This is a genomic window from Blautia parvula (genome assembly GCF_020215665.1).
In the GTDB taxonomy this organism is placed as follows: domain Bacteria; phylum Bacillota; class Clostridia; order Lachnospirales; family Lachnospiraceae; genus Blautia; species Blautia celeris.
Map to the genome: position 1 here is coordinate 1,152,594 of NZ_CP084061.1, position 57,671 is coordinate 1,210,264.

Here is a 57,671-nt window from a genome sequence, read left to right on the forward strand (position 1 = left end):
CACATTCTTGAAATAATCCACGAACATGGTATCCATCTGGTTTTTCATAAAAGAGTTCATATCTTCCGATACGTCCTCCCTGGATGTAAAAAATGCCCGGACACTGAACTCCATAAGAAAGGGAAAACTGGAGAGGATACGGGCTTTTTTGTCTGCTGCATAGGCCAGCAGCTCAAAATAATCCGTTATTTCAAAAAAGTGCCGGTCTAAAAGGCGCGGTCCTACCTTCTCCATTACATACTCAAATATGTACATATACAGCTCTTTCTTATTTTTAAAATAGTAAAACAGCAGCCCTTTTGAGATGCCTGCCTTTGCAGCGATCAGGTCTGTGGATGCCCGTTTGTATTCATTGGTGCCAAACACTTCCAGTGCTGCATTGACAACCGCGTTCTTCTTCTCTTCTGAGAGACTGCTAAGTCTGTCCTCCATCCTGTGCCTCCTTTAATGCTTTACCGATTCGGTTAATACCCATTATAAGAAATTGACTAAATTTTTCAACCCCTGCCCGAGACTTTTTTTCACAAATAATAAGTCCATGTAAGCAGGGACTTGTTTCTCTCTCTTACATGGACTTTTAAATCAGCAGACGCTTATTTTTTACGCGTATAAAACATCCAGATTCTTCCTTACAGCCAGGATAAACTCACGGCTGTTCAATACAGAAGGATTCTTAATTGACGTGATGAGTGCAAGGTCTTTTGTCATCTCTCCCTTTTCGATAGTAGTGAGCGTGGCCTGTTCCAGCCGGTCGGCAAACAGGCAGAGGTCTGTATTTCCATCCAGCTCCCCGCGTTTTCTCAAAGCTCCGGACCAGGCAAAGATGGTAGCCACGGAGTTGGTGGAAGTCTCTTCCCCTTTTAAATGTTTGTAATAGTGGCGCTGTACGGTTCCGTGTGCAGCTTCATACTCAAAATATCCGTGAGGGGATACCAGCACGGATGTCATCATAGCCAGAGAGCCGAAAGCGGAGGATACCATATCACTCATAACATCCCCGTCATAGTTCTTGCAGGCCCAGATAAAGCCGCCTTCGGCTTTCATCACACGTGCCACCGCGTCGTCGATCAGTGTATAGAAATATGTAATACCGGCCTTTTCAAAGGCATCCTTATATTCTTTCTCATAGATGTCCTGGAAAATATCCTTGAAGGTATGGTCATACTTTTTGGAAATGGTGTCCTTGGTGGAGAACCACAGATCCTGTTTTGTGGAGAGCGCATATTCAAAGCAGCTTCTGGCAAAGCTCTCAATGGAATCATTTAAGTTGTGCATTCCCTGTGCCACCCCGGCACCTGTGAAGTTATGCACCAGTTCTCTTGTCTCTGTTCCGTCAGCCGCGGTATATACAAGCTCCACCCTGCCCGGTCCGGGAATGACCATCTCTGTGTTTTTATAGACATCCCCGTAGGCATGTCTTGCCAGAGTGATGGGTTTCTTCCAGTTCTTTACACAGGGCTCGATTCCTTTTACCACAATAGGCGCCCTGAAAACCGTACCGTCCAGCATGGAACGAATGGTGCCGTTGGGACTTTTATACATTTCCTTTAAGTGATACTCGTCCATTCTGGCCGCGTTCGGGGTGATGGTGGCACATTTTACCGCTACTTTGTATTTCTTTGTGGCATTGGCCGCATCCACTGTCACCTGGTCGCCGGTCTCATTTCTGTACTCCAGTCCCAGATCATAATACTCTGTGTTCAGTTCCACATATGGCGCAAGCAGATCCTCTTTGATCATTTTCCAGAGGATCCTTGTCATCTCATCCCCATCCATTTCCACCAGAGGTGTTGTCATTTTAATTTTTTCCATTGTTGTCGTTCTCCTTTCCGTATTCTTCCCGCAGAATTTCTTCCAGATTAAAATGTTTCAGATTCTCAACTGTATTAAATATGTGTCTTGCAGCTACCTGTTCCGCCAGATCCGCGTTTTTGCTCTTTATGGCTTCCAGAATCTCTGTGTGCTCGCTGCCTGATTTATTCAGACGCATGCGGTTCATAATGGATACCTGCCGCACACGCTGTACATATTGATGAAAATCAGACAGTGTGTGGGAAAGCATCCGGCTGCCGGACGCCTCATAGAGCAGCTTATGGAACTTGCCGTCCATTTCGCAGACCTGTTCATAGTGTTCTTTCTTTGCATGATAGTCTGACAGGACAATGGCCTCCTCCATGGCTTCCAGCTGTTCCGGTGTTATATTCTCCACGGCCATCCGGGCACAGAGCCCTTCCAGCCGGGAGCGGATCAAATAAATATCAGTCACATCCCTTGCGGATATCCCGTTGACAAAGGCTCCTTTGTTTGGCACCAGGCGTACCAGGCCCTCCAGTTCCAGCTGCCGGATGGCTTCCCGGACCGGAGTTCTGCTGACTCCCAGCTCTTTCCCTATGGTACATTCCACCAATTCGTCTCCCTGCTGGTAACGGCCTTTCAGAATATCTGAACGGATCTTGTCAAACACCTGGCCCCTCAGGGACTTTTCTCTACCTGCCATTTTGCTTCCTTCCTCACATGTCATTGCCTTATAAGGTTATATTTAATCTTGCGCAGCTCTCCTCGATCACGGATATCAGCTCCTCATCCGTTAGGACAGTCACGCGTCCCTCCTCGTACTGGGTATCCACCCATGCCTTTACCATCTGCACCAGTTCGCTGTTCTTCTGCACCTGTTTCTCACCGGACAGGCGGTAATGATTGTTAATCCAGTGAGCAATGCCGGCAAGGCCCGAGGTGTTGGAAACAGCCACCTGCGGCGGACGGCCCAGGAATTTATCCGTATCAAAGATATTGTAGATCTCTTCATTCTTCAGAAGACCGTCTGCATGGATACCGGCTCTCGTCACATTGAACGCACTTCCCACAAACGGTGTTGTGGAGGGCACCTTGTATCCAATCTCTTTTTCATAGTACTCCGCAAGCTCTGTGATGACCCTTGTGTCCATGCCGTCCAGGGAGCCTTTGATCTGCGCGTACTCGAATACCATGGCTTCAAGGGGGGTATTGCCGGTTCTCTCACCAATGCCGAACAGGGAGCAGTTTACACCGCTTGCGCCGTAAAGCCACGCCGTCGTGGAATTGCTCACAGCCTTGTAGAAATCGTTGTGGCCATGGAATTCGATCAGCTCGGAAGGGATTCCGGCATGTGTCAGAATACCGTAAATAATGCCCGGAATGGAGCGTGGAATCACAGCACCCGGATAGTTCACGCCATATCCCATGGTGTCACAGCAGCGCACCTTAATGGGAATGGAGTACTCCTCCATCAGTTTATTCAGTTCCAGACAGAAGGGGATCACATAGCCGTAGATATCCGCTCTTGTTATATCCTCCAGATGGCATCTGGGGCTGATTCCCGTCTCCAGGCATTCACGGATCACACTCAGGTAATGCTCCATGGCCTGCTTTCTGGTCATTTTCATTTTATAGAAAATATGGTAGTCGGAACAGCTCACCAGGATACCGGTCTCCTTCAGACCAATGTCCTTTACCAGTTCAAAATCCTTCTTGCTGGCACGGATCCAGCTCGTAACTTCCGGGAATTTATATCCCCGCTCCAGACATTTATATACGGCGTCTCTGTCCTTTTTACTGTAAAGGAAAAATTCGCTCTGGCGTATCCTGCCGTTTGGTCCGCCCAGTTTGTGTAAATAATCAAAGATAGTTACAATCTGCTCTGTGCTGTAAGGAGCTCTTGACTGCTGCCCGTCGCGGAACGTGGTGTCAGTGATCCAGATGTCATCCGGCATATGATGGGGCACGATCCTGTCGTTAAACGCAATCTTGGGTACCTCTGTGTAGGGGAAAAGATTGTGAAATACATTCGGTGTCTGCACATCCACCAGGGGATACATATGCTCTTCCAGTTCCAGTAAGTTTGTATGGTAATTCATTCTGACAGCTCTGTTTATCATATTCGTCACTCCTCATCTTAACTTCCGGTATGACCCGGCATCACATTTTCAATATGCTATCACTTTATCTTAATGAATTTCTTGTATTATTGTATACAATGATACATTGTTTGTCAACTATAATTTTCAAATCTTTTCATCATATAAAAAATGCTCTAACTGAAAAAGCCCCCAACCCTGCAGGTTGTGGGGATAGCCCAGATCTTTAGCTGTCTCCATCAGTCTTTTCTTGACTTCCAGATTGGACAGTGCGGGATTTTTTTCAAGAAGCAGCGCAATGCCGCCTGAGACCATAGGGGTTGACATGGATGTGCCGCTTTTCACTGCATAAGGCATGCTGCCGCTTCGGTTGGCACAGGAGACAATGGCGTTGCCGGGTGCCACGATATCCGGCTTGATAATGCAGTCGCAGGTGGGGCCTCTCCCTGAAATACCCTGATGGCGTACCAGCATATCGGCAGAACCCACGGTGATGACTTTCCGGCTGCTGCCGGGAGCTGTGATGCTGCCCTGCCCCGGTCCCATGTTGCCGGCGGCGGCTACAACAATAAATCCGTCATCCCAGGCGGATTCCACCGCATAGATCAGATCCCGGTGCGATTCCTTCTGGGTAGTGCCCACGGAGATATTGATGATCCTGATGTTGTATTTGATCCGGTTGGCCTTGATCCAGTCCAGTGCTTCGATCACCTGCTCCTTATTGCCGTTGCCGCTTTCATCCAGCACCTTCACTGCAATGATATCGCAGCCCGGCGCTACGCCTTTGTATTTTCCGTTCAGGGCAGCTCCGCTGCCGGCCAGGATTCCGGCCACATGCGTGCCGTGTCCATTGTCATCATAAGGAAGGGTTCTTCCGTGTACCATATCAAGAAAAGCACGGATTCGGCAGTCAAAATCTATATGAGGATAAATTCCGGTGTCCAGGATGGCGACACCTATATTTTTTCCGGTAAGCCATTTCTGCATCATTTCCCAAAGCTCCGTATATGAGTTCTTCTTTATGGTATTCAGAAAACAGCTTTACTGCCAATATTTCAGAGGGCTTCCTCATAGACTTATTAAAAACAGACAGTATGGAAATTTTATATGCCTACAATCAAAGAAATGATCTTGTCTGAGGATTATGCCGACTATATCCTCCCCATATATCCGCAGTTTCTGGAAGACTACCGGGAATTTGGGGCCCAGCTTTTCAACAACTATTATGGAATGATACACGGGCGCCTCCCTTCCTCTGATATCAGGGATTATTTTGCCAATGGCCTCTTCTATAATACCATTCCCAATCTCTACTCCCTTCTGGACACGGTCAGTCTGGAGGTTTCGGGAATCACTGCAGTCCAGAACCAGCCGGCGCTGAATCTGAAGGGGCGCGGTATCCTGATTGGCTTCATTGATACGGGGATTGATTACACACATCCCGCATTCAGACGGTCAGACGGGGGCAGCCGCATCTACGGGCTGTGGGACCAGACGATTCAGAGCGGCACGCCGCCCTTTGACATGCAGTACGGGACAGGATACACCCATGAGGACCTGGAGAATGCACTGGCGTCAGAAAATCCCCTGGAGCTTATCCCCTCACAGGATACCATCGGTCACGGGACTTTTTTGGCAGGCGCCGCCGCGGGAAGCAGCCTGCCGGACAATGACTTCATAGGAGCTGCCCCTTCCAGTATGCTGGCAGTCGTAAAACTGAAAGAAGCGAAAAATTACTTAAAAGAGCTTTTCTACCACACAAGCAGCAATCCTGTTTATCAGGAATCCGATATCATGATGGGAATCCGCTATCTTCTGCTCCTCTCCAATGAGCTGCAGGCTCCCCTGGTCATCTGTATTGGCCTTGGCTCCAACCAGGGGGCGCATTCAGGACAATCTGCCCTTGCATCGTCCCTGACTGTATCTGCCAATTACTGGGGAGTCTATTCCGTAGCCGCAGCCGGAAATGAAGCGGGCAAGGCCCATCATTTCTTTGCAGAAGCACCTGCGCCAAACACCAGCACAGCAGTAGAGATCCTGGTGCCGGAAAATACAAGGGGATTTACCGCGGAATTATGGGGCGCGCCCCCTGAAATCTATTCGGTTGGTTTTGAATCCCCTTTGGGCGAGGTCATACAGCGGCTGCCCACCCGGATCAATTATTCGGATACCATACAGTTTGTATTGGAAGATACAGAGATTTTTATTGCCTCGGAACTGATTCAGACCATATCCGGTGACCAGCTCATTTTCTTCCGCTTTTCCAATCCCACACCGGGCGCATGGAAGATCAATGTGTATTCCAGCAGCAACAATGCGGGGAACTTCCATATCTGGCTTCCGGTCGACGGGTTTATGGCGCCTGATGTAACCTTTCTGAGACCGGACCCCAACACCACCATCACTGCGCCCTCGGCGGCGGAGGTGTCCCTGACCACTTCTACTTTCAACGCATACAATAACAGCCTGTTCGTCAACTCCAGCAGGGGATTTACACGTACAGGTCTCATAAAGCCGGATATCGCAGCACCGGGAGTCAATGTGTTCGGCCCGGCGCCCGGAGGACGTTTCACAACCATGACCGGCTCCTCTGTGGCGGCGGCCATCACTGCCGGAGCCTGTGCTCTTGTGATCGAGTGGGGGGCAAAAAGAAATCCGCCCAAGATATTTAACAATGCAGAGCTGAAAGCCCTGTTTATCCGCGGCGCCAGAAGAACCCAGGTACAGCTTTACCCCAACCGTGAATGGGGATATGGGGCGTTGGATGTGTACCGGATCTTCTCTGTTTTCACGAATATTTAAAAATCTTTTCCGCAAACCTGCACCAATTCCTCCCTGGCACATATCATGTAAGTGTAATCAAAATTCTTTGGAGGATACAAAATGAGTGATTTAGCTGCTACAAACTGTGGTTGCGGATGCGATGATAACTGTGGAGGAGGATGTGGAGTTTCCCGTGGATTCGGCGGCGACTGCAGCTGTATCATCTGGATTCTTCTTCTGCTTTGCTGCTGTGGAAACGGAAACAGCGGCGGCGGATGTGGAAATGATTGCGGATGCGGCGGCTTCGGCGGCGACTGCAGCTGTATTATCATTATCCTGCTGCTCCTGTGCGGATGCGGCGGACACGGTTTCTGCTAATCAATAACAAAACAAAAACAGATGAGAGGCTTTGGTAAAAGTTTGACTTTTCTCTGTTCCGCGGATATTGTCCTGTGACTGCAGGGCAGTCCCGGAACAGCAGTCTCATCAAAAAGAGCCGGGGTGATGAGCCCCGGCTTTTTACTTTGTCATGTTTCTTTTGCCCTGTTCTTTTCAAAATCAAGTCTTCTCTTTTCATCTGCTTCCATGGCTCTCTTTGCCGCCAGTTGTTTTTTCCTGATGCAGTCCATATCTATTTCATAAATGGTGTTGTCTTCCTCCACCAGTCTGATTTCATGCTGTTCCATGTGTATACACCCCTTTCCCTATTATACTATGGCAGAACTGTTTTTTCGTCATATCCTGTATAGAGGAAACATAAGGTTTAGAAAGCGGAAGTTTTGGAAGGAGCTAGAATGGAAGAACATAATATTCTGGACGAAATGATAGCGGAGGATCAGGTGGAAATTCTGAAAGCGGCCATGCCTTATCTTCCGGCCCAGGGCCAAAGGCTCATATCAGTATATGCCAAATTTCTGGAGTTATCCAATACCATACGTCTCTTCTCACAGCCGCAGGCGGATATGCAGATGCATGCCCAGGAGCAGTTTACGGCAGACCCTCTTGAAATGCTCACAGCCTGCAGCAAGGTATGCCGCGGACCTGCGAAGGAAAGAATTGACTCGCTCATCAATACCATGGCCATGGTGCAGCTTTTTGAGCTGTCCCAGGATGTGCCGAAACAGTAAAAACGGAGGTAAATATGAATAATCAGAATTACAGGCAGAATCTCAGAAATCCTGCCGGAAAGCCGTCGGCAGACGAGCCGCCGCAGACACAGGCGGAAAGCCGGAAACAAGAACAGCCATCAAACTCCCGTCAGAACGGCCCGGGCCAGGGAGGCTACCGTCCGGGCGGCCTCAGATTCCCCATCGGAAATCAGCAGCCCTATCACGCAGGACCACAGCCAGGCTCCCAGCAGGGCGGGCAGCCCTCACAAAATGGTCCTCAGCAGAGTGGGCAGGCCTCGCAAAATGGCCCTCAGCAGGCCGGCCAGACCCCACAAAATGCATTTCAGCAGGGTAACCAGACCTTCCAAAATGATTCCCGGCAGAACAGCCAGTCGTTCCAAAATGGCTCCCGCCAGAACACCCCGCCCTTCCGGAACGGTTCCCAGCAAGGTTCCCGACCTTTCCAGAATGGTTCTCAGCAGGGCAATCCGGCATTTCAGAACGGTTCCCAACAGGGCAATCCCGCTTTCCAGAACGGTTCCCAGCAGGGCAATCCCACTTTCCAGAATGCATCTCAGCAGGGTAATCCAGACTTCCAGAACGGTTCCCAGCAGGGCAATCCCGCTTTCCAGAACGGTCCTCAGCGGAACAATCCTGCTTTCCAGAACGGCTCTCAGCCCTTCCAGGGAAATACACAGGGCGGAGCGCAGGGGGGCGGGCCAGGGGTTAATTCCCAGGCATATCAGTCTGACCCCCGCGGTAATACCCAGCAGTACCAGTCCGGGCCGCAGCAGACTTACGGACAGTACCAGCAGAATACGCAGCAGCAGGGAAATCCTCAGCAACAGGGGAATTTTCAGCAGCAGGGGAATTTTCAGGACAACTGGATGAACAACCCCAATCTGAAAGGCATGGACCCTGAGAAGCTGAAAATGCTCAATAACATAGCAAATCAGGGAAGCCAGAAGGGAATGAACGAACTGCTGCCCTTTCTCATGTCAGCAGTCTCTCAGAACAAAAGTCAATCCGGGGGACTTGATTTTTCGCGTCAGGAGATGGACACCATAATCGAGGTATTGAAAATGGGAAAACCGCCGGAAGAGGTAGCCCGCATCAACCGTATGATGCAGATCATCAAAATGATGCATTAGATGCATTAGACTATAACAGCCGCCCGGTATCAGGTACCGGGCGGCTGTCTGTATGGAGATCATTTACTGCTTTCATCATTACGGCGCTCAAAATTTTCCAGAATACATTCTCTTAGAAGGATCAGGGCATAAGTTGCTGCCTGTTCCCTGATTTTGCTGCGGTCTCCCCCGAAGTGGAATTCCTGCACCACTGTCTTTCCTTTTAAGCAGCACCCGATAAACACGGTTCCCACCGGCGCCTGCTCGGTACCGCCGTCCGGTCCTGCGAATCCGGTGATGGAGACTGCTGCATCGGAACCAGTCACAAAGCATCCGCCTTTTGCCATTTCCTTTGCACACTTCTCGCTGACGGCACCGTATTCTTTTAAGGTGCTTTTCTTAACCATAACGTATTTTCTCTTGGCACGGTTGGTATATGTGACGAATCCCTGTTTTAACACATCGGAAGCACCCGGAACATCTACGATCCTGGCAGACAGCGCACCGCCTGTACAGGACTCCACCGTGGTCAGGGAGATATCCTGGTTTCTGAGCAGATCCACAACTGCGCTTTCCAGGGATTTATCCTCATCCGTGGTATAGATATTGGCACCGAAACGCACCTTCAGCTCACGGACGACAGGCTTGATCAGCTTCCTGGCAGCCTTTTCATTTTCAGCCTTTGCCGTCACACGCAGATGCACTTCCCCTGTCTTGGCATATGTGGCAATGGTGGGATTAGATTGTTTTTCGATGAGATCTTCAATATCTGTCTCCACCTGGCTCTCACCTAAGCCGCACACCTTTACCATCTCAGAGGCAATGACCTCCGGCTGCTTTTTCCTGAGATAGGGGTATATTTTTTCTTCAAACATGGGAATCAGCTCGTTTGGCGGGCCGGGCAGCAGAATCAGCACTGTTCCCTTTTCCTCCATTATGATTCCCGGGGCAGTTCCGTTTTCATTGTCCACAGCAGCGGCACCTTCCGGCAGAAGCGCCTGTTTCCAGTTATTCTCCGTGATCCTGGTACCCGGATGGCTCTTTACATAGTTATCCATATAAGCCTGGATACGCTCTCTGGAATGCTTATCCTCTTTCAGCTTTTTTCCCATAACCTTAGCAGCCACTTCTTTTGTCAGGTCATCCTTCGTGGGGCCAAGGCCTCCGCAGAGGATCACCACGTCAGACCGGTCCGTCGCTGTCCGGATAGTCTCCTCCAGACGTTTGTCATTGTCCCCCACAATACTCTGATGATACATGGAAAGCCCAAGAGCGGCGCATTTTCTCGCCAGGTAGGCCCCATTCGTATTCACAATATTGCCCAGAAGCAACTCTGTTCCCACACATATCAATTCCGCTGTCATAAGTTTCTCTCCTTCCCAGGCAGCATAGCCATATTTTCTTCCTTTAATCCTGCATGCTTAAAACACTTTTATTCTTCAAGATGTAATCCACAAGAGAGATCAGGGTAAGTGCAACGGCAATCACCACGAAAATCTGGATCAGGATCTGGAATGCCTGATTCTGGATATCCATGATCATAAGAATGATCATGATCATCTGTGATACGGTCTTGAATTTGCCCCAGTAGCTGGCAGCGATCACGATGCCGTTGTCCGCAGCTACCAGACGGAAACCGCTGATGATAAATTCACGGGCTATGATCACAATGGTGATCCAGGCCGGCAGCTCACCCATACCGGTAAAGCAGATCAGCGCGGAGCAGACCAGAAGCTTGTCCGCCAGCGGGTCCATGAATTTGCCGAAGTTGGTCACCAGATTATCTCTCCTGGCCAGATAGCCGTCCAGGGTATCTGTCAGGCTGGCAACGATAAAGATGGCCAGCGCGATCCACTTTCCGGCACTTCCCGCAATATCATACATTAAAAAAGCCACAAAGAACGGAATCATAACGACTCTTGCGATCGTCAGTTTATTCGGTGTATTCATCTTTTAACTCTCCTATCAAATCATATTCCAGAGCGCCGGTCACATGCACCTTGCACAAATCTCCTGAGATAAGCTCCGTATCCGTATTGACGAAAATATATCCGTCCACACCCGGTGCATCTCCGTATGTGCGGCCCACATAGGCATTTTCATCTGCCACTTTCCCTTCGATCATAACCTCAACTTCAGAGTGGATCTTCTTCTGTCCCTTGTCCAAGGAGATCTCCTGCTGAAGCTCCATAAGCTCTGCCTGACGGTCCTTCTTGACTTCCTCATCGATCTGGTCCGGCATAATGGCCGCAGGGGTATCCTCCTCAGGCGAATAGGTAAAGACGCCAAGCCTGTCAAACTCCATCTCATCAATAAAGTCCATCAGCTCCTCATGCTCCTCTTGTGTCTCCCCCGGAAATCCGGTGATCAGAGTTGTCCGAAGCACAATATCGGGAATCTCTCTTCTGAGAGCTGTGATGATGTCCACAAGTTCCTGCCTGGTGGTACGTCTGCCCATGCGCTTCAGGATTCTGTCATTGCAGTGCTGTATAGGCAGGTCCAGATAATGACAGATCTTCGGCTCCTCCTTCATCACCCGGATCAGTTCCGGATAGATCTCCTCGGGATAACAGTAGAGCATGCGGATCCATGCAATGCCGGGGATGCGGCACAGCTTCTTTAAAAGCTTATGCAGGGTTTTCTCCCCGTACAGGTCACAGCCGTATATGGTGGTCTCCTGCGCTACTATGATCAGTTCCTTCACGCCCTGCTCTGCCATGTATTCTGCCTGCTTTATGAGCTTTTCCATGGGAACACTGCGGTATCTGCCTCTGAGCTTCGGGATAATACAGTAGGTGCAGTGCTTGTCACATCCCTCTGCGATCTTCAGGTATTCATAATAGCCGCCGGTGGTGATCATCCTCTTTGTCTCCACATCCGGCAGATAGGAGGTATCCTTGAACTCCAGATACCGCTCCCCTTCAAATGCCTTGTCAAGGGCCTCTATGATGTCATCAAAGCTTGTAGTCCCCAGGACAGCATCTACTTCCGGGATCTCCTCTATAATTTCCTCCTTGTACCGCTGCGCCAGACAACCGGTCACCAGCAGGACCCTGAGGGAACCTGTCTCCTTATACTTTGCCATTTCCAGAATATTGGAAATGCTCTCCTCCTTGGCATCATGGATGAAGGCACAGGTGTTGACAACAGCCACATCAGCCTCTGTCTCATCGTTTACGATGGTATACCCATGCTCCACAAGCATGCCCAGCATCTCCTCAGAATCCGCCAGGTTCTTGTCACATCCAAGAGATATAAATAAAACTTTCCTCATGCATACTCCTTGTCAGTAATGGTAGAAAGGACTGCCCGCATCTGGCGGCAGTCCCTGTAAATTTAGTTCTCTGTTGTCTCCTCTTCCTCCTGGAAATCATCCGGCAGGATTTTTACCTTGCCCTGATAAATCTCTTCCACTGCTGTGGACAGAGGTTTTTTGCCTGATGAGTGAACCATGGCCTCACGGCCTGCAATAAGCTGTCTGGCTCTCTTGCTGGTAGCCAGTACAACAGAGTAACGGCTGGTGACTAACGGTTCGTCCTCGATATTGCCCTCCTCGTTGATTGCGTCCATTAATTCTGTGTAAGACGGATGTATCATATCTCATTCTCCTTTCGCAAATACTGCTACTTCACTGGTTATTTTTTCTATAAAAGGCGCACTGTTTTTCACAGTGTTGTGCTGGCTTTGAATAATGCTGTGCATCCTGTCAACGCATTCTTCCAGATCGTCATTGATGAGCACATAATCATAAAGCGGCATTCCCTTGGCTTCCTCGGATGCCCTGCGAAGCCTGGATTCTATGACCTCAGGTGTTTCGGTCCCCCTGTCTGTCAGCCGCCGCTTCAGCTCCATGGCAGAAGGCGGTGTGACAAACATCAGCAGGGTATCCGGCATCTTTTCTTTCACCTTGAGTGCTCCCTGTATCTCAATTTCCAGGATCACATCCCTGCCTGCGGCAAGCTGCTTTTCCACGTATGCCTTTGGTGTACCGTAATAGTTTTCCACATACTGGGCATATTCAATCAATGCATCCTGGGAAATCAGCTCCTCAAACTCTTCTTTTGAATGGAAGAAATATTCTCTTCCATGCTCCTCGCCCTCCCGCGGTGCCCTGGTGGTCGCGGAAATAGAAAGGGAGTACGTATCATACTTCTCCAGAAGCCGTTTCATAAGCGTCCCTTTACCCGCGCCGGAAAATCCGGAGACCACGGTTAAAATTCCTCTGTTATCCATCCTGTTCCCCTTTTAGATCATTTTCGTAAAACGTGCCGAAACGTTTTGCAATGGTTTCCGGCTGCAGGGCTGAGAGGATCAGCATCTCACTGTTGGTGATGATCACTGCCTTTGTCTTGCGGCCCTGCGTGGCGTCAATGGATTTGCCGGACTCTTTTGCTGACTGCACCATGCGCTTGATGGGCGCCGCGTCCGGGCTTACAACTGCCACCACTTTGTCTGTGTTCACTACATTGCCGAAACCGATATTGATTAATTTAGACATATTCCTCCTGCCTTTATTCAATATTCTGAATCTGTTCCCGGATCTTCTCTATCTCTGTTTTTAAGTCAATGGCAAGATTGGAAGTCTCCAGGTCATTGGCCTTGGATAAAATGGTATTTGCCTCACGGTTCATCTCCTGGGCAATAAAGTCAAGCTTCCTGCCGATGCCGTCCTCCTGCTCCAGTACATCCTTCATATGGGAGATATGGCTCTTTAAACGCACGGTTTCCTCGTCCGTGCAGATCTTATCCGCAAAGAGGATCACTTCCGCCGCAATGCGGCTCTCCTCTATCTGGGTATCCTGCAGAAGTTCTGCCACCTTATTCTCCAGCTTTTCTCTGTATTCACGGAGAATCTCAGGAGAACGCGCCTCCACCTGCTCTACCTTGCTGTACATGCCGTCCAGCTTTTCCAGAATGTCATTCTTCAGATGTCCGCCCTCTTTGATCCTGGTATCCACAAACCGGCGGGCAGCCTCCCGCAGAACTTCCTCCAGGGAACTCCACAGTTCTTTTTCATCCACCGTCTGTTCTTCCATGGTGAACACCTCCGGGCAGCTTAGAAGCCTGGACGTTCTTATGTCATTTTCCAGATGAAATTCTTCACTCATCTGCTGTAAGTATTCTAAATATTGTCCTGCAATTTCCCTGTTGTATTTTACGGAAACACGGGACTGGGTGTAGTCCTCATAGGCGATGAAGAGGTCCACCTTGCCGCGCTGGAGATATTCTTTCAATACGGCACGTATGGAAGCCTCGAAACTGCTCAGCTTCTTGGGCATGCGTATATTGATATCCAGATAGCGGTGATTTACGGATTTCATTTCAACCGTAACTTTTCTTTCTTCGTCAATCACCTCGGCTCTTCCAAAGCCTGTCATGCTCTTGATCATGTCATTCTCTTTTCTGCTGTTCTTATTTGCACATAGCATAAATCTGTTACTGTCCGCAAAGCTGTATATGGCTGCTTTTTGGATAGTGACATAAACATACATGGTTATTATAAAGCAATCACAATTTCCAGTCAAATCTTTTTTTCATTTGCTTTGTGTTTCCATTTCGTATATAATCGTGATAGCGGAATCGGAAGGAGAATTTATATGGCTTTTGACGGAATTACCATTGCAAATATAGTAAAAGAATTAAATGAAACGATTGTGGGCGGCAAAATAAACAAGATCGCCCAGCCCGAGGCGGATGAGCTTATCCTCACCATAAAAAATAACAGGACACAGTACCGGCTGCTCATATCAGCCAGCGCCTCCCTGCCTCTGATCTATTTTACGGACAAGAACAAAGTAAGCCCTCTCACAGCACCGAATTTCTGTATGCTGCTGCGCAAGCATGTGGGAAGCGGCAAGATCACGGCAGTGACCCAGCCGGGACTGGAGCGTGTCATTGAGATCCGAATAGAACATTTAAATGAACTTGGAGATCTGTGCTTTAAAACCCTGGTGGTGGAGATCATGGGCAAGCACAGCAATATTATTTTCCTCAATGAGGAGCGCATGATCCTGGACAGCATCAAGCATGTATCCCTAAATATGAGCTCTGTCAGGGAGGTTCTTCCGGGAAGAGATTATTTTATTCCGCAGACTCAGGACAAGAAGAATCCCCTTGCTGTCACAGAGGAAGAATTTTATGCGGCGGTGTACGGAAAGCCTACCAATATAGCCAAGGCCATCTATACCTCTCTTACAGGGTTAAGCCCCGCAGCCGCGGAGGAGATCTGCGCCAGAGCAGGCGTACACGGAAGTGACCCTGCAGACGGGCTTTCCGGGCAGGAGAAGGAACGGGTCTTCCAGGCGTTTTCACGCTTTATGGAGGATGTAAAAGAGGGGCGCTTTACTCCCAATATTGTGTACAGCCCCTCCGGGGAACCGGTGGAATTCGGAGCTGTTCCCCTCACCCAGTATACGGATTATACAGTCAGGGAATACGATTCCATCTCCCAGGTCCTGGAGCAGTACTATGCCCAGAAAAATATCATTACCCGTATGCGTCAGAAATCCGCGGACCTGCGGAAAATAGTCCAGACCGCCCTGGACCGCAACTGGAAAAAATTCGACCTGCAGACAAAGCAGATGCAGGACACGAAAAAAATGGACAAATACAAAGTCTATGGGGAGCTGATCAACACATACGGCTATAACCTGGAGGAGGGCTGTAAATCCTTCCGGGCACTGAATTATTATACCAATGAGGAGATCACCATTCCCCTTGACCCCACCATGACCCCTCAGGAAAACTCCAAGAAATACTTTGACAGGTACAATAAGCTGAAACGTACCGCACAGGCTCTGGAGGAACAGTTAGCGGACACAGAAAGTGAAATCCGCCACCTGGAATCCATTCAGGCTGCCCTGGACATTGCCCAGCAGGAAAGCGACCTGTCCCAGATCAAGGAGGAACTGACGGAATACGGGTATATCAAGAAGCACTATACCGGCGGCAAAAAGAAAATGCAGGCCAAATCAAAACCCCTGCATTATATATCCAGCGACGGCTATCACATTTATGTGGGAAAAAATAATTACCAGAACGAAGAACTCACCTTTAAATTCGCCACAGGAGGTGACTGGTGGTTCCATGCCAAGAAAATGGCAGGCTCCCATGTGGTGGTAAAGTCCAACAATGAAGAGCTGCCTGACCGTACCTTTGAGGAGGCAGGCCGTCTGGCCGGGTATTATTCCAGCGGACGCACTGCCCCCAAAGTGGAGATTGACTATATCCAGAAAAAACACGTGAAAAAGCCAAACGGCTCCAAGCCCGGCTTTGTGGTGTATTATACCAACTACTCCCTGATCATAGAACCGGATATCACAGGCATCCGGCTGGTGGAAGACTAAAAAGGGCTGAAGGAAGGGTCTGACGGGTAATCACAGACAGAAACAAAAGGTTCCGGGTCAGAGGGTGTCCCTTCGGTAAATGACATCCCCGTCCTTTATCGTTGCCAGCACCCGGATATCCCGGATCTGCATTTTGTCCTTTTCCAGCGGATTTTCAGACAGGATCACAAAATCCGCTCTCTTGCCCGGGGCGATGCTGCCTCTCTCCCGCTCTTCAAAATACTGGTATGCCGTGTTCACGGTGACTGCTTTCAGCGCATCTGTCACAGAGATGCGCTCTTTGCTGCCCAGTACTTTTCCGTTCTTTGTGCATCGGTTTACAGCGCACCATACGGTCTCCAGCATATCCGGTTCAATGACAGGGGCGTCCTGGTGGAAGGTATAGGCAATGCCCTCTTTTTCGGCGGAAGCTGCCGGACTTATATGGGAAGCCCGCTCCATGCCCAAATTATCTGCGTGGATATCTCCCCAGTGGTACACATGTCCGGCAAAGAAGGAGGGTATCATTCCCATGGCCTTCACATTTGGTATCTGGTCAAGTCCGAGAAGCTGCGCGTGTATCATAACCGGACGAATATCCGCGGGAAGCGTCTTTCCTTCCGCGGCGGCAGCTTTCTCGAAAACACGGATATACTGTCCGCAGGCAGCGTCCCCATTGCAGTGGGCCAGGATCTGCATGTGTTCCTCCAGAGCACGGCGCACAAAGGCGCAGACCTCCTCATCTGTGTGTACCGGATATCCCCGGTATCCCTCTTTTTCCGGCCCTGACGTATAGGGCATTCTAAGCCAGGCTGTTCTGCCCTGAGGCGAGCCGTCCAAAAAGATTTTATATCCCCCTATTTTAAAATGCCGGAGGAATCCCTCTCTGTGTTTCCCCATAGCTTCCAGAAATTTTCCGGCACCTTTCATGTCCAGATACCCCACCACGTCCAGCTTCAGGATTCCTGACTCCACAATTTTCTGATAGAGAGGAAGCATCTCATCCACCACCAGTCCCTCCTGGATCAGGGTGATCCCATGGGAGGCGTATCTCTTTTGTGCCTTTTCCACAGCATCCATAAATTCTTCCGGTGAGGGAAGCGGAATCTTTTTCTGAAACTCCACAAAGGCGTTCTCCTCCATATATCCTGTGGGGATATAGTCCTGCACAGCAATCTTTCCTCCCGGTATTTCCTGTACCGCCCCATTTCCATTCATGGAAATGCCGAGACGCAGAAGTGCTTCTGTGTTAAAGACACCCATATGGCCGGACTGGTGGGTGATCACCAGGGGATTGTCCGGGGCTGCCTCATCCAGAAGGTGTCTGTCAGGATGGGATCTCTCCTCCAGAAAATTGTGGTCATATCCCTTTCCTGTCAGCCATTTCCCCTTCTCCACATGCCTGACAGCGATATATTCCCGCACCCGTTCCGCAATTTCCCGGAAACTTTTGGTACCATCCAGGGAAATCTGCAGTTCCCCGTTGGCGCAGGCCATAAAATGGCTGTGAGCATCCAGAAAGGCGGGCATCATGGTCCGCCCCTCCAGATCCACCCGTTCTGTGTCCGCACCGGCACAAGCCTCCACAGCCGCTTTTCTTCCCACTGCCGCTATCCTGCCGTCCTTTACAAGTACCGCCTCCGCGTACATCTGTTTTTCCATTGTCAGGATGATTCCGTTCGCATATAGTTTCTGTCCCATTTTCATACCTCCGGGTTTATAGATTATCTTCTTCTACTTCTTCCATTATCTGCGAAAAATGTTTCGCCGCTTCTTCTATTTTACCCCGGTCTCTGGTATTTAACACCATTTCAAATTTCTGCAGCTCATATTCCATCCGCCGCCGGTTCTCACCCACAGTTTCCTCATAAAGGCGCTCCCCTTTCAGAAGCAGCAGACGGTTCTCCTCCTGCTCTCTCGGATGGATCTTCAGGTAGGAGAGTTCCTTCATACGGGCTTCGATCTCGTTGTCCGTCATTTCATTTTCACGGCCCTTAATGATCCGGCGCTGCTTCTGTCCGCTGGATGTGACGCATACCTCCACCTCCAAAATCGAGTTGATGTCATAGGTGTAGGTCACATCCACACTCTCCTCCCCGGCCTTGTTCTTCGGCACCTCAATATCCAGTTCTCCTAAAAGGAGATTGTTTTCCGCATATCGGCTCTCTCCCTGCAGAACACAGATACGGACACGTTCCTGATCATCGTGCATGGTATAAAAACGCTCCGTACGGCTGGCCGGGATCACTGTATTCCGCTCTATGATCGGACAGAAATGCCCCTCATCTATCCTGCCGTCCTCCAGCCGCACAGACACCTCTGTTCCAAGCGTAAAGGCACACACATCGGTTAAAATCACTTCCCGGACTGCCTCCTGCCGTTCCTTCATGGCTCCCTGGATGGCAGCTCCCAGAGCCACCGCCTCGTCAGGATTCATGGCTGTATCAGGGAATTTTTTGAACATGCGGATAATAAAATCCCTCACAACAGGAAGTCTGGTGGCCCCGCCTACCAGCACGATCTCATCAATATCCGACAGCTTTACATGGGCATCTGACAGGCTTCTCTGTACCGGCTTCCTGATCTTTGCAAGAAGCGGTTCGCACATCTTTTCGTATTCCTTCAGGGTAATCGCAAGAGGCCTTTCCTCCCCGTCTATTCTGCAGTTCATGGTTCCTGACGCTGCCCGGCTGTAGGACAGCTTACAGGCCTCTGCCTGCTTGCGGATCTGTCCCAGGGTCTTCTGTGTCAGCGCTGTAAGCTTCAGCCCCATTTTATCCATATAATGCTGCACCAGCAGCTCTGTGAAATCCTCACCGCCCAGATAGTTGTCTCCTGCCACTGCCCGGACCTCCAAAATATTCTCGAACAGCTCCAGGATGGATACGTCAAAGGTTCCGCCGCCAAGATCGAATACCAGAAATTTTGTGTTTTTCTGTTTCTCGTACAGTCCGTAGGCAATGGCTGCGGCTGTTGGCTCGCTGATGATCCGTTCTACTTTCAGACCTGCCAGCTCCCCGGCTCTCTTCGTGGCCTTCCGGCGTTTGTCATCAAAATACGCGGGTACACTGATGACCGCCTCCTCCACGGTTTCCTGAAGGAACGCCTCCGCGTCCTCCTTCAGGGAACGCAGAACAAAGGAAGACAGATCCTGGGCCGTAAAGTCTCTTGCTCCCAGCCGGTACTTCCTGTCACTTCCCATATCGCGCTTAAAGACAGAGGCAGTCATCTGCGGATATAAAAAACCACGTTCCTTTGCTGTCTCTCCCACAAATACCTGGTCATTTTCATCCACACTCACCACGGACGGCGTTAAATGCCTGCCCAGACGGTTGGGGATAATTCTCGGCCCGTCTTCCGTAAAATATGCTGCCAGACTGTTTGTTGTACCCAAATCTATTCCAATTATCAATTCTTCTGTTCCTTTCTGTCACTACATCCTTCTGCACCCGTAATCTGCCTGTATGTTGAGAAAACCGCTTTCTTTGAGTCTTGCGTAGTAGTCAAAGGCCTGCTGCCTCTCCCCCGTAAATTCACAGATCAGGGCCATGAGATGAAGGGCTTCCGCACACATTCCTCCCTGCTGCCCGCAGCAGACATCTTCACATTTTGGGGCATCCGCCATAAGCTCTGCCTGTTTGAAAGCCTCTTCCGTCCTGCCGGTAAAGAGGCAGAGAAGCCCCAGCTCGTACAGACGCTTTCTCCGGTATTTCCATTTGATCAGGGACGCCTCCCCAAACGTTGACTGCCAGACAGCCAAAAGCGCCTCTGCTGTCTTACCCGCCTTTGCCGGCTTCTTGGTTCTCATATAAATCTCAGCCGCCAGAAAACCTGCTTGGAAATATTCCGAAGAGCCGGCTTTTGCCTCCTTCAGAACACTTTTTGCCAGCTTCAGCGCCTCCCGGTTCTTTTCCAGAAGATAGCAGGCGTTGTATGCGGCCAAAAGCTTTGCCCTGCACGAATACGTTTTCTCCTTCTGGATATCCCGAAGACAGATACGCACCTTGCCGCCCTCCCCCAGTCTATAATAAACCTGGGCCTTTCGGTACAGCACCTCCTGTTCCCTGTCATAGGCCTGCCCGATCCAGTAAAAGGCTGCGTTTAAGTTCCCGAGCCTTATATATACCTCGATGAGGGATTCTTTCGGAGAGCGTCCATTGGGAAACTGTTTCTGGTGTTTCAGATAATATGCCTCCGCCTCAGCAAGACATCCGGTTTCCATACAGCAGTCCCCCAGATTGCCGTACACACGGACCATGTCCTCCTCTTTCAGCAGCGCTTCCGCCTTTTTCCCGGCCTCAACCGCCCTGTCATATTCCCCCATCATTCTGAGGCAGACACAGATATTGTTGTATGCATACACATTCTCAGGCTCCAGGCGCAGTGCCTCCTCAAAATCATGCACTGCCCTGCAGTAATAGGCGCAGGCCATGTGAAGCAGTCCCCGCTCCACATAGTAATATGCCTCAGGCTGCAGCTGAATCTGCCTGTCCGCATAGATAAGCGCTTTCCCGTAAAAGGCCGGGTCTTCCTTCTCCTCCAGAAGGTCCCTGTAGATTTCCGCCAGCTTGCAGTTCGCCCGCCCGTTTTCCGGGTCAATCTCCAGGGTCTTTTTCAGATAGGCAGCCGCCTGCTCCATTTGTCCAAGACGATGGAAACACTCCCCGATACGGAACATGACCATATCCCCCTCGGGAAACGCCGTCTCGCAGGACATAAGAACCTCCAGTGCCTCCTGATATTTTTCCAGTTCATATAAAAAATTCCCTTTCATCCATTTAAAAAAAGGCCGGTTATCCTCTGCCAAAGCTCTGTTGATATACGCAAGCGCTGCTTTTCCGTCGCCCATATTATTCTGCAGACGGGCAGATTCCGCGTAAATCTCCGCCCGGATTTTACCATTTTCCGGATTGCCTTCCAATTGGGCAAGAAGAGAAGCTGCGTCATCCAAAACCTGTTCCGCGTCGGCTCTTGTCTCTGCCAGCCGGCTGCATGCGCGCAGGCGGAAAAGGGAGAGCTTTGGTGTGGAAATCTCTGCACTTTCTGCTTGTTTCATGATATCCAGCACATCCTCATACTGCCCTGTACTGTCAAAGACCTCTGCGGTCATCTCGTATAAGGGCGGATAAGCTGCAAATATTTTCCTGGCTTCATAAAAATCATGAATGACTCCCTGCCCGTCTTTTAAGGCCAGCAGCGCCTCCATCCGGTTCACATACCCCCAGAAATTTTCCGGTTCCAGCTCCAGAAGCCTGTCGCAGGCCTCACGGGCCTCACGGCTTAACTTCATCCGGTTCAAAAGAAGTGCTTTCTGCAGGTAGGTATCCGCGTTCTGATCATAAAAGGCAATGGAGGTCTCCAAAAGCTTCAGCGCATGTTCATCCTGCTGCCCGGTCTGCATCCAGGCCCGGCCCATAATGTAGTAAGCCGCTGCGATCCGCTCCGGTACCCGCAGCTTCTCCTCCTCGGAAAGGGACGGCTCCTCCCTGCGGATGCTCTGTATCCAGGCATTTCCCTCCTCCTCAGACTTTTCCGGCATGCCTGCCGCAAAATAAAGCCGTTCCAGCACACTGTGGTAGCCGGTTTCATTCTTCATATCCGGCGTCACACCGGTAAGGCAGGCGATTCCCGCCTCATTCTCCTCATTTTGGAGATAACACCAGGCCAGCTCAATGTAATCCTCTGTTCCTGCTGCCTGCCGGCTGATCATTTCTTTGTACTCTGCGATCAGACGGGTGTTTATCTCTTTTAAACACTCCAGCATCTCCGGGTCCCGGGAGTTGACGCGGCTGGCACTGCTGATACATTCCTTTGCCTTTTTGTACCGGCCTTTTCCCGCATAATATTTCCCCAGGCGAAGATTGGTCACAAAGTGCTCCGGGAAACGGCTGCGTATCTTTTCATAGGCCGCAGCCGCCCGGTCCAAATCTCCGTATTCCCACTGAATTCCCCCTCCGAGAATCAGGATCCTAATCTCATCCGGGTACTTTTCCAGAAGATGGGACGCCGTCTCATAAGCCTTTTCCTTTTCCCCTTTCAGCATCATGATCCTGGCCTTCTCCATCTCAGCCAGGGGATGACAGATCTCCAGTGCCTCCATGCTCTTTAACAGCTCTTCGGCGCGCTCTGTATTTCCCTCCTCCACGGCCTCATAGAGCTGAAAATAAGTGGCTGTCCAGGTATCATAATCCCCGTCATCCCTGCCCTCAAAATATTCATAGGGAAAATGTATCTCCCCGTGTATCTGGCTTAACATATACCGGACAAATTCCGCGGGCAGATGCTCCTCAAACTCTGCCTGTTCCTCCTCGATAAGAAAATGCCGGTCCAGTATCCTCCAGATATCCGGCAGAAGCCTGAAATGTACAGCCAAAAACCCGAAGAGTTTTTCCCTGACCTCCTCCGCGTCTGCCAGGCTCTGGCACACATCTGCCCGAAGCAGTTCTTTCCAGCATTCCGGGTCCATCCTCCGGGAAAAGGAGTGATAGACTGCCTCCACCTGCTCCATCCAGAGATCTGTCTCTGTCTGTGCCTCCTGCTTCTGCGTATCCTCTTTCTCAGTGCGGGAATACTGTGCTGCCGTCTCATATGCCCGGCGCAGCCTCTTAAAGCCCTCAGGATTGTCTTCCGGGTTGTTGTCCGCCAGAAGTCTCCGGTAAGCCTGCCTGATACACGCTTCGTCCTTTGATGGCTCTGTTCCCAATATGTGAAATGCTTCTTTATAATCCATATGCTCCTCCTGCCGCCCCTCACGCTTCCTCTTCTGTCCGTTCCTGCTTCATCTGCATCTTGCAGATGTACATTTTTTTATCCGCGCAGATGAACGCCTTGTCAATCCCTTCCTCTCCGCTTTTTACATATCCGTAAGCAGCGGAAAAGGTAAATGCGTACTCTTTGTCAGCTTCCTTTACATCACTTAAAAAATGCCGGATGCGCTGCCTGAATATCTCATCCTTCTCCCCTTCCGCCAGAACACAGAACTCATCCCCGCCGATTCGATATGTGTGGAGCGGCTGTCCGAAATGCCGGTCCAAAAGCTGCGCAATGCGGATAATAGCCACATCACCTGCCTTGTGTCCATATGTATCATTGATCTCCTTCAGGCCGTTCAGATCCACGATCATCACGATCGGTCTCTTGTCTGCATCCCCTGTCCTGTATTTTTCCATCTGATTCTCAAAAGCGGTTCTGTTTGGCAGATTCGTAAGGATATCCAGGTAAGCGATCTTTTTCAGCGTCTTGTTCTCAATGATCTGCGTCTGTTCCTCTGAGGACTGTTTGACTACAGAGTATCCCAGGGAACAGACAAAGCAGATCAATCCCGCCTGTGTAAATCCCACATTGCTCTGCATGGTCTTCTCAAAATAAAACCGGTAAATATCCACAGCTCCGAATCCTGCAAACGCAAAGCAGGCTACAAAGACCGACAGGTCTTCGATCTTCTCCCCCCTTGCCTTTTTTCGGATACAAATACCTGCCATTCCCAGTACGATCAGCAGGAAATTTATGTGATTCACAGACACCATCCTGGTGTAATCTGTCACGTCCGCAAACTGCAGAAACTGCATGACAAAATAACAGACAACACAAAACCAGTAGAGTCCCCTCATAAACAGGCTCTTTAAAAAGCTGTCAAAGGTCAGAAGAAAACTGATGGTGAGAATGGGCATCAGTCCGAACAGCAGATAAAGAATGTTCATACTCATCAATATGTTCCCGGTGAAAAGCTGCCCCACGCCTGACTTCAGCAGAATCCATGTACTGGTCACAATGGCGAAGATTCCCAGATACCGGATTCTGCCCACAGTATGAGACTCCCTGAAGAAGAAGCTGCTCATGATCAAAAGCACGCCCATAATGAACAAAAACAGATCCACCAGAAGAGAGACAACCTTCTGCTTTGCCACCATGAAGACAAGGGACGTTTTTGTCCCCAGATATACGATCTCCTGGTTGCCGGAATAGGAGTCATACACACCCCTGGTCTCAATCCGCAGTTCCTTTCCTTCCCAGTCCTCCGGAAGGCGGGTATACTGCCAGGCACTGCCCACAGAGGAGTGTACCGGGGTACTCTGTCCATATCCGAAGGTATAGAGCAGTTCCCCGTCCAAATATATTTTGATCCGCTGATGAGAGGAGTGGAACATGATCATATTGCAGTAGGAGTCCTGTGCTTCCAGAATCCTTGTATAGGTGACAGGCTCCTCTGCTTCTGCGCTGCTGTCCAGGGGAAGTGCTACCTGCAAGGTCTTTCCGCCGTACTGCATGCTCCAGCCCTCCGCCAGGGCGTATACATTTTCATTGTCAAAGCCAATGGTATTGGACGCAGTCTCTTTATTCATCCAGATAAGAAGCACAATGACCATTGCCAGTATCAGATAAAGAGCAAATACCCGAAGTCTTTCTTTACTTTTTTCCTTCCGTTCTTCTGCCGGTCTTTCCGTATTCTGCAGATTCCTCATAGGCTGCTCCCTCCACTGCCGCTTGCGCAGTTTCTTTTCTCATGCCGCCCAGGCTTTTTATCATTATATCATAAGAAAAAACATAAAAAAACACCAACAGAGCCTGTTTTTTCTCTGTTGGTGCATCATAGGTTACGGTTCACACGGAGCCTCCCGTCATGGATAGAAGACCATACCCTCCAACGTCTTCTCCACATCAATGACGGAGAATAATTTTTGGTCGTACCGGTAAAGCCCTTTTTCTTTCCATCGGTCAGAAGCTGCCACACCCAGGGGGTTGGTTATCTTGTCCGCAGCGGTATAGGAGATGATATACGGCTCTTTGGAAAGACGGATACCCAGAAAATATTTCTGGTGCTTTACGATCACAACGATCACCCGGCTCTCTTCTTCGCTGTCTGTCTCCGGAAGACTCTCCTCCCCTTCTATCCTTATGACAGGTATCATGGCACCTTTGTAGCTGCACACCCCGTCAAAATCCGGGGGCATGCAGGGAATCTTTGATATTTTAAAATCATAGCTGATCTCCACCACACAGGAAAAGTCCACCGCATAATTCTTCCTGCTGCCGGGAAAACAAAGAATTTCATTGATCTCATTCTCGCTCATGGACTGCCTCCTTTGTGAATTTTTCAATCAGGATTTCAATATCAAGAGCAGCACAGATCTTGCCGTTTCCCATGATACTGCATCCGCTGATGCCCGTATGTCTTCGGAAGCCGGGGCCGAACAGGGCGGGAAGCTGCTTTACCACGATCCGCTTCTGTTCATACATGGAGTCAATGATGATGACTCCCTCCCGCTTGGCGCTCTTGACATACACCAGGAGGGCTGTGTCGGGATACTCTCCCTCTATCTGGTAAGCCTCTCTTAAATCCACCAGGGGGAGCATCCGGTTATCATACAGAATATACTTCCTGTCGTTCCTCAGGTGTATATAATCTCTGTTCTCCTCATAGCTCAAAAAGCGCTGCACATATCTGGAGGGAACGGAAAAACGGCATTTTCCCACCCGGAACCTGGTACACTCAATGGTGGCAAGAGACAGGGGAAGCGTGATGGTAAAGGTACTGCCTTTTCCCGCCTCACTCTGGATATACAGATGGCCTCCCGCCTCCTCCAGTATATTCTTCACCACATCAAGGCCCACACCACGTCCGGAATACTCCGTAACCTCCTCGTTGGTGGTAAAACCGGGCGTCAAAATAAGCTCCAGGATCTCCTGGGGATCATACTCCTCCTCCGGTTTTGTGATGAGATGTTTTTCTCTGGCTTTCTCCAGTATCTTTTCCAGGTCTATGCCCCTGCCGTCATCCGCGACAGAGATCATCAGCTCGCCTATGGTGTTTTCCGCATTAAAGGTAATGCTTCCTTTTGGGTTCTTGCCTGCCGCTGTCCGCTCTTTCGGATGTTCCAGGCCGTGATCCACCGCGTTTCTGATAATATGGAGCAGGGATTCCGAGACATAGTCCACTACACTTTTATCTGCTTCAATGTCTCCGCAGTTCACGATCAGTTCCGCTTCTTTTCCCTGATCCCTGCAGATATCCCTTAATATCCTCTTCAGCTTGGGAATGACCTTTGACACGGGAACCATGCGCATCTCCATGACCGTGCGCTCCATCTCCTCGATCAGGCGGTTGACCTGATAGGCAGTCCCCTCCCTGACATCATCCATTCCGTGGCTTTTTAACTCTTCGTCCAGTGTCAGCATCAGAATCAAAAGCTCTCCCGACAGGTTTTGAAGCCGGTCCAGCCGGTCTGTACGGACATTGAGGAACTCAACTTCCTTTGTCTCGGCAAGGCTGTCTGCCTTGGGGGATTTTTTGATCACCTTCGGCTCCGGCTTCTTCACCTCATCCCTTAGGACTTCATAATCCTTTACAAAAAGTCCGCGTTTGACCGCTTCCAGAACTTCCTCTTTTTTGTCGCTCTCAAACCGGATGAAAACTCCGTTTTTATTGATATATTCCGCTCCCTGCTGGGACTTTTCCAGATCCTGGGGATAACTCTCCACACTGCTGCAGAGATTTCCGATCTGCCTCACGATCATAAACGCGCGGATATTCTCCATGCGGCAGCCCTCTTCAAAACGGATCCGTATGACGACACCGCTTTTCTTTAAGAATATCTCAGGGATTCCCACCTGCACAGGCTCTGCTCTTTTCTCTGCTTTTGCCTCTGCCTCCCCCTTTGTCTGTTCCGGGACAGCAGGCAGCTCAGCCTCAGGCTTTTCCTCCTGGCTCTTCAGGTACTCCGCTATCTTATTCTCTACTTCATTTGTATCCTTTGGGGCATAACTCTCCTCCGGCATCTGCTTTAACTCGCTCTCCACAAAATCAGATACCTTGAACAAAAGGTCAAACAAATCCGGTTTTATACGGCTGATCTCCCCCTTCTGTTCCCTGTAGTAGGAAAAAAGGTCTTCCAGTTTATGCGCCATGCCTGACAGGGCGTGAAGTCCCATCATGGCAGAGGAGCTTTTAATGGTGTGCATGATCCTGAAAACCGTATTGATATCCTTCTCTGAAAACGTCTTATTCTTGTCCGCCTCCAGCAAAACTCCGTTTAACTGTTCCATAAGCTGGCGTGTCTCTAAAAGGTACACTTCCAGCATTTCTTCCGCATCCGCATCGAAATATCCCATATCTGATCACCGCTCACCGTATGTCCTTGTACCAGACACTGCGGTTCTTTCCGTTTCGTTTGCCGTAATAAAGTGCCTTATCCGCACAGTTGACGCTGTCCTCTATCCTGTCAGGTTCCTGGTAGGTGTGAAGTCCCAAAGTCAGCGTGCAGGAGAATTCCCCGTCCGGATGGTAGATCCGGAATGCCTCCACTTCCTTTCGGATACGCTCACTGATCTCAAAAGCCTCCTCCTCCGTGACAGCGAAAAGTACAATGAGAAACTCCTCCCCGCCCCACCGGATGACCCTGTGTTCCCTGCACTGCTCCTCTAAAATGTTGGCAATGCACACAAGTGCCGCGTCCCCGGCATCGTGGCCATATGTATCATTGATCCGCTTAAAGTCATCAATGTCCGCCATAATGAGAACTTCTGTGGCTTTCTCCGCATTGTGGTCCTTCATGTCCTCCATGAGGTTGCCGACTACATACCTTCTGTTATACAGACCGGTAAGACCGTCCCGGAAGGCCATAAAGTTCAGTTTTTCCATATTGGTGAGCAGCTCTTTATTCTGTCTGTTCAGCATATCTTTCTGCTTTTTCATTTCCAGATGAGCGTGGACCCTGGACCGCAGCTCCGCAGTGGCAAATGGCTTCTTGATATAGTCGCAGGCGCCCATGGAAAAGCCCTTCACCACATCCTCGTCTTTATCCTTTGAGGTGAGAAAAAGAACCGCTGCTTCCTCCTGCCCCACTTCCTTTAATTTTCCGATCAGTTCGTATCCCTCAATATCAGGGAGCACCACATCTAAAAGGATCAGATCCGGCTGATACTGCATCGCCATATCCACAGCCTCCTGCCCATTGTGTGCCTCGCAGAGAAAAACAGGCTCATCCTTCAGTGCTGTCTGAATTTGTTTACATACCATCAGGCTGTCATCCACAGCCAGAACGATATTCTTACCATTAAAATCCATATCTGCCTCCCATAGCTTTTATCATATCATAATATTACTGTTTTTCTTCTAACCGTTTTCACCTGGACAATGCCGTCATCCGCACAAAACTCCAAGGTTCTTCCGTAATTGGCACCTGTGTCCTCCGCCAGGATACGAATACCTGCCGCGTGCAGCGCCTGCCTGACAGCGGCGGCGTTCTTCTCCCCGATATCCCAGGCGGAGCGGCCGGTACTGAACATTTTAGCCCCGCCGGCGATCTTCGCTGTCAGCCTCCGCTTATCGGCACCGTGTCTCTGCATTTCCATAACCAGTGCAGATATCCCGCTTCCGGCAAACTTATAGGGATTACTTTTTACGGTAGCGCTGTTCTCGTCCGGCAGCACGATATGGGCCATTCCGGCTATTTTTATTCTGCTGTCGTACAGGCAGATGCCCACACAGGACCCCAGTGCATAGGTGACCAGCGTCTGCCCTCTGAAGGCGATTCTGCCCTCGGCAATACCTACTGTAATTTTATCCATTTCATAACTCCTCAAGTTTCCGAAGCAGAACATGCAGAGATTCCATTTCCGGAAGGAACAGAATACGCCCCGAAAAAGTATCGGTATCCATACAGAACAAATTGTCTATCATTAAAAGTTCATCGCTTGTTCTTAAAAAACGTGACGTGGCGGCTGTGAGTATGGCGCCGCCCATATCTATGCTTATCTGGGGAACCGATACATCTATCTCTACATTCATGAGCTGTGAAAGGGCTCTGATATAAGAGCCGCACATGATATTCCCCAGTTCCAGGAGCAGGGACTCCTCCATCTCCGTCAGGTTCATAAAGTCAGATACCGTGTCTCCCAGCACAAGGCGTATCACCTGACCGGTAAAGGTCTCATCCAGAAGGAAGAGAAACATACCGTTCACTTCCCCGAAGACCTCCACCATGATCCCGGCAAGCGGTACTTCCGCTTCCGTAATAATTTCCGTTATCTGTTGGAAAGGCAGTATACGCAGATTGGGCGTATCAATCTCCAACGGACAGTTCAGAAGCTGTGAAAGGGCACTGACCGCGTTTCCGGTTCCGATGTTTCCCAGCTCCTTTATAAAATCCTCAGACAGTTCCTCCAATTCCACTTCACAATCCATTCTGTTCCCCTTTATCCATCATATCTCAAATTGTTCCACCAGTTCCTTCAGCATCTGAGCCTGGGCAGACAGCTCCTCACTGGCAGCCGCACTCTCCTCAGAGGAGGCGGAATTGCCCTGCACAATATCAGAGATCAGATCCATACTTCTGCGCACCTGCATGATCGCCTCCGCCTGCTGTACGGATAGCTCAGAGATTTCATCCATCATCCGGTTCACTTCCTGTGCCTTCTCAACCGATGTCTTCAAAGACTCCGCTGTTGAGTGGACCGTATTCATTCCCACATTGACCGCCTCTGTATTCTTCTCCACCAGACCGGCTGTAAGCTTGGATGCCTCCGCTGTCTTGGATGCCAGACGGCGCACCTCCCCGGCAACCACGGAAAATCCTCTTCCGGCCTCTCCTGCTCTTGCGGCCTCCACAGACGCATTCAGAGCCAGGATATTGGTCTGGAAGGCAATATCCTCAATCTCCTTAACAATTCCGGTGATCTCCCGGGAATTGTTCTTGATCTCTTTTATGGCATCCAGCAGACTTCGCATCTGCTGGTCATTGCTCTCCAGACTGCATCCCACATTATCTGCCAGTCTGCTTGATTTGACCGCCTTGTCCGCGTTGCCGTTGATGCTCTCTGTGATCTCATTGATGCTGACAGCCAGTTCTTCAATGGAGCTGGCCTGCTGGGATGTTCCCTGCGCCAGGGCCTGGGCAGCATTGGATACCTGCTCCGCGCCTCCGGCCACCTGTTCCGCACTGCCGCTGATCTGCTGTATGGCATTGCGCAGAAGACCTCCGATCTCATCCAGAGCGTCCCCCAGAGCTACAAAGTCACCTTTGAACTTTATCTTGGTCCGGTAGTTCAGTTTTCCGTTGCCAAGGGCAGTCATACCTGTCTTAATTTCCGATACATAGATATTGAGGGCCTTCGTGGTCTCCCTGATATTTTCTGCCAGCTGTCCCAGCTCGTTATCGGAGGTATAGGACAAATCTGCCTTGAGCTTCCCGTCTGCCACAGCCTGCGCTGCCTTTTTTATCTCATTGACCGGTCCTAAAATGCTTCTCGTTATGGTAAGCCACAGAACGCAGGTGATCAGAATACAGATAAGTGCCAGTCCCAGGATCATAAACCTGACATTGGTGTTGGAGGTAAGGGAAGTGTTCAGTGTATCTTCCGCATCGTTCACACACTCACCTGTCAATTTGTTGAGCGTATCGTTTACCTTGTCCATCTTCGGCATATACTCACTTACATACAGAGCAAGCGCCTGCTCAGACTTTCCTTGTTCCAGCAGAGTTATGATCTGGTCTCTCGGAATGCCCAGCTCCCTGAACTGTTCGCCCAGTGTTCTGACCTGGGCTGTATCACTGCCGTATCCTGTCTGGAGAAACTCCAGGTCCTTTGCTTCCTCCTGGATCGCCGCTTTCGTCTCAGCCATAAGGGCATCTTCATCCACAATATCTTCCGTTGCTGCCATGATGGTCAGATTCTTTCCTACCAGATGAAGGTTGGATGCCATATTCATGGACGCCTCCACTTTGGCAAAAGGCTGGTTATACAGATCATCCATCTTCTCTGACATACTCTGTATGGTGTGCACAGACACCAAAACTGTCAGGATATATAATACAAGGATAGAGGCAAAGGCAGCAATCAGCTTTGTTCCTATCTTCAGATTCGAGAAATACTTTTTCATTGCGCCCTGTCCTTTCATTTCTCTATTGGAAAACAGCTGTCCACGATCCTTAAAAATTCATCCTTCCTGAACGGCTTCACAATAAAGTCTCTTGCCCCCATCACCACAGCCTTCTGGATCACAGCTTCCTGGCCCATGGCAGAACACATGACAACAGATGCATCGGCATCCTGTGTCAGTATCTCTTCCAGAACCTCCAGACCGGATTTTCCGGGCATGGTGATATCCAAAAGTACAAGGTCCGGGTTGTATTCGCCGAACAGTGCAAGTGCTTCCTCGCCGTCCCTGGCTTCCTCCACGTTGGTATATCCCCCTTCGGCCAAAATTTTCCGGATGGATTTCCTCATAAACATTGCGTCATCCACGATCAAGATTTTCTTTTCCATAAACTCACCTTTGCTTCTCTTTATATTTTTTATATACAGCAGGAAATACCGGCTCCAGCTGGATTTCTCCGCGATTTAAAAGTTCCGCGTGCCCGATCACCAGATATCCCTCCGGTTTCAGACCGGCCTCCAGTTTTTTCACCAGTGTCTCTTTGGCTTTCTTGTCAAAATATATCATGACATTCCTGCAGAAGATCAGATCAAACTGTTCTGTCCCGATACCGGGGGAGAGCAGATTCTGGTTCTGAAAACGGATGTTCTGTTTCAGCCGTTCATCCACACAGTAAGATTTTGTGCCTTCTGCCCGGAAATATTTATTCTTCCACTCAGCCGGCAGTGCCTCTGCTTCCTTTGCCGTATAAATTCCCTTCCGTGCCTTATCCAGCACCTGGTTGGAAATATCCGTTGCCAGGATTCTGTAATTCATCAGGTTCCCTGTCCGTTCCCTGTAATCCTGCAGGATCATGGCAATGGTATAGCACTCTTCTCCTGTGGAGCATCCTGCGCACCAGACGTTTAAAAACCCTCTGCTGTGGTTTTTGAAAAGCTCCGGCAGGATATGGTCACGCAGAATGTTAAAATGGGCCTGCTCTCTCATAAAATATGTATAGTTGGTAGTCAGACGGCTTACCATATTGGAGGCAATCGTCCCGGATGTATCTTTTTTCAAAAGCTCCATATATCTGCCGAAGGTTTCCACACCCTGCTTTTCCAGTTCTTTTGACATACGGCATTCGATCAATGTCTTTTTCTTTTCCAGATTAATACCGTAATTCTGACGCATATATTCCACTATTTCCGCAAATTCTTCTTCTTTCAGCCTAATCACTTTTTCTCTCCCATATTCCGGGTATCACTTCTGTCAATTCTTCCCGGTTAATCTCCCCTTCTCCTGCCACCTGCTCCGCGGCGATCCCCACAGCCATATCACTCTGTGTCTTCATAAGGATTCCGCATTTTGCATCTCTTTCACTTCCCAGACGGTAGTATACGGCAAGGCGGCCTTTATAGACAGAAACACCCAGTATTTCCTCGGCAGCGCCTGGGATCTTCCATATTTTCGGATTCATAAACAGGGTTTCTGTCTTTTCTTTCTCTATATACAGAACCCTGTCCCTGGTTTTCACCTCTATAATTTCCATTGTCTCTCCTTCAGGATCTCCGGCTTCAGCACATAGGCCAGCACCTCACCCTCCTGCTCTTCCGGAAGCAGAACGGCTGCCTCCAGATACCGGTTGGTCTCATTTAATGCAGGTTCTCTCAGAGAGATGAATGCTCTTCTGTCCAGGGTCCGCATTCCCAGCACTCTGTCCGCCAGAAATCCTGCCTTCTCCTCATCTGCAAGAATCAGGTATTCCTGCTGCGTCCCCCCACGGCCGGGACTGGTGAGCCCGCCAAAGTCGATCAGGACGGTTCTTCCCTTTTTTTTCGTTCTATCACTGATTCTGTCCACCCAGGACAGGGGTATGAGATAATGCACTTCATCTGCCTGAAATTCCAGATATTCCAGCTGCTGGTCTCCCATTACGATTCCGCCTTTCCAAATGAATTTCTACTACTTCTATAATACTTTATTGTCGCAAAAAACACAATATAAATATAAAAACAGCGCAGGCTCAGATTTTTTTCTTACCGCCCGCGCTATTATCTGTCAAATCTGTCACAGTCACGTTTCGGTGTAAGCCCCTTTTCATGGACACTGAAACATAAAAGGGGGACGGACCGAAATCACTTCCGGCCGTCCCAAATTACAAAACGTCTTATTTCTGTACAATGTTGATTATTTTTTTCGGAACATAGATCTCTTTTACAATAGTTCCCGTCAGCTTATCGGCAACAGCCTCTTTTCCGGCAGCGATGGCCTCCTCCTTAGATGCCTCCGCGCTGATGCTGATAACAGCTCTTGTCTTGCCGTTGATCTGTACCGGCACTTCGATCTCGTCGTCCTTCATAGCCTCCTCATCTGCCTTAGGCCACTCTGCGTGGAATACAGAATCTTCATGTCCGTATGCCTCCCAGATTTCCTCTGTCAGATGGGGTGCGAAAGGAGCCAGAAGCTTTACAAAGGTCTCAATGGTCTCTCTGTCAATGCCGCCTGTCTTCTTGGCAAGCTCAATGAGTTTATTGTTGTATTCCATAAAACCGGAGATTACTGTGTTCAGGCTGAAGCTCTCCAGACGCTGTGTGATCTCAAAGACAAGTTTGTGGCGCAGCTTCACCATATCTTTTGTCTCGGATACGCCTGCTTCCAGACTGTCCATAGCCAGCTTCCAGAAACGGTTCAGGAAACGGTACACGCCGTCGATTCCTCTGTCATCCCACTCCGCATCCAGTTCCGGCGGACCTACGAACAGCTCGTAGAGGCGCAGGGAATCACAGCCATAGTCTCTTACCAGGTCATCCGGGGAAACCACATTGCCTTTGGATTTACTCATCTTAATGCCGTTCTTACCCGTGATCATACCCTGATTGAACAGTTTCTGGAACGGTTCGTCAAAGTCAATAGCTCCGATATCATACAGGAACTTGGTATAGAAACGGGAATACAGAAGGTGGAGAACCGCATGCTCCACTCCGCCGATATACATATCTACCGGCAGGTATTTGTCTGCTTTTTCTTTTGAAACCAGTGCCTCGTCATTTTTGTTGTCCACATAGCGCAGGAAATACCAAGAGGAACCTGCCCACTGTGGCATGGTGTTGGTCTCGCGTTTTGCGGCAGCTCCGCAGACAGGACAGGTGGTGTTCACCCATTCATCAATGGCTGCAAGCGGTGACTCGCCGGTGCCTGTAGGCTCATAGGATTCCACCTCAGGCAGGGTCAGCGGAAGCTGGTCTTCCGGTACCGGAACATTTCCGCAGTGCGGGCAGTGAATGATCGGAATCGGCTCACCCCAATAGCGCTGGCGGGAGAATACCCAGTCACGCAGCTTATAGTTTACGGTTTTCTTGCCAATGCCCATTTTTTCTATCATGACAGGCGCTTCTTTTTTAAGGACAGAAGACTCCATGCCGTTCCACTCGCCGGAATTGATCATGGTGCCGCTGGCCTCTGTGTAGGTCTCTGTCATATTTTCAATCTCTTTTCCGTCCTTGGCGATAACCTGGATGATCGGAATATTGAATTTTGTGGCAAACTCAAAGTCACGGTCATCATGGGCGGGTACACACATGATGGCACCTGTTCCGTAATCAGCCAGTACGTAGTCAGACAGCCAGATGGGAACCTTTGCGCCGTTTAACGGATTGACTGCATAAGTTCCTGTGAACACACCTGTCTTCTCCTTGTCCTGGAGACGGTCCACGTTGGATTTCATGGAAGCATCGTAGATATATTTCTCCACAGCCTCTTTTGTCTCCGGTGTTGCCAGGGAAGCAGCCAGCTTGTGCTCCGGTGCCAGAACCATGAAGGTTGCACCGTGAAGGGTATCCGGTCTTGTGGTGTAGACAGTGATCTTTTCGTCTCTTCCGTCCACCGGGAAATCCACCTCGGCTCCGTAGGATTTTCCGATCCAGTCAGACTGCATCTTTTTCACCTTTTCCGGCCAGTCCAGTTTATCCAGGTCGCTTAACAGACGGTCCGCATATTTTGTGATGCGGAGCATCCACTGGCGCAGGTTCTTCTTGGTCACAGTGGAACCACAGCGCTCGCAGCAGCCGTTCACAACTTCCTCATTGGCAAGGCCTGTCTTACAGGACGGACACCAGTTGATGGGGAACTCCTTCTCGTATGCCAGACCCTCTTTGAACATTTTCACAAAGATCCACTGCGTCCATTTGTAGAAGCCCGGATCTGTGGTGTTGACTTCTCTGTCCCAGTCATAGATGGCTGCAATATCGTTGATCTGTTTTTTAATGTTTGCCACATTCTGTGCTGTAGATTTTGCCGGGTGAACTCCCATCTTGATGGCATAGTTCTCAGCCGGAAGGCCGAAAGCGTCCCATCCCATGGGATGAATCAGATAATAGCCCTGCATCATCTTGTAGCGGCTCCACACATCAGAGATCACATATCCTCTCCAGTGTCCTACGTGAAGACCGTTTCCAGACGGATACGGGAACATGTCCAGACAGTAGTATTTTGGCTTCTGGCCGTCATCTACGTTCACTGGTTTTTCTTCCCAGTTTTTTCTCCATTTCTGTTCAATCGCCTTATGATTATAAGGTACTGCCATAATTTCATTCCTCCTGGTTTTCATTTTCATGCCCGCCCGGGCATCTTAAAGCTTTATGCCAAAGCATAGAAAAAGCCCTTTAGTCACTATACTTTAGAGACGAAAGGGCTTATTTTTCCGTGGTACCACTCTAATTCATCCGCAATGCCGGATGCACTCATTTTGATTCTGTAACGGGAACTCCCGCCCGCACTTACCTGCATGACGACTTTCAGCACGGGAACTCCGAGGCCAGTTCAAAAGCTTCTCTATACTGCCTCACACCAGCCGGCAGCTCTCTGGGATAAAGGACACTCTCTACTACTCCTCATCAAAGTCTCTCTCATATTGGCTATTTGTCATAGACTATCTGTTATTCTACCGATATCGCCAGATTTTGTCAAGACTCTATGCTGTTTCTTCCCAAAAAAATCCTATTCTTCCAGTGAGAGCACCGTACAGGCCGGCTCCCCTTCCGTGTATTCAATGGTAAGGGTATCTCCCACGTCATATTTTATAATTTCAGGATATTCTGTAACCGGAAAATCAAACACCAGATCCTTGTTCTCCAGCACCACATAGAAGTGGGAATTTCCATCCATGACGGCCTGGGCCACCCGCTTGATCTTACCGGATACGGTCTGGGAAGTGAGCGTCTCGGTGCCGGAGGAAATCCCGTTGGCAGCCAGCAGCTTCACATAGGCTTTCTCACATTCTGCCACAGTATCTCCTATGGCTACATTCTGGTATTTCTGGATATTGACCATTGCGTACTTCTTAACCAGACCTCCGCCGTCTTTCAGAGCCATAAAATATGTGGGCTCCCCGGAAATATTCAGAAGCAGCGGGAAGGCTGCCGTATATTTTAAGTTCTGTACCTGACCTTCCGCGGACTCCATAGCGGAATACTCCTCCGCGCCGGCACAGGAATAGTACCTGGTCTCCATGGTACGCTGGTTCATCAGCACAAATCCCACATTGGAGCGGTCGCCGCTGACAGAGGTAATGCCTGTGTATACCCACACGTCGTCCTCCAGCGCCAGATAATTATAGCCGTCTGTTGTTTTGAGACAGCCTTTCTGTCCCAGAACGCTGTTAAAAAATCCGTTTTTCAGCATTCCGTGATAGTTATAGAGCTGGATCAGAAGATCTGCCGGATAGGCACGGTCCACCCACTGGGGACAGTCTTTTATGTTATATTCTGTTGTCTCTCCGGTGATGGCATTACAGAGGACCACCTTGCCGATGGTCTGTCCGCCGAAAAGGCCAATGTTGAATTTCTTTACCGGACAGATCCAATAAGGAACTCCCTCATCGTTGATCTCAAAGCTGAGCTGGTCAAACATATATGTGGGATAATTGAACCGCAGATGCCTGTAAATATTTCTGTTGAAATATTCGGACTCGGAATATTTGATCCCCTCATCCAGTTTCACAAGCTCTGTATTCTGGGTTGCCATATCGATTCGGATATAGGCCGGAATGCCCTCTTTCTGGTTCGTCAGCCATTTGATGGGGCTGGCGTAGACAAGAGGGGTCACTCGGTAAGGCTGTCCCTGGTAATTGATCTGTGAGTAGATATCACTGACCTCAAACTGAGAGACCATATCCACCATGCTTCCCATCTTTCTGTTTCCCAGAAGTCCTGCGGAATCTTTATCGAGAAGAGGAATCTGGTTGTAGCTGATTTCCTCAATATCTTCTGTAAAATCTCTTTCTTCGGGGATAACAATCTTCTGATACTTGTTGGCATTGATAATAGGGGATGACAGCAGGCTTCCGATGGCGTACACAACAATGATCGCCCCGATCACCAGCAGTCCACCCTTCATCACTTTGTTCTTTTTTACGTCCCCCACACTGTGGAAGCGTTTCCTGATTCCGTATACTGCCAGTATCACCACTACAATGGCGACCAGGAAGAACCAGAATCCACTTTCATGAATGTTGATGGCCGGCAGAGTAAAATAGTAATAGAGAAATGCCAGAACTACCACAGCAAGACCCGCCGCAATTTTTTTCTTCATACTTTTATCAAATCCTTTCTTTAGCTTAGGGAACAGTTTACCATGAGAAAAGGCGGGTTACAAGTTTTTTTCATGAAAAAGCCCCGGAAAACCGAATCTTTCAGTTTCCGGGGCAAAAATATCTGATTATTCGTTCTCTTCCGCACTTGCGCGGGCTGCAATCTCTTTCTCCTGGATATCAGAAGGAGCCTGCTCATAGCGTGAGAATTCAAAAGCGAAGTTACCGCTTCCGCCTGTCATGGAACGCAGGTCTGTGGAGTATCCATAGATGGACAGCATAGGCACATCTGCCTCCACCACGGTGCATCCCTTATGGTCCGGATCAGGATTCATGCCCAGCACACGGCCGCGGCGTTTGTTCAGATCTCCCATAACATCACCGGTGTATTTATCCGGAACGGTTACCTTCATGGATACGATCGGCTCCAGCAGAACCGGTGAGGCTTCCATGAAGCCCTTCTTAAATGCCTGGACAGCGGCTGTCTTGAACGCCATCTCAGAGGAGTCTACCGGATGATAGGAACCATCATAGAGCACAGCCTTCACACCCACTACCGGATAGGCAGCCAGAGGTCCTTTTATCACAGAGTCCTGAACACCCTTCTCCACTGCCGGGAAGTAGTTCTTGGGAACTGCGCCGCCCACTACGATCTGCTCAAATACATAAGGCTTCTCCAGATCACCGGAAGGCTCGAATGTCATCTTAACGTGACCGTACTGACCATGTCCGCCGGACTGTTTCTTATATTTTGCTTCCACATCGGCTTTTTTGCGGATTGTCTCGCGGAACGGAACTCTCGGTTTGGAAAGTTCAATGTCCACTTTATAACGCTCTTTCAGTTTGCTCACCACAATGTCAAGGTGCTGCTCACCGATCCCGTAGATCAGTGTCTGGCGGTTGGCGGAATCATTCTCCACACGCAGAGTCAGATCTTCCTGCATCATCTTGGAGAGGGCCTGGGAAACCTTGTCATCATCGCCCTTGTTCACCGTATTATAGCGTTTGTATGTATACGGAACGGAAATCTCGGTCTTGCCGAATACGATGGGTGTGCTCTTTGTGGAAAGGGTATCTCCTGTAGCTACGGTGTTCAGTTTGGCAATGGCACCGATATCGCCTGCGTGGAGTTCCGGCACCTCAATGGGTTTGGAGCCTTCCAGCACGTACAGTTTATTTAATTTCTCTTCGGAATCCTTGGTCGCATTGTATAAGGTGTCATCGCCTTTGATAACACCGGAGCAGACCTTGACCAGGGAATATTTACCCAGGAACGGATCCACAATGGTCTTGAACACGTATGCAGATTTTGCTTTTGCAAAATCATAGTTCGCCTGGTAAATCTCATTTGTCTTGGCATTCATGCCTGCGCATGTCTTCTGATCCGGACTTGGGAAATAGCCGCAGATATCATCCAGCAGGTTGGCAACGCCCTGCACGTTCACCGTGGAGCCCATACATACCGGGATGATGCTGCCGTCTGAAATATTCATCTTCAGGGCGGCGGAAACCTCTGCCACGGAGAATTCTTCCCCTGCAAAGTAGCGGTCCATGAATTCCTCACTGATCTCCGCTACGGATTCCATCAATGTGTCATGATACTGCTCCAGATAATCCTGCAGATACTCAGGAACCGGACATTCTTTTTTCTGACCTCTGTCGATGTATCTTCTTCCGGCCTGTTTCACGATGTTTACATAGCCTACGAATTCTTCATTCTCACGGATCGGCATATGGATCGGCGCGATTTTCTTTCCGTACAGTTCTGTCAGGCTTTCCACTACTTTTCTGTAGCTTACATTGTCCACATCCATCTCTGTTACAAAGAACATGCGGGGAAGATTGTATTTTTCACACATCTCCCAGGCTTTCTGTGTCCCTACCTGTACGCCTGCTTTACCTGAAACCACAATGATCGCTGCATCGGCTGCTGCAACTGCTTCCTCCACTTCCCCTACAAAGTCGAAATAGCCCGGGGTGTCCAGTACATTGATCTTTACTTTCCCCCATTGAATCGGAACCACAGATGTCGAAATTGAGAATTTTCTTTTAATCTCCTCTTTATCATAATCACTTACCGTGTTACCATCTGTTACCTTTCCCAAGCGGTTCGTAATACCTGACAAGTAAGCCATTGCCTCCACCAGACTTGTCTTTCCGGCACCGCCATGACCGAGCAGGACCACATTTCTTATTCTGTCGCTTCTGAAAACGTCCATATGTAATACCTCCCAATTTTTGATATGTATATATTTTACTAAAAAGATAGCAACAATTCAAGTATTTTATTCAAATTAGACAAGAAATTTTTCTCTTTTATTGGTCAAAATTACAGTGCAACGCTTTAAAGCGCAAAATCGTTGACAATTGGCGCTCCTTGTCATAAAATAATACTGTTTGGCGGACACAAAAACCCGCTGTTTATTAACGACAGAAGCTTCGCTGCAGGTTTTCTGTTGTCACAATAAGAAGAAGGAGCATATTTCAATGGAAACAACTACGATTGGCTTTATTGGTCTCGGTTTAATCGGCGGTTCCATAGCCAAAGCCATCCGGAAATTTCATCCGGAATACCAGATTCTGGCCTACAACCGGACCAGGGACACTTTGGAGGACGCCGTCTTTGATGGTATTGTGGATATTGCCTGTGATGAGCATGATTCCAAATTCGCCCTCTGTGATATCATTTTCCTATGCGCCACCGTGGACTATAATATAGAATGTCTCCCCTGGCTGAAGCAGATCATAAGGCCGGGCTGCATTCTGACTGATGTGGGAAGTGTGAAAGGTGAGATACATAAGGAGATCACCGCGCTCTCCATGGCCCCCAATTTTATCGGCGGACACCCCATGGCGGGAAGCGAGAAGACCGGCTATGAGCACTCCACAGACCATCTGATTGAAAATGCTTACTATATCCTTACTCCTTCCGAGGAGGTAGGGCTTGATAAGATAGGGGTCTACACAGAGCTTGTGACTTCCATCGGCGCCCTGCCTATGATACTGACCTGGGAGGAGCATGACTACATTACCGCCGCGGTCAGCCATCTCCCTCATGTGGTGGCAGCTGCCCTTGTGAATCTGGTGAATAAACTGGATTCCCCATCCGAACATATGAAGTCCATTGCCGCGGGGGGATTTAAGGACATTACCAGGATTGCTTCCTCCTCCCCCCATATGTGGCAGCAGATCTGCATGGAAAACCCGGATAACATTTCCCAGGTCCTGGATGAGTTCATCCGCCTGATCGTACAGGCAAAATATCTGGTGGACCAGCGGGACGGGGAAGGCCTGTATCAGATGTTTCAGGATTCCAGGGAGTACAGGGATTCCATAAGCGACACCTCCAGCGGCCCGATCAAGAAAGAGTATGCCCTCTACTGCGATATCATTGATGAGACAGGTGCCATTGCCACCATCGCTACCATCCTGTCCATGAATAATATCAGTATAAAAAATATCGGCATTATCCATAACCGTGAATTCGACGAGGGTGTATTAAAGATCGACTTCTATGATCAGGACGCCCAGAAAGAAGCTGCAGAACAGCTTGGAAAACGGAACTACATCATATATGAACGTTAGGAGTCATCCATGAAATTCAGAAAGACAGAAGCCTTAAAAGGCGAAGTTACCATACCCGGAGATAAATCCATCTCCCACCGCGCAGTTATGCTGGGAGCCATCTCCCGGGGAACCACAAGGATCACCAATTTTTTAAGAGGGGCGGACTGCCTCTCCACCATTGCCTGCTTCCGGAAAATGGGCATCTCCATTGAAGAATTCCCGGAAGAGATCCTGGTGCACGGAAACGGTCTCCACGGCCTCCATGCGCCGACAGATATTCTGGACGTGGGCAACAGCGGAACCACGGCAAGACTCATCTCCGGCATACTGGCCGGACAGTCCTTTGAGAGCACACTGACCGGAGACGCCTCCATCTGCAGGCGCCCCATGAAACGGATCATCACTCCCCTCTCCATGATGGGCGCGGATGTTAAAAGTCTTCGGGAAAACGGCTGTGCTCCCCTTGCGATCCGTGGCAGCCGGCTGCAGGGCATCCATTACGAATCCCCTGTGGCCTCCGCTCAGGTAAAATCCTGTGTTCTTCTGGCAGGGCTGTATGCGGATAAGGAGACAAGCGTCACGGAACCCTATATCTCCAGAGACCATTCCGAACGTATGCTGGCAAGCTTCGGCGCGGACATAAAAACAGAGAACTGCACCGTGACCATACAGCCGGAGCCGAAGCTTACAGGACAGGACGTTGCCGTGCCGGGAGACATCTCCTCCGCCGCTTATTTCATCGCTGCCGCCCTTTTGGTGCCGGGTTCCGAGCTGCTGATCAAAAATGTGGGCATCAATCCCACAAGAGACGGCATCCTCGGCGTATGCCGCCGTATGGGCGCTGACATTGCCATCCTGAACAAGAGGGAACACGGCAGGGAGCCGGTGGCAGATCTGCTGGTCAGACACAGCGCGTTAAAAGGAACTGTCATTGAGGGGGCTGAGATTCCCACACTTATCGATGAACTTCCCGTCCTTGCCGTGCTGGCCGCCTTCGCGGAAGGCCGCACCGTCATCCGGGACGCGCAGGAACTGAAAGTCAAGGAATCCAACCGTCTGGATATTCTGGTACACCATCTAAGCGCAATGGGCGCTGACGTCACAGGAACAGAGGACGGAATGATCATCCGGGGAGGACGGCCGCTTCACGGAGCTGTGCTTGAAAGCCATCTGGACCACCGGATCGCCATGTCCTTTGCCGTGGCCGGCATAGCGGCAAAGGGCGAGACAGAGATCCTGCAGGCAGACTGTGTGGATATCTCCTACCCGGGATTTTACAGAGATCTTCTGGAAAGATAAACACACGCAGGAAAGGAGCGGAATATGTCGCAGACTACCAAGCGGGCCCTTGCCCAGTCCCTGAAACATCTGATGGAACAAAAACCCCTGGAAAAGATAACCGTGGTGGACATTTCGGAAGACTGCGGTGTGAACCGCCAGACCTTTTACTACCATTTTCAGGATATCTATGACCTGATCGAATGGATCTACATCAATGAGGCAGAAAAACGGCTGGGGGAAAAGACCACATATGACACCTGGCAGGAAGGCTTTCTTCAAATCCTCTCCTATATACTGAACAACCGGAATTTTGTCAGGAACACATATCATTCTGTCAGCCGGGAATACCTGGAACATTTTCTCTTTCAGCAAATGTACCGCCTCCTGCTGGGCGTTATCGAGGAAAAAGCAGAGGATATGGCTGTCCGGGACGCGGACAAACAGTTCATTGCGGACTTTTACAAATACGCCTTTGTGGGTCTGGTCTGTGAATGGATCGAGAACGGCATGAAGGAAAAACCGGAGGCCATGACTGACCGCTTAAGCCTCTTAGTCCACGGCACCATCACCGGGGCGTTGGAACGGTTCCGGACAGATAAAAAACATTAATCTTTTATACACTTTATGCGCAGTGTCAAAACTTTTGACACTGCGCATTTTCTGTTTATAGCATTCTTTTCTCTCTCCGTTTATAGTAAAGACAGATAAAAAAACAAATAATGATTCCTATCAAACAAGGAGGTATTCATATGTATTACAGCAATGGAAATTATGAAGCATTCGCACACCCGGTAAAGCCTGAGGGCGTTGACCGCAAATCCGCATATCTGGTCGGTTCCGGACTGGCTTCCCTGGCAGCCGCCTGCTTTCTGGTGAGGGACGGGCAGATGAAAGGGGAACACATCCACATTCTGGAGGAGTTGTCCCTGCCTGGCGGCGCCTGTGACGGCATTCATGATGCCCAGAAAGGTTTTATCATCCGGGGCGGCCGTGAGATGGAAAACCATTTTGAGTGCCTCTGGGACCTGTTCCGCTCCATCCCTTCCCTGGAAACAGAGGATGCGTCCGTTCTGGATGAATTCTACTGGCTGAATAAAAAGGATCCAAACTACTCTCTCATGCGTGTCACCGAGAACAGAGGTGAGGATGCCCACACAGACAATAAATTCGCCCTCAGTGACAAAGCCGCCATGGAGATCATGCAGCTCTTCTTCACAAAGGATGAAGACCTGTACGACAAAAAGATAAATGATGTCTTTACAGAGGAGTTCTTCAAGTCCAACTTCTGGCTCTACTGGAGAACCATGTTTGCCTTTGAGGACTGGCACAGCGCCCTGGAGATGAAGCTGTATATCCAGCGTTTCATCCATCACATCGGCGGCCTTCCCGACCTGTCCGCCCTGAAGTTTACCAAGTATAACCAGTATGAATCCCTGATCCTCCCCATGGTAAAATATCTGGAAGCCCACGGGGTCCACTTCCAGTATGACACCAGAGTGACCAATGTGATCTTTGACATCACTCCTGAGAAAAAGGCTGCCCGGAAAATTCTGATGATCCATAATGGGCAGGAGGAGTGCATTGACCTGCTGGACGACGACCTGGTATTCGTCACCAACGGAAGCTGCACGGAGAACTCCAGCCTGGGAGATGATGACCATGCCCCTGTGTTAAACGACACTCCCGGCGGATGCTGGGAACTGTGGAAGAACATAGCGGCCCAGGACCTCTCCTTCGGCAATCCCGACAAGTTCTGCAGCGAGACAGACAAAACCACCTGGGAATCCGCCACAGTCACCACACTGGATGACAGGATCCCGCCCTATATCCAAAAAGTCTGCAAACGTGACCCCTTCAGCGGCAAAGTGGTGACCGGAGGCATTGTGACCTGTAAGGACTCCTCCTGGCTCATGAGCTATACCCTGAACCGCCAGCCCCATTTTAAAGAACAGCCAAAAGACCAGCTTGTAGTCTGGGTCTACGGCCTGTTCACGGATGTTCCCGGGGATTATGTGAAAAAGCCCATGCGGGAATGTACCGGAAGAGAGATCACGGAGGAATGGCTGTACCATCTGGGCGTTCCCGTGGAAGAGATACCGGATATGGCAGCTAACTCCGCCCGCTGCATTCCCTGCATGATGCCCTATATCACAGCCTTCTTCATGCCCAGAACAGCAGGTGACAGACCCAAGGTAGTACCGGAAGGATGTGTGAACTTCGCATTTATCGGCCAGTTCGCGGATACAGTAAGAGATACGGTATTCACCACAGAATACTCTGTGCGGACAGCCATGGAGGCGGTCTACACTCTTCTGGATGTGGACCGGGGTGTTCCGGAAGTCTACGCCTCCTGCTATGACATCCGCGCGCTTCTGGATGCCACTTCAAAAATGCTGGACGGTAAGAAAGCTATCGAGATGAAAGTGCCCTGGATCATGAAGCTGGTGGAAAAGAAAGCCCTGCGGAAGATCTCCGGCACTGTGATCGAAGATCTGCTGAAAGAATACAACGTTATCTAAGACAGGCAGGAGGCAGGTGAATCCATCACCTGCCTCCTGTTTTCCCTGCCGCTTCACAGGACTATAGCCATCCTCCTGCCTTCAGCAGTGTATTATTTTTTACCGCCTCGTAAGAATTCTGAATATCCACGGACAGCTTCCTGTCCCGATCCAGAAACGGAACGATCTTCCGGTACTCCCTGAATGCCTTTCCGGAACATTTCCCCAGCTTATAATTTCTCCTGAGATCTACCGCCTGGGCAGCGTGCATCAGCTCCATTCCCAGAATATATCTCAGATTATCCACGATCTGAAAGGACTTTTCCAATGCCAGAACCGCGTTGGAAGCATGGTCCTCAATATACCCGGACAATGCCAGGAAATCCATGGAAGAAGGATTTGCCAGAGACCGGTTCTCTGTGTCCAGAGAGGTAAACGTCTTCTGGATCGTGGAATATCCGATGACCGTCTTGCCCCCGTCAGGAGATAAAAACCGGGGAAGCCCTGTAAAATCAGGGTCAGCCAGCTTCAATATCCTGTGGCACGCACCCTTTGACATATGGTTCAGGGCTATATTCAGCATCTCTGCCTTCAGCACCAGATTCAGAGGCTCAAAATTACAGCTCACGGATACCCGCCCCTCATCAGGAAGGACACAGGGATTGTCATCCGAGTGGTTCAGATGCTGCTCAAGGCTCATCTCCAGCAGTCTGATGCATTCCAGTATGGACCCGTTTATAAAAGCGGAATCCCTGAAGCTTAAGGGGTCCTGGAGAGCCTTGCCCTCTGTGCCGTCAAAGAGATAGCTGCCCTCCAGCATAGCCAGACATTCCCGGGCGCATTCCGTCTGTTCCGGAAATCCCTTTGCCTCTGTCACACTTTTGTCAAGCTGCTGAATCTGTCCGTTCAATCCCTCCAGGCCAATACAGTAAATAAGATTGGAGTTGGCTGTCAGCTCTTTTACCTCCTTCAGAAGAAGGGCTGTCATGGCCGCCGCCTGAGAGTTGGAGGACACGATTCCGAGACCGTCCTTCGGGCCGAGGACCAGCGGCTTCAGTCCCTCCGTTTCCATGGCTTTCAGGCTGTCTGTGGGCCGGCCTTTATAGAGCACATCATTTTCTCCGATCATGGACATGCCGATCATGGCATTGACCGCCAGGTCAGCTTCCCCCACAGAACTCCTTCTGGGAACCAGGGGATGTATCCTCTTATTCAGGAAATCCCTGTAGCGCTTCAGCACCTCCGTGGAAAGCCCTGCACAGCCATACAGAGCTGTGTTCAGGCGGATCAGCATGACAGCCCGTATTTCCTCCTCCGTACAATACGGAGGTACGCAAAGAGAATGGGAACGCAGAAGGTTTTTATTATACTGGTCAAAATACTCATTGTAGACTTTCCTGTCCTTGTTCCATCCTACCCCTCTGTTTGTCCCGTAAACAGGCGTTTCCGAGTCCACCATCCGGTATAGGACATGCTTTGCCTTTTCCGCCCGTTTCAAAGCCTCCTCTGAGATTTCCACACAGGCCCCGTCATATACCACCTCATAAATCTGGTCCAAGGTAAGGCTGTTTCCATCCAAAATAATTTTCTCCATCGTGTTCTCTCCCATTCTGCCAGCACTGCCGTGCTGTTTTTCTGAAAATATAAGATATTTTCATCTAAATTTTGTTTAAAAAATGCAGAATTGGTCAAGATATTTTCTTTCCCATAGGGATGGGATTTTTGCCTGTTCTTCTTTTTCACTAAATGCCTGTCTGTTTTCTTCCAGCCTCTTCCTGCACCTGCAGGGACAGGCGCTGCTCTTGGTAATCAGACTGATGATCCTGATGTAGAGACATCGTTCAAAGGGGTCCCTGCTGTATACAGCAGACTGCCCGGCTTTTTCCAGGTACACTGCCCCGCCCTCAAAGTCTCCCTTTCTGAATAACAGAACCGCTTCATAGGAATAGGCACTGCTTCTTTTAAACATTACGTGGAGATGTTCAAAGCTCTGCACAGCGGCTTTTATATACCGCTCCGCCATCTTGTCATTTCCTGTATCAAACAGTCCTTTCCCCATATGAAGGTAGAGCAGGGTCTTGCCGCTGATATTATGGACATTGGCGTTGATATCCAGAGATTTTCTATAGTATTCCATGGCACTGTCATAATCCTTTGTCAGCCTGCCAATCTCCCCAAGCCAGCTGTATGCCACCGCAGCATTGGCCCCCCATTCCTCTGCCCACTCTTTACTCAGGAATATCTCTGCTGCCTGAAGCAGCTCCTGACGGCCTTTTTCCATTTCCCCTTTAAGGATATAGCCAATTCCCAAAAGCCGCTTCCAGAATCCCTGTTCCGCAGATGTATCAGCCGCCCGATTCACACCCTCACGGCTCAGACAAAGCAGTTCGTCTGCCTGGTAAGTGTCCATACAGATAAATGCCTTCTGCTTCAGAATCTCTTCTGTTATGCCCTGCAGCTCCTCCAGCAGCCTGATGTATTCCCAGGATCTTTCGTAGTCCGGTATCTTCACATAAGACTGCACCAACATGGTCAGATAAAGCTCCAGCCGGTCCTTTTCAAAGCTCTCCGGGTTGACAGACTCTTTATATGCTTCCACATATTTTTCCATCTGTTCATAGATGAATGCAATCTGCTTTTTATTATTGAGGTAGGTTTCCGTATTATACATCACATCATAATTGTGCAGCACCGGAAAATACTGGTGGGCGATCGTCAGATATCTGCTCAGATATTCTTTCAGGTAAAAATCTGATTTTTCTCTGTCCTGGCTCTTAAAATAGTGGTAGCTGATCTTAGGCAGAATATCCTCATTTTTCCCCAGAAAAAACTGCTTTTCAAACCTCTTCGCCATGAGTCTGTGGAGACTCTTTCTCTTTGTCAGGCTGAGGCTTTCATATACCCTTTTCCTCTCCTCCTCAAGCGGAAAGGAATAATAAATTCTGCCGGACTCCTCCTCCTCCTGAATGATACCCCGGCGGACAAGAGATTCGATTCCCTCCACAAACAGGTCTTCCTCAATATCGGAAAAATATTTTAATTTTCTGTATTCCGCCCTGTCACAGAACATGGATATCCATTTTAGCAGGGTTTCACATATTTCTGACTGGATTTCCTGCTTGTATAACCTCGGCTTTTCTCCCTCGGGTACACTTTTCCTCTCTTTTGCGCTGCTGATTTTCTGCCACAGCCTTGTTATCTCCTCTCCGGGCACCTCATCCAGCTCCTGTTCCAATATATACTTAAGCTCCCGGTAAACCATTTCCGCACGGTTTTCCTGGCCTTCTTTTTCGTATAATCTCATGAGAAGCTGATAGTATTTTTCGCAGAACTCATCCATGGAAATGAGATTTTTGCATATCTCCTCACACAAATCCAATCTGCATTTCTCTCCGCCCAATTCCTCTTCTGCCAGGGAATAAATTTTCTCTGCAGTCTCAACTCTTTTCTGACGTATAAAACTTTCAAACTGGCTGCTCTCTTTTACTTCAAAATGATCCAAATACCAGAAATTTTCCTTACCGGAAAGGATTTCAAGATTTCCTTTCATCTCTTCCAGATCGATCCACAGATCCGCCTCCGGGTTGATCTTAAGCTGCTGCCTTCCGTCTGTGATCAGAAAATCCTTCCCAAAGGCTTTTCTGATATGATAAAGGGCATTTCTGTAGTTTCTGTTGGCCTTTTCTTCGTCATATTTGTCTCCCCAAAAGATGTCTTCCAAAATCTGCTTATTTTCATACCCTTTGGTGACCAGATAATAAAACATGCCCTCAGCTCTTCCATAAGGAAACAAATATCTTTTCTTATTTATATAAACTCTGGGGGGTCCTAAAAGAAAAACTTCTACTTTCTCCATGCCATCCTCTCCCTTTTTGTTTTGCACACTTCTTTTATTTATCATAGGCAGACAGAGGCGATTAGTCAACAACACTTTTTTAACAAAACTTCAACAAATATATTCCATAATAGAAATAAAAAAGCAGGAGGTATCCGTTCTATGAATTATTTTACTATTACTCTCACCATCAACCGGGAAACCATGGTTTTTTCCGTCACGGAGGAAGACACGCTTCTCGATGTCATCCGTGAAAAAGCAGGGCTTACGGGCACCAAACAGGGATGCGGCTGCGAACAGTGCGGAGCCTGTACCGTGCTTTTAAACCACAAGGCTGTAAATTCCTGCTGTATACTGGCGCTGCAGGCAGACAATGGGGTAATTGAAACCATTGAGGGCCTGGAATCACCGGAAAAACTTCATCCCATTCAGCAGGCTTACATAGAAGAAGGTGCTGTACAGTGCGGATTCTGCACACCGGGCATGATCATGTCCACAAAAGCGCTTTTGGATCAGGTTCCAAACCCTGATACTTCCCAGATTCGGAGTGCGCTCTCCGGAAATATATGCAGATGCACCGGCTATACCAAAATTGAGGCAGCCGTAAAAAATGCAGCCCGGAAATTAGAGGAGGTATCCCATGAATCCATATAAAATCGCAGCACACAAAATCCCAAGACACGAATCTGCCGCAAAAGTTACCGGAAAAGCTCTTTATACCGATGATCTTTCCCTGCCCAAAATGGTTTACGGCATGATCATCCGAAGCCCTCACGCCCACGCACAGGTAACACACATTGATCTGACGGAAGCGGAAAAAACCGAAGGATACATAGGGGCCCTTCTTCCGTGGGAGGTTCCCGATACCTTTTATAACTGCTCCGGAACTCCTCCGTCCCCGCTGCTTATGAAGGATGAGAAGGTACTCACCACGCATCCCCTCTGTGTAGGAGACCGTATCCTGGCAATTGCAGCCCGTACGCCCCAAGCGCTTTTAAAAGCAGCGAAAGCTGTGCAGATCAGCTACACCATTCTGCCTTCCGTACATACCATAAAGGACGCTTTAAGGAAGGATGCTGCCCCCATCCAGCCTCATATCTCCAAAAACAATATCCTGGCCGTAAGAGAAGCCTGTATGGGCGATACCCAAAAAGGCTTTGAAGAGGCTGACTATATTTTTGAGGATGACTTCCACACTCCGGCCACACAGCATGTGGCTATGGAACCTACCTCCTGTATCTGTGATTTTTCCGACGGCAGGACATTAAATATCTGGAGCAACTCCCAGACCCCTTACCAGGAACGCAGGATCCTGGCAGAACTGTTTCAGATGGAAGAAAATGACATCCGTATTGTGAAGCCTGTTATGGGCGGAGGCTTCGGCGCCAGGCAGCAGCTCCATAACCAGCCAGCCGCTGCCCTGCTGTCAAAAAAGATACGAAGGCCGGTAAAACTCATTAACACCAGGGAGGAAGAGATGTACGCCTCTGTTGTCCGCCACGAGATGCAGACACATTTAAAATTCGGTGTGACAAAACAAGGGATTTTGACTGCTTTCCAGACAGAGTTTTATCTGAACGCAGGCCCTTACACCACCCACACTCCCACTATTGTGGCTGCAGCCAGCAGAAAATTCCAGTACAGGATTCCCAACTACCTCTTTAACGGGTACACTGTAGCTACCAACGGCCCCACTGCAGGCGCCTTTAGGGGGTATGGCAATTCACAGCTCACCTTCGGGCGGGAGCTGATGATGAGCCGGATCGCCAGAAGGCTGCACCTGGATCCTGTGGATTTCCGGCTGCGCAACCACGTCAAGACCGGTGAGAAGTTCCCCGCCGCTGCCTCCGCTGTCACAAGCTGCGGTATTGAAAAATGTGCCCGCCGCTGCCAGGAGATCCGGCGGGAGATCGACGAAAAAGAAGGTCTGGCAGATAATGAGGATATCCGGCAGGCATGGGGCGTATCCTTTGCCTGCCATGGCTCCGGCCCCTCCTCCAAGGAGGGTATGAGCTCTGCCGTCATACTGGTAAGCGATGACGGCGGCATCCGCCTGATAACCGGTTCTGCCGATATCGGACAGGGCAGTGAAACCATGCTCTCCCAGATTGCCGCGGAGTGTCTGGGCATTCCCCTTTCCCATGTTAAGATCACAGCGGCTGATACAGGCATTACCCCTTACGATACAGGAACCTTCGGCAGTTCCCAGACGTATGTAAGCGGAAATGCTGTAGTGCTGGCCTGTCAGGACGTGATCCTAAAACTGACGGATGCTTTATCAGACTGTTATGACAGCGCAGATATTACGTTCGGGGAGGATAAAAAATTCCATATTCCTTCCGAAAATCTGTGTCTGACCTTAGAGGAGGCTGCCCATCAGGTAGTATTCGGTATAAAAGGAGCCGTGATCATCGGAAACTCCAGCTATAAAGCAAAAGAAAGTCCCAATCCCTTTGCTGTCTGTATGGTAAAAGCGGAATACGAAAAGAAGACCAACAGCATTATCCTGCGGCACGTGATCGAGGTGGTGGATGTGGGCACCCCCATTAATCCCCTCACAGTCATCGGCCAGATTGAGGGCGGTGTAGCACAGGGTGTGGGCTACGCTCTGACAGAGGCTTTGGAACACAGCCGCCATGCAGGCAAGGTGATCTCTTCAGACCTATTGACATACCGGGTCCCCCTCATATGCGATATGCCTGAAATCCACGGAGAATATATAGAAAATTTTGAACCCACCGGCCCTCTAGGCGCCAAAAGTGTAGGCGAGCTGACCACCGTACCCGTAGCACCTGCCATCGCAGATGCCGTATCCCAGGCATCCGGCAGAGAGATCAATAAAATACCACTGTCTGAATTTTTTTTCATAAAACCAAACAAAAAGTAAGGAGCGATGACCATGTATTATAAACCGAAGACATTGAAAGATGCGCTGTCCTGCCTCTCTTCAGAATCCCCTGTCATCCTTGCCGGCGGAACCGATCTTATGCCGCTTGTAAAAAATGACTTAAAGCCCTCCGGAAACTATATGGATATCACCCACATTCCGGACCTCTGTGCCGTGCAGAAGACATCCGAGGGCTGGTTTCTGGGTGCTGCCGTCACCATAAGCGGGCTTTTGGAAAACGCTGCCCTCTGCGGTACCTATCCCGCTCTTGCCCGGGCTCTCAGCGTCACGGCATCCCCGCAGATAAGGAATATGGGGACCATAGGGGGAAATATCCTTCAGGACAGGCGCTGCCTTTATTTTAACCAGTCTGCCTGCTGGAGAAGCAGCATAGAAAAATGCTTTAAGACAGGGGGAACCCTGTGCCACCAGATTCCCAACTCGCCTGTGTGCCGCGCCCTTTATTACTCGGACCTGGCTCCTGTTCTGCTCCTCTATGAGGCTCAGGCCCGGATGATTAAAAATGGGGAAAAACAGCAGGTTCCCATAGAGACTTTCATTCATGACCATACCGGCAGAAACGGAACCACGGAAAGGCCGGATTTTCTTCTTGAAGGTTTCTTTCTCCCCTTCCCCCGGAAGGGATACCGAAGCAGCTTTGAAAAGATAAGCATAAGAGGCTCTGTTGATTTTCCTACTGTCCATTTTGCAGGCGCCTTTCATCCGGAGACAAGGGATACACGGCTGTTTGCAGGCGCCGTGGCTGAATCTCCCGTAGAACTCAGTGACACGGAGGCTTTTATCAAAGCCAATCAAAATGCCGGCCTTGACCAGACAGCGGATACGGCAGTAAAAGAACTGCTTGCCAGGGCAAGACTGATCAAAGAAGCCACCATCTCCGTAAAAGTAAAAAAAGATTCCTTTCAGAATATCCGCACTTTGCTTAAGACTTTGATCTGTCAGCCGGAACCATAAGCTCCCGAATCTTTGTATACAAAAGCAGAGGGCAGATGAAAACTTTCATCTGCCCTCTGCTTTCCATTCCGGATCATTCCTCTTTTTCTGCCGTCAGGTGTCTTTCCAGCCTGAAACGCATAATTTCCTCCTCATGCTTTAAAAGGGATTCCCATTCCAGGGAAAACGCTTCATAATCCTTTCTGACCAGTTCTTCGGCAGCCCTCTGGATCCGTTCTTCATATTCCTCATGCAGGGAACGCTCCTGCAGCCTCAGCATGGTGAAGGGATATCCCCAGGCAAGCATCTCTCTCATTTTCCCGTAACACTCCCGCACAATGGAGAGAGGACACTTTTCCTCAATGAAAAACAGGCATGTTTCAAAGGAATAAAAGCTCTTTCCCTTCCTCTGCATCTTGACAAACGCCTCCTCCAGCCAGCGTCTGTCCTCCTCGCTGGTATGCTGCAGCGTATAATAAGAGATTCGGCGTATGGTGAGAGCCAGTATCTGCAGGCTTTCCAGATACAGACGCATACTTTCCCTGATCTCCGGTCTGGAAAAGTCCATGGACCGTACGATTTTGCAGATCTGTGTTCCTTTTCCCTGATAGGATTTTGTCAGTCCCAGACTGTTCAGAAGGCTTAAAGTACGGCGCACCGTGCTGACAGATACGTCGTATATCTCCGCCATCTTAGGCAGAGACGGCAGATAATCCCCCGCAGTATACACACCCCGGTTGATATCCCTGATCACCAGAGACACCATGGTATAGCAGAGCTGCGGCCGCTGTCTGTAGATACTGCAATAAAAGGGGACCTGCTCTGCCCCTTCCGGAAATACCGCCTTTTCATGCTGCCGCAGAAACGCCTTGATATCCTTCACCGCGTCAAAATAAAACGCAGCGTACTGTTCATGCAGCCAGGTCACCACCTGTTCCCTGTTATTCTCCGTACCGGTATAGCGCGCCGCTTCTTTTTCTTCCCGGTTCACCAGATAGGGGAATCGTACATAGCCAATGATCTCCCAGTAGAAATTCAGGGCCATCCCATTGCCCATGCCGTGAAGCACCAGATAATAAAATTTCACCGGCATGGACACCGCGCCGCTTAAGGGGGATGAAAGCGCATCCATAAACCACTGCCACTCCTTTTCGCCGCATTTACGGACACCCTCCTGCCAGAGAGGCTCTAACAGGAGTTTCCCTGATTCACACAGCTCCTGGATACCTGCCTCCCTTGGAGCGAAATACTTCACCGCATTTTTCCTAAGCTCCTCCGGGGTGGTCCTGTAAATGACTTTCGCCGTTTTTCTGGCGTCTACCCGGATCAATCCCTTCTTCTCAAGCAAAGTGAGCGCGTTTCTCACCGTCGCGGGAGCCATCTGGAAAACATCACAGATTCTGTTGATGGACGGCAGGCTCTCCCCGTATCTATAATATCCAAAAAGGATCCTGGCTTCATAATATTCATAAACCAGTCTGTAAATTCCACTTTCAAGCAACATAATTCTTCACCTCAATGGACTATTCTACCATAAATCCCTGCCGTCTGCAAACAGGCGGGACAGACTTAAAAACACCTCGCGGGACAGTGGTGTGTGAACATGTGCCCCCTATTCTTCCTTTCTGAAGATAAAGTCATACAAGGTCTGAAAAAGCCTTGCCGGGTCTATGGGTTTTGCCAGATGGGCATTCATGCCGGCAGCCTTGCTCTTCTCAATATCATCGTCAAAGGCATTGGCTGTCATGGCAATGATCGGAATGGTCCTGGCATCCGTATTGCTGAGATGGCGGATATTGGTAGCTGTCGTCAGGCCGTCCATGAGGGGCATCCGGATATCCATCAAAATGGCATCATAATACCCTTTTTCGGATTTGCTGAACAACTCCAGAGCACGCAGCCCATTCTCCGCAGTGTCCACAGTAAATCCCTTCCCCTCCAGCAGCATAACCGCAATCTCTGTGTTCAGAGGATGGTCCTCTGCCAGAAGTACACGCTTCCCTGTGAAATCATAGTCCATGTCCGCTTCTTTTTTCTCTTCCTTCTCCTCATCCTTTTTCCCCAGTGCCCTGGAGAACGCAGAGATCAGGGAGGATTTGAACATGGGCTTGCTGATGAGCAGATTCACGCCGGCCATCTTTGCCTCATGTTCAATGGAACTCCAGTCATATGCCGTCATAATGATGATTGTCACCTCAGGCCCTACAATGCTGCGGATACGCCGGGCTGTCTCAATCCCGTCCATCTCCGGCATTTTCCAGTCTATGAGTATCATGTCAAAATATTTTCCGTCATTCCACAGGTTCTTTACCCGGTTCACTGCCTTTAAGCCGCTGTCCGCCCACTCCGCAGATATTCCCATTTCCTTCAGGGTGACCATGGCGCTCTCACAGACTGCCACGTCGTCATCCACAACCAGAGTTTTGAGGTGGGAGAAATTGTAGTTCTGCTTCCTCTGGTTGTGATGCAGTTTCTCCTCCTCTGTGATTCCGAGTTTCACATCCACTGTAAATTCAGAGCCGATTCCTTTGATGGAACGGATTATGATACGCCCGTCCATCATATCCACAATGTTTTTGGATATGGCAAGCCCAAGCCCTGTCCCTCCGTAAAGGGCAGTCGTGCCTGTACTCTCCTGGGAAAATGGTTCAAATATATGGGGAATAAATTCCTCATTCATCCCCACTCCGGTGTCATTGATGACAAAGCGGAGGACCGCATCGTTTTTCGTCCTGCGCATCTGGGCCGCCGAAAAGGTCACTTTTCCGCCCTCTCCGGTAAATTTAATGGCATTGGAAAGGATATTGATAAGCACCTGCTGCAGCTTCATGGCATCTCCCATGTAATAGTCGTCCAGCACCGGGTCCACAATACACTCGTAATCCACGCCCTTGGCGGCTGCCTGGGCATGGCAGATGGAGTTGATCCCGTTTAGAAATTCCTCTGTGGGTATCTTCTCATTTTTCAGCAGCATCTTGCCGCTCTCGATCCGGCTCATATCCAGAATATCATTGATCAGGGACAGAAGGAACCGGGACGATATGCCAATCTTGGCAATGCAGTCTGCCACCTGCTCATCATCCCCTATGGACTGGGCCGCAATGGTGCTCATGCCGATGATGGCATTCATGGGTGTGCGGATCTCGTGGCTCATACGGGAGAGGAAATCCGACTTGGCCGCATTTGCCTGCTCCGCGGCAACCAGGGCTGCCGCCATCTCCTCCTTCTGCCGCTGCTCCTGGCGCACCACGTCTGTCACATCTGTTCTGGCCAGACACGCCCGCCCCAGTTCCCTGTCTATATAGAAGACCTCACAGCGCTTGACCCGCTGTTCCCCGGCTTCATTTTTCATCTCCACAATAAAGGAGTAGGATTCGTTCTCCTCAAGCTGCTCCTCCATATAGCTGTATTCCAAATGCTCCAGATAATATCTGCTGACTTCCTCCTCCATCACCTGCTCTGCCATTTCCTTTACTTCCGCCTGAAAATACCCGTTCCTGGGAAGTATTCCGTATGCCCGTTCATCAAAGGAGATCAGATGATACCGGTCACGGCGCAGATCAATGTCCGCGATGAGTTCAAAACCGAGATCTGTTATCTTTTTCAGAAGCTGTTCCTGCATCTTCTGCTCTGTCACGTCAAACGTATAAAAAAAGACAATGATATCACCGGACTGGGGATTCAGGTAGGAGCGGAAGCTGGTATTGCTCCAAAACACGCTTCCGTCTTTTCTTCTCCTCAGAAATTCAAATTTGTAATCCACCTTTCCCGCACTGTAGTCAGCCAGCACTTTCTCTCTATCAAGGGCACTGCTGATCTTTTCGCCGTACTGCCAGTCCACGGCAGACTGGGCCATATTCTGCACGGTCTCCTCAAAGGTGGCTCCCACATGGGTGATGGCGTCATCCAGGGCCGACACATAACTCTCCACACAGTTTTTTGTCACATTCATCCGGCCGCGGAAATTTTTCTCGGAGGATGACAGCTCTGCAAAATAAGCCATCTCCTTTTCAAACAATTCCCTGGACCTTTCCTGGTTCTGCTTTTCCTCTGTGATGTCCACAAATACACAGTAAAAATACTGCTCCCCTGACTTTTCAGTGATGAGCTGGGCCTTAATGGAAATCCATTTGACAGAACCGTCCTTACAGATCAGACGGTTTTCATTATGTATGGTACTGCCGTACTTCAACTGTTCTCTCAGCTTTCCGGCCATAATTTCCAGATCATCGGGATAAATAACAGAAGACATCCTGTTGCCCATAGCGGCAAATTCCTGCCTGGTATAGCCCAGGAACTCAAAAAGACCGTCATTCGCTTCAATGACGGAAAAGAATTCGTCAAACCTGCAGCGGAACACCGCACCCGGAATATTATTATAGATGTGCAGAAGTTCCTCATGGCTTCCTCCTGTATCTGAGAGGCAGATATTCCGAATCTTCCACTGTTCCTCCTTACGTTCCAGTGTAAAATATCCTCCCATCTGCCAGGCATATACTTCACTTTTCAGCTCCAGCCTGCAGAAAAGGCTTAAGAGCACATCACTCAAGGGCTGCTCATATATGACAGTAACTGCCGGATAAAAAGCATGCTCTGCTTTCCCGGTATCTCTGCGGATATAATCCAGCATTTCCTGTTTTCCGTGAGCATATTCTCTGTCACCGGCTCCCACAAAGCGCACGTCACTGTCCAAAAATTCCGCCGCCCTTAAAGGCTCCCCCAGCGCAAACCAGGCATTACAGAATTCTTTTACTGTCTGAGCTGCATCTATTTTCTTTCCCATTTATCCAATCCTCTCATTACAGCAGTCCTCCTGCTGTTTGTCTCTTTTGCCTGTTGGCTTTATCTTAACACTTATCCAAATCATTGTAAACTCTGCATTTCAAGCGCTGCGCCTGCACTGCCCAAAAAAGGAGAGTCCTTCTTTCCGTACCACGGACAGCAGGCTCTCCTTTTTTCATACAGTGCGTAAACAGGCATGCTCCC

Annotated in this window: 47 protein-coding genes and 1 other annotated feature (1 of these 48 only partly in view); of the genes, 12 read left to right on the forward strand and 35 right to left on the reverse strand. The window is 49.6% G+C overall.

Features of this window, described 5'->3' with window-relative positions; translation table 11 throughout:
- From LC508_RS05525 to LC508_RS05545, 5 genes are all read right to left on the reverse strand, one after another.
- Positions 1-432, reverse strand: partial view of a TetR/AcrR family transcriptional regulator gene (locus LC508_RS05525; RefSeq protein ID WP_052099203.1) — the 5' portion only. 228 nt of this gene lie to the left of the window's left edge; only the first 432 of its 660 coding nucleotides appear in the window; it begins with the start codon at positions 430-432; its stop codon lies off the left edge, out of view.
- A gap of 168 nt (positions 433-600) precedes the next feature.
- A complete protein-coding gene (locus LC508_RS05530) occupies positions 601-1,812 on the reverse strand; it encodes an NADP-dependent isocitrate dehydrogenase (protein ID WP_033140315.1) in 1,212 nt (403 codons plus the stop codon).
- Positions 1,799-2,497: a GntR family transcriptional regulator gene (locus LC508_RS05535; RefSeq protein ID WP_033140576.1), complete on the reverse strand. Its 699-nt coding sequence runs from the start codon at positions 2,495-2,497 to the stop codon at positions 1,799-1,801. Before LC508_RS05535 ends, LC508_RS05530 begins: the two co-directional genes overlap by 14 nt.
- A 28-nt stretch (positions 2,498-2,525) precedes the next feature.
- The gene (locus LC508_RS05540; RefSeq protein WP_103730947.1) at positions 2,526-3,914 is read right to left on the reverse strand and encodes a beta/alpha barrel domain-containing protein; all 1,389 of its coding nucleotides are present in this window, start codon (positions 3,912-3,914) and stop codon (positions 2,526-2,528) included.
- Positions 3,915-4,040: 126 nt separating this feature from the next.
- Complete coding sequence (locus LC508_RS05545) at positions 4,041-4,883, reverse strand: S8 family peptidase (RefSeq protein ID WP_033140317.1); 843 nt, start codon at positions 4,881-4,883, stop codon at positions 4,041-4,043.
- A gap of 117 nt (positions 4,884-5,000) precedes the next feature.
- On the opposite strand from LC508_RS05545, the gene LC508_RS05550 reads away from it, so the two are divergent.
- Positions 5,001-6,695 (forward strand): S8 family peptidase, encoded by a 1,695-nt coding sequence (locus LC508_RS05550; protein WP_033140318.1) that lies wholly within the window; start codon positions 5,001-5,003, stop codon positions 6,693-6,695.
- Positions 6,696-6,776: 81 nt separating this feature from the next.
- Positions 6,777-7,034: a hypothetical protein gene (locus LC508_RS05555; RefSeq protein WP_033140319.1), complete on the forward strand. Its 258-nt coding sequence runs from the start codon at positions 6,777-6,779 to the stop codon at positions 7,032-7,034.
- 149 nt (positions 7,035-7,183) lie between these two features.
- Here the strand turns inward: LC508_RS05555 and LC508_RS05560 are convergent, their stop codons facing one another.
- Positions 7,184-7,342 carry a hypothetical protein gene (locus LC508_RS05560; protein WP_156120822.1) on the reverse strand — a complete coding sequence of 53 codons (159 nt, stop codon included), beginning with the start codon at positions 7,340-7,342 and terminating at the stop codon, positions 7,184-7,186.
- Between the two features lie 108 nt (positions 7,343-7,450).
- On the opposite strand from LC508_RS05560, the gene LC508_RS05565 reads away from it, so the two are divergent.
- Complete coding sequence (locus LC508_RS05565; RefSeq protein ID WP_033140320.1) at positions 7,451-7,783, forward strand: hypothetical protein; 333 nt, start codon at positions 7,451-7,453, stop codon at positions 7,781-7,783.
- A gap of 245 nt (positions 7,784-8,028) precedes the next feature.
- Here the strand turns inward: LC508_RS05565 and LC508_RS05570 are convergent, their stop codons facing one another.
- Positions 8,029-8,610: a hypothetical protein gene (locus LC508_RS05570; protein ID WP_103730948.1), complete on the reverse strand. Its 582-nt coding sequence runs from the start codon at positions 8,608-8,610 to the stop codon at positions 8,029-8,031.
- Between the two features lie 42 nt (positions 8,611-8,652).
- Here LC508_RS05570 and LC508_RS05575 point away from each other — a divergent pair, with 42 nt between their 5' ends.
- Complete coding sequence (locus tag LC508_RS05575) at positions 8,653-8,916, forward strand: hypothetical protein (RefSeq protein WP_033140577.1); 264 nt, start codon at positions 8,653-8,655, stop codon at positions 8,914-8,916.
- Positions 8,917-8,975: 59 nt separating this feature from the next.
- Here LC508_RS05575 and LC508_RS05580 read toward each other — a convergent pair whose 3' ends face one another.
- The 7 genes from LC508_RS05580 to LC508_RS05610 form a co-directional block, all read right to left on the reverse strand.
- Positions 8,976-10,259: a competence/damage-inducible protein A gene (locus tag LC508_RS05580; protein ID WP_033140321.1), complete on the reverse strand. Its 1,284-nt coding sequence runs from the start codon at positions 10,257-10,259 to the stop codon at positions 8,976-8,978.
- 43 nt (positions 10,260-10,302) lie between these two features.
- Positions 10,303-10,845, reverse strand: coding sequence for a CDP-diacylglycerol--glycerol-3-phosphate 3-phosphatidyltransferase (gene pgsA / locus LC508_RS05585; protein ID WP_033140322.1), 543 nt, complete (start codon positions 10,843-10,845; stop codon positions 10,303-10,305).
- On the reverse strand, positions 10,829-12,169 hold the full coding sequence (rimO, locus tag LC508_RS05590) for a 30S ribosomal protein S12 methylthiotransferase RimO (RefSeq protein ID WP_103730949.1): 1,341 nt from the start codon (positions 12,167-12,169) through the stop codon (positions 10,829-10,831). The genes pgsA and rimO overlap by 17 nt, the downstream gene beginning before the upstream one ends.
- Before the next feature lie 62 nt (positions 12,170-12,231).
- Positions 12,232-12,492 (reverse strand): DNA-directed RNA polymerase subunit omega, encoded by a 261-nt coding sequence (gene rpoZ, locus LC508_RS05595; protein WP_033140324.1) that lies wholly within the window; start codon positions 12,490-12,492, stop codon positions 12,232-12,234.
- 3 nt (positions 12,493-12,495) lie between these two features.
- The gene (gene gmk / locus LC508_RS05600; protein WP_033140325.1) at positions 12,496-13,128 is read right to left on the reverse strand and encodes a guanylate kinase; all 633 of its coding nucleotides are present in this window, start codon (positions 13,126-13,128) and stop codon (positions 12,496-12,498) included.
- Positions 13,121-13,393 (reverse strand): DUF370 domain-containing protein, encoded by a 273-nt coding sequence (locus tag LC508_RS05605; protein ID WP_033140326.1) that lies wholly within the window; start codon positions 13,391-13,393, stop codon positions 13,121-13,123. The genes gmk and LC508_RS05605 overlap by 8 nt, the downstream gene beginning before the upstream one ends.
- A 13-nt stretch (positions 13,394-13,406) precedes the next feature.
- Positions 13,407-14,285, reverse strand: coding sequence for a YicC/YloC family endoribonuclease (locus LC508_RS05610; protein WP_033140578.1), 879 nt, complete (start codon positions 14,283-14,285; stop codon positions 13,407-13,409).
- Positions 14,286-14,492: 207 nt separating this feature from the next.
- Here LC508_RS05610 and LC508_RS05615 point away from each other — a divergent pair, with 207 nt between their 5' ends.
- A complete protein-coding gene (locus LC508_RS05615) occupies positions 14,493-16,241 on the forward strand; it encodes an Rqc2 family fibronectin-binding protein (RefSeq protein ID WP_054351223.1) in 1,749 nt (582 codons plus the stop codon).
- Positions 16,242-16,298: 57 nt separating this feature from the next.
- On the opposite strand, the gene LC508_RS05620 is transcribed toward LC508_RS05615, so the two are convergent.
- From LC508_RS05620 to LC508_RS05700, 17 genes are all read right to left on the reverse strand, one after another.
- On the reverse strand, positions 16,299-17,921 hold the full coding sequence (locus LC508_RS05620) for an amidohydrolase (RefSeq protein WP_103730950.1): 1,623 nt from the start codon (positions 17,919-17,921) through the stop codon (positions 16,299-16,301).
- A 16-nt stretch (positions 17,922-17,937) separates the two neighbouring features.
- Positions 17,938-19,632, reverse strand: coding sequence for a molecular chaperone HscC (locus LC508_RS05625; protein WP_033140329.1), 1,695 nt, complete (start codon positions 19,630-19,632; stop codon positions 17,938-17,940).
- Positions 19,633-19,653: 21 nt separating this feature from the next.
- Positions 19,654-22,950: a J domain-containing protein gene (locus LC508_RS05630; RefSeq protein ID WP_103730951.1), complete on the reverse strand. Its 3,297-nt coding sequence runs from the start codon at positions 22,948-22,950 to the stop codon at positions 19,654-19,656.
- A gap of 19 nt (positions 22,951-22,969) precedes the next feature.
- Positions 22,970-24,682 carry a GGDEF domain-containing protein gene (locus LC508_RS05635; protein ID WP_054351220.1) on the reverse strand — a complete coding sequence of 571 codons (1,713 nt, stop codon included), beginning with the start codon at positions 24,680-24,682 and terminating at the stop codon, positions 22,970-22,972.
- 156 nt (positions 24,683-24,838) lie between these two features.
- Positions 24,839-25,291 (reverse strand): chemotaxis protein CheW, encoded by a 453-nt coding sequence (locus LC508_RS05640; protein WP_103730952.1) that lies wholly within the window; start codon positions 25,289-25,291, stop codon positions 24,839-24,841.
- Positions 25,278-27,329: a chemotaxis protein CheA gene (locus tag LC508_RS05645; protein WP_033140333.1), complete on the reverse strand. Its 2,052-nt coding sequence runs from the start codon at positions 27,327-27,329 to the stop codon at positions 25,278-25,280. Before LC508_RS05645 ends, LC508_RS05640 begins: the two co-directional genes overlap by 14 nt.
- A gap of 13 nt (positions 27,330-27,342) precedes the next feature.
- Positions 27,343-28,284 (reverse strand): GGDEF domain-containing response regulator, encoded by a 942-nt coding sequence (locus LC508_RS05650; protein ID WP_103730953.1) that lies wholly within the window; start codon positions 28,282-28,284, stop codon positions 27,343-27,345.
- A gap of 26 nt (positions 28,285-28,310) precedes the next feature.
- Positions 28,311-28,787 (reverse strand): chemotaxis protein CheD, encoded by a 477-nt coding sequence (locus tag LC508_RS05655; protein ID WP_054351218.1) that lies wholly within the window; start codon positions 28,785-28,787, stop codon positions 28,311-28,313.
- A 1-nt stretch (position 28,788) separates the two neighbouring features.
- Positions 28,789-29,403, reverse strand: coding sequence for a chemotaxis protein CheC (locus LC508_RS05660; protein WP_033140336.1), 615 nt, complete (start codon positions 29,401-29,403; stop codon positions 28,789-28,791).
- An 18-nt stretch (positions 29,404-29,421) separates the two neighbouring features.
- A complete protein-coding gene (locus LC508_RS05665; RefSeq protein ID WP_054351240.1) occupies positions 29,422-31,098 on the reverse strand; it encodes a methyl-accepting chemotaxis protein in 1,677 nt (558 codons plus the stop codon).
- A 14-nt stretch (positions 31,099-31,112) separates the two neighbouring features.
- Complete coding sequence (locus LC508_RS05670; protein ID WP_033140337.1) at positions 31,113-31,484, reverse strand: response regulator; 372 nt, start codon at positions 31,482-31,484, stop codon at positions 31,113-31,115.
- Between the two features lie 4 nt (positions 31,485-31,488).
- Positions 31,489-32,313, reverse strand: a complete 825-nt coding sequence (locus LC508_RS05675; protein WP_054351217.1) for a CheR family methyltransferase — start codon at positions 32,311-32,313, stop codon at positions 31,489-31,491.
- On the reverse strand, positions 32,306-32,626 hold the full coding sequence (locus LC508_RS05680) for a hypothetical protein (protein WP_103730954.1): 321 nt from the start codon (positions 32,624-32,626) through the stop codon (positions 32,306-32,308). The genes LC508_RS05675 and LC508_RS05680 overlap by 8 nt, the downstream gene beginning before the upstream one ends.
- Positions 32,614-33,009 carry a hypothetical protein gene (locus tag LC508_RS05685; RefSeq protein ID WP_054351215.1) on the reverse strand — a complete coding sequence of 132 codons (396 nt, stop codon included), beginning with the start codon at positions 33,007-33,009 and terminating at the stop codon, positions 32,614-32,616. Before LC508_RS05685 ends, LC508_RS05680 begins: the two co-directional genes overlap by 13 nt.
- A gap of 235 nt (positions 33,010-33,244) precedes the next feature.
- Positions 33,245-35,659, reverse strand: coding sequence for a leucine--tRNA ligase (leuS, locus tag LC508_RS05690; RefSeq protein ID WP_054351214.1), 2,415 nt, complete (start codon positions 35,657-35,659; stop codon positions 33,245-33,247).
- 92 nt (positions 35,660-35,751) lie between these two features.
- Positions 35,752-35,982 (reverse strand) — a binding site (T-box leader).
- Between the two features lie 90 nt (positions 35,983-36,072).
- On the reverse strand, positions 36,073-37,665 hold the full coding sequence (locus tag LC508_RS05695; protein WP_033140342.1) for a hypothetical protein: 1,593 nt from the start codon (positions 37,663-37,665) through the stop codon (positions 36,073-36,075).
- 126 nt (positions 37,666-37,791) lie between these two features.
- A complete protein-coding gene (locus LC508_RS05700) occupies positions 37,792-39,882 on the reverse strand; it encodes an elongation factor G (RefSeq protein WP_033140343.1) in 2,091 nt (696 codons plus the stop codon).
- A 268-nt stretch (positions 39,883-40,150) separates the two neighbouring features.
- On the opposite strand from LC508_RS05700, the gene LC508_RS05705 reads away from it, so the two are divergent.
- The 4 genes from LC508_RS05705 to LC508_RS05720 all read left to right on the forward strand — a co-directional run bounded on the left by LC508_RS05705 (position 40,151) and on the right by LC508_RS05720 (position 45,030).
- The gene (locus tag LC508_RS05705; RefSeq protein ID WP_033140344.1) at positions 40,151-41,248 is read left to right on the forward strand and encodes a prephenate dehydrogenase; all 1,098 of its coding nucleotides are present in this window, start codon (positions 40,151-40,153) and stop codon (positions 41,246-41,248) included.
- Positions 41,249-41,257: 9 nt separating this feature from the next.
- Positions 41,258-42,529 carry a 3-phosphoshikimate 1-carboxyvinyltransferase gene (aroA, locus tag LC508_RS05710; protein ID WP_103732035.1) on the forward strand — a complete coding sequence of 424 codons (1,272 nt, stop codon included), beginning with the start codon at positions 41,258-41,260 and terminating at the stop codon, positions 42,527-42,529.
- Between the two features lie 24 nt (positions 42,530-42,553).
- Positions 42,554-43,120: a TetR/AcrR family transcriptional regulator gene (locus LC508_RS05715; RefSeq protein WP_033140346.1), complete on the forward strand. Its 567-nt coding sequence runs from the start codon at positions 42,554-42,556 to the stop codon at positions 43,118-43,120.
- Between the two features lie 140 nt (positions 43,121-43,260).
- Positions 43,261-45,030: an oleate hydratase gene (locus LC508_RS05720; protein WP_103732036.1), complete on the forward strand. Its 1,770-nt coding sequence runs from the start codon at positions 43,261-43,263 to the stop codon at positions 45,028-45,030.
- A gap of 61 nt (positions 45,031-45,091) precedes the next feature.
- Here LC508_RS05720 and LC508_RS05725 read toward each other — a convergent pair whose 3' ends face one another.
- Both LC508_RS05725 and LC508_RS05730 read right to left on the reverse strand, forming a co-directional pair.
- The gene (locus LC508_RS05725; RefSeq protein ID WP_103732037.1) at positions 45,092-46,603 is read right to left on the reverse strand and encodes an HAL/PAL/TAL family ammonia-lyase; all 1,512 of its coding nucleotides are present in this window, start codon (positions 46,601-46,603) and stop codon (positions 45,092-45,094) included.
- Positions 46,604-46,678: 75 nt separating this feature from the next.
- Positions 46,679-48,865 carry a BTAD domain-containing putative transcriptional regulator gene (locus tag LC508_RS05730; RefSeq protein ID WP_158587325.1) on the reverse strand — a complete coding sequence of 729 codons (2,187 nt, stop codon included), beginning with the start codon at positions 48,863-48,865 and terminating at the stop codon, positions 46,679-46,681.
- A 141-nt stretch (positions 48,866-49,006) separates the two neighbouring features.
- Between LC508_RS05730 and LC508_RS05735 the strand changes: the two genes are divergently transcribed.
- The 3 genes from LC508_RS05735 to LC508_RS05745 are packed head-to-tail and all read left to right on the forward strand — an operon-like array spanning position 49,007 to position 52,706.
- Entirely contained in the window at positions 49,007-49,498 is a 492-nt protein-coding gene (locus tag LC508_RS05735; RefSeq protein WP_103732039.1) for a (2Fe-2S)-binding protein, read from the forward strand.
- Complete coding sequence (locus tag LC508_RS05740; RefSeq protein WP_103732040.1) at positions 49,485-51,731, forward strand: xanthine dehydrogenase family protein molybdopterin-binding subunit; 2,247 nt, start codon at positions 49,485-49,487, stop codon at positions 51,729-51,731. Before LC508_RS05735 ends, LC508_RS05740 begins: the two co-directional genes overlap by 14 nt.
- Positions 51,732-51,743: 12 nt before the next feature.
- A complete protein-coding gene (locus LC508_RS05745; RefSeq protein WP_158587326.1) occupies positions 51,744-52,706 on the forward strand; it encodes an FAD binding domain-containing protein in 963 nt (320 codons plus the stop codon).
- A 73-nt stretch (positions 52,707-52,779) separates the two neighbouring features.
- On the opposite strand, the gene LC508_RS05750 is transcribed toward LC508_RS05745, so the two are convergent.
- Together LC508_RS05750 and LC508_RS05755 are read right to left on the reverse strand one after the other, a co-directional pair.
- Positions 52,780-54,189, reverse strand: coding sequence for a GntR family transcriptional regulator (locus tag LC508_RS05750; RefSeq protein ID WP_103733209.1), 1,410 nt, complete (start codon positions 54,187-54,189; stop codon positions 52,780-52,782).
- Between the two features lie 108 nt (positions 54,190-54,297).
- On the reverse strand, positions 54,298-57,468 hold the full coding sequence (locus tag LC508_RS05755) for a response regulator (RefSeq protein WP_118594091.1): 3,171 nt from the start codon (positions 57,466-57,468) through the stop codon (positions 54,298-54,300).
- Between the last annotated feature and the right edge of the window lie 203 nt (positions 57,469-57,671).

Excerpts from the sequence above, each read along its gene's own strand:
- LC508_RS05560 (WP_156120822.1), bottom strand. The coding sequence starts at position 7,342 with ATGGAACAGCATGAAATCAGACTGGTGGAGGAAGACAACACCATTTAT.
- LC508_RS05725 (WP_103732037.1), bottom strand. The coding sequence starts at position 46,603 with ATGGAGAAAATTATTTTGGATGGAAACAGCCTTACCTTGGACCAGATT.
- rpoZ (WP_033140324.1), bottom strand. The coding sequence starts at position 12,492 with ATGATACATCCGTCTTACACAGAATTAATGGACGCAATCAACGAGGAG.
- LC508_RS05705 (WP_033140344.1), top strand. The coding sequence starts at position 40,151 with ATGGAAACAACTACGATTGGCTTTATTGGTCTCGGTTTAATCGGCGGT.
- LC508_RS05630 (WP_103730951.1), bottom strand. The coding sequence starts at position 22,950 with ATGGATTATAAAGAAGCATTTCACATATTGGGAACAGAGCCATCAAAG.
- LC508_RS05530 (WP_033140315.1), bottom strand. The coding sequence starts at position 1,812 with ATGGAAAAAATTAAAATGACAACACCTCTGGTGGAAATGGATGGGGAT.
- LC508_RS05685 (WP_054351215.1), bottom strand. The coding sequence starts at position 33,009 with ATGGGAGACCAGCAGCTGGAATATCTGGAATTTCAGGCAGATGAAGTG.
- LC508_RS05565 (WP_033140320.1), top strand. The coding sequence starts at position 7,451 with ATGGAAGAACATAATATTCTGGACGAAATGATAGCGGAGGATCAGGTG.
- LC508_RS05680 (WP_103730954.1), bottom strand. The coding sequence starts at position 32,626 with ATGGAAATTATAGAGGTGAAAACCAGGGACAGGGTTCTGTATATAGAG.
- aroA (WP_103732035.1), top strand. The coding sequence starts at position 41,258 with ATGAAATTCAGAAAGACAGAAGCCTTAAAAGGCGAAGTTACCATACCC.
- LC508_RS05555 (WP_033140319.1), top strand. The coding sequence starts at position 6,777 with ATGAGTGATTTAGCTGCTACAAACTGTGGTTGCGGATGCGATGATAAC.
- LC508_RS05545 (WP_033140317.1), bottom strand. The coding sequence starts at position 4,883 with ATGATGCAGAAATGGCTTACCGGAAAAAATATAGGTGTCGCCATCCTG.
- LC508_RS05740 (WP_103732040.1), top strand. The coding sequence starts at position 49,485 with ATGAATCCATATAAAATCGCAGCACACAAAATCCCAAGACACGAATCT.
- LC508_RS05755 (WP_118594091.1), bottom strand. The coding sequence starts at position 57,468 with ATGGGAAAGAAAATAGATGCAGCTCAGACAGTAAAAGAATTCTGTAAT.
- rimO (WP_103730949.1), bottom strand. The coding sequence starts at position 12,169 with ATGAGGAAAGTTTTATTTATATCTCTTGGATGTGACAAGAACCTGGCG.
- LC508_RS05715 (WP_033140346.1), top strand. The coding sequence starts at position 42,554 with ATGTCGCAGACTACCAAGCGGGCCCTTGCCCAGTCCCTGAAACATCTG.
- LC508_RS05580 (WP_033140321.1), bottom strand. The coding sequence starts at position 10,259 with ATGACAGCGGAATTGATATGTGTGGGAACAGAGTTGCTTCTGGGCAAT.
- LC508_RS05615 (WP_054351223.1), top strand. The coding sequence starts at position 14,493 with ATGGCTTTTGACGGAATTACCATTGCAAATATAGTAAAAGAATTAAAT.
- LC508_RS05550 (WP_033140318.1), top strand. The coding sequence starts at position 5,001 with ATGCCTACAATCAAAGAAATGATCTTGTCTGAGGATTATGCCGACTAT.
- pgsA (WP_033140322.1), bottom strand. The coding sequence starts at position 10,845 with ATGAATACACCGAATAAACTGACGATCGCAAGAGTCGTTATGATTCCG.
- LC508_RS05640 (WP_103730952.1), bottom strand. The coding sequence starts at position 25,291 with ATGAGCGAGAATGAGATCAATGAAATTCTTTGTTTTCCCGGCAGCAGG.
- LC508_RS05655 (WP_054351218.1), bottom strand. The coding sequence starts at position 28,787 with ATGGATAAAATTACAGTAGGTATTGCCGAGGGCAGAATCGCCTTCAGA.
- LC508_RS05735 (WP_103732039.1), top strand. The coding sequence starts at position 49,007 with ATGAATTATTTTACTATTACTCTCACCATCAACCGGGAAACCATGGTT.
- LC508_RS05660 (WP_033140336.1), bottom strand. The coding sequence starts at position 29,403 with ATGGATTGTGAAGTGGAATTGGAGGAACTGTCTGAGGATTTTATAAAG.
- gmk (WP_033140325.1), bottom strand. The coding sequence starts at position 13,128 with ATGGATAACAGAGGAATTTTAACCGTGGTCTCCGGATTTTCCGGCGCG.
- LC508_RS05620 (WP_103730950.1), bottom strand. The coding sequence starts at position 17,921 with ATGGGACAGAAACTATATGCGAACGGAATCATCCTGACAATGGAAAAA.
- LC508_RS05610 (WP_033140578.1), bottom strand. The coding sequence starts at position 14,285 with ATGATCAAGAGCATGACAGGCTTTGGAAGAGCCGAGGTGATTGACGAA.
- LC508_RS05720 (WP_103732036.1), top strand. The coding sequence starts at position 43,261 with ATGTATTACAGCAATGGAAATTATGAAGCATTCGCACACCCGGTAAAG.
- LC508_RS05750 (WP_103733209.1), bottom strand. The coding sequence starts at position 54,189 with ATGTTGCTTGAAAGTGGAATTTACAGACTGGTTTATGAATATTATGAA.
- LC508_RS05730 (WP_158587325.1), bottom strand. The coding sequence starts at position 48,865 with ATGGAGAAAGTAGAAGTTTTTCTTTTAGGACCCCCCAGAGTTTATATA.
- LC508_RS05695 (WP_033140342.1), bottom strand. The coding sequence starts at position 37,665 with ATGAAGAAAAAAATTGCGGCGGGTCTTGCTGTGGTAGTTCTGGCATTT.
- LC508_RS05670 (WP_033140337.1), bottom strand. The coding sequence starts at position 31,484 with ATGGAAAAGAAAATCTTGATCGTGGATGACGCAATGTTTATGAGGAAA.
- LC508_RS05645 (WP_033140333.1), bottom strand. The coding sequence starts at position 27,329 with ATGGGATATTTCGATGCGGATGCGGAAGAAATGCTGGAAGTGTACCTT.
- leuS (WP_054351214.1), bottom strand. The coding sequence starts at position 35,659 with ATGGCAGTACCTTATAATCATAAGGCGATTGAACAGAAATGGAGAAAA.
- LC508_RS05665 (WP_054351240.1), bottom strand. The coding sequence starts at position 31,098 with ATGAAAAAGTATTTCTCGAATCTGAAGATAGGAACAAAGCTGATTGCT.
- LC508_RS05605 (WP_033140326.1), bottom strand. The coding sequence starts at position 13,393 with ATGTCTAAATTAATCAATATCGGTTTCGGCAATGTAGTGAACACAGAC.
- LC508_RS05535 (WP_033140576.1), bottom strand. The coding sequence starts at position 2,497 with ATGGCAGGTAGAGAAAAGTCCCTGAGGGGCCAGGTGTTTGACAAGATC.
- LC508_RS05700 (WP_033140343.1), bottom strand. The coding sequence starts at position 39,882 with ATGGACGTTTTCAGAAGCGACAGAATAAGAAATGTGGTCCTGCTCGGT.
- LC508_RS05650 (WP_103730953.1), bottom strand. The coding sequence starts at position 28,284 with ATGGATTTTAATGGTAAGAATATCGTTCTGGCTGTGGATGACAGCCTG.
- LC508_RS05575 (WP_033140577.1), top strand. The coding sequence starts at position 8,653 with ATGAACAACCCCAATCTGAAAGGCATGGACCCTGAGAAGCTGAAAATG.
- LC508_RS05635 (WP_054351220.1), bottom strand. The coding sequence starts at position 24,682 with ATGAGGAATCTGCAGAATACGGAAAGACCGGCAGAAGAACGGAAGGAA.
- LC508_RS05745 (WP_158587326.1), top strand. The coding sequence starts at position 51,744 with ATGTATTATAAACCGAAGACATTGAAAGATGCGCTGTCCTGCCTCTCT.
- LC508_RS05540 (WP_103730947.1), bottom strand. The coding sequence starts at position 3,914 with ATGATAAACAGAGCTGTCAGAATGAATTACCATACAAACTTACTGGAA.